The organism is Sphingomonas leidyi, assembly GCF_011761945.1.
In the GTDB taxonomy this organism is placed as follows: Bacteria; Pseudomonadota; Alphaproteobacteria; order Sphingomonadales; family Sphingomonadaceae; genus Sphingomonas; species Sphingomonas leidyi.
Genome location: NZ_JAASQV010000002.1, coordinates 722,677 through 776,793, shown reverse-complemented (window position 1 = coordinate 776,793; position 54,117 = coordinate 722,677). Strand labels below are relative to the sequence as shown.

Below are 54,117 nucleotides of genomic sequence, written 5' to 3'. Positions count from 1 at the left end.
CGAGCCGTGCGCTTACCTTTCCGGGCATCGTGATGGGGCTGGGCGCGCTTTCGGGCGTGCTCGTCCATGTCTCGCGTGCCGATGGCGCGAAGGACCTGCCCGGCACCGGCCGCGCGTTCCACCAGGGGCTGTTGCTCGCCATCGCGCTGGGCATGATCAGCGCGCTGACGCTCTTCGCCCTTGCCGAACCGATGCTGCGCGGCATCGGCGTGGCGGGCGAGATCACGCCGCTCGCCGCCGACGTCGTGCGGGTGATGGCGCTCGCCTATCCCTTCCAGCTGCTCATCGTCACCGCGAGCTTCTTCCTGGAAGGGGTGAGCCGGCCGCAGCGCGTGACGGTCGTCAACCTTTCGATCCTGCCGATCAACGCCTTGCTCGCCTGGGCCTTGTCCGGCGGCCATCTCGGCTTGCCCGCCATGGGCGCCGTCGGCGCGGCGCTGGCCACCACGATCGCCTCGGCGCTGGGCGCGGCGGGGATGATCGGCGCGGCCTGGACCCTGCCCCGGGCAAGGCAGCGCGGCGTGCACGACCTGGCCGGCATCTTCAGCCGCGCCTCGCTGAAGGGGGCATTGGGGCTCGCGCTGTTCGGCCTGGTCCCCGCCATCGCCTCGGGCCTCGAGCTGGTCGGCTTCTCGATCCTGATCGCCCTGTCGACCGAACTGGGCGAAGTCACCACCCACGCCTTCCAGATCGTGTTCTCGATCCACAACGTGACCTTCTCGGTGGCGCTGGGGCTTGGATCGGCCGCGGGCGTGCGCGCGGGCAATGCGGTGGGCGAAGGCGTCCCCCGGGAAGCGGCGCGCCGCGCCGCCATCGCCGCCGCGCTGGCTGCGCTGGCGACGGGCCTGCTCGCGGCCTTGCTGATCCTGATACCGCACCCCTTCGTCGCGCTGTTCCCCGCGATACCCCAGGTGCATGGCCTGGCACTCGCCATGCTGCCCGTCTGGGCCCCCTTCATCCTGTTCGACGGGATCCAGGTGGTATGCGTCTATGCGCTGCGCTCGCTGGGCGACCAGGTGGTGGCCGGCATCAACTCGGTGATCGCCTTCTTCCTCGTCACCGGCGGGGCGGGGCTGGCCTTTGTTCACCTCGCGGGCTGGGGCGCGACCGGCCTCGTCCTCGCTTCGGGATTCGGGATGGTCGTGGCCGCCGCGCTCCATGGCGCGCGGCTCTGGTGGGTCAGCCGCCGATTTCGGTAGCGAAGCTCAGCCGCGCCGTGCTTGCGTTGCGCGGCGGATCGAGCTGGGCCGAATTGAAGTCGATCGTCTGCTTGGGACCGATCTCGCGTACCTGCGGCGTCACGCGCCAGCTATAGACCAGCTGGTTCTGCTTGTCCCGGAGCTCGATGCGGATGTCGGGCACGCGCTGCTTGTCCGAGGTGGGATTGGCGACCTTGCCCGAGATCATGAACAATTCGCTGCCATTGGTCTGCGTCCGCAACTCGGCATTCTTGTCGGCGAAGACCAGCGGCGTCTCGACTTCGCTGCCCATGCCGAGACCGAGCCCCATCTGTGCCGCCAGCCCGGGCGCGCCGGAATAGAGGATCGCCCCGGTACCGAGCAGCATCGAGAAGCCGGCCACGACCGCGGCCGCGGTCCAGCGCCGGGCAGGATTGCGCCGCGGCTTGAACGGCGGCTGGGGCGCGAAGGGATCATAGTCCGGCGCCGGCCCGCCGGCCGCGGCGGTGATCGAGGCGTCGTCGAACACCCGCGGCGCCGGCGCTTCGCGCCGCGGCGTCTCGGCCACGCGATCCGAGGCCTGGGTGACCGGGCCGTCGGCAGCCGTGGCCCGTGTCGTCAGGTCGAGCGCGGCCGGCGCCTGGAACCAGCTATGCTTGCAGCTCGCGCAGCGCACGGTGCGGCCATCGGCGCCGATGGCGCTGTCGGGCACCAGATAGCGAGTACGGCACTGGCTGCATTCGAGGATCATTACGCGCGGCTCACAAGACGGGGCCTGTCGCCCGATTGTCACGATTCTAGACCCATCGATTCGCGCCCACAAGAGTCCCGTGCCCGAGTATCCCCAGCTTCTTGTGACCCGTCTGCGCCTGTGCGATGGCAGGGGCGAGGGAAGCGCCGGGAGCCAGATGGCCAGCATCGTTCAATTCGAGAATGTCGGCCTGCGCTATGGTTCGGGCGACGAGACTCTCTCGGACGTCAGCTTCTCGCTGAATACGGGCGCCTTCTATTTCCTCACCGGACCGTCCGGCGCGGGCAAGACCTCGCTGCTCAAGCTCCTCTATCTAGCCCAGCGGCCCAGCCGCGGCACGGTGCGGCTGTTCGGCGAGGATGCAGGCGCCCTGCCCCGCGCCCGCCTGCCCGGCTTTCGCCGGCGGATCGGCGTGGTGTTCCAGGACTTCCGCCTCGTTCCCCATCTTTCCGCCTATGACAATATCGCGCTCCCCCTGCGGGTGGCGGGCGTGTCCGAAGGCGATATCGAGGCACCGGTGCGCGAGATGCTCGCCTGGGTGGGGCTGACCGATCGCGGCCGGGCCCGGCCGCCCACGCTCTCCGGCGGCGAGCAGCAGCGCATCGCCATCGCCCGCGCGGTGATCGGCCGGCCCGAACTGCTGGTCGCCGACGAGCCCACCGGGAACGTCGATCCCGACATGGCCGAGCGGCTGCTGCACCTGTTCGACAGCCTCAACCGCCTGGGCACCACCGTCGTGGTCGCGACGCACGACTTCCACCTGCTCAACCGCATTCCCAACGCGCACATGATGCGGCTCGAAAAGGGCCGGCTCAACGACCCCACCGGCGCGCTGCGCAATCCGCCGGGGCGCGCATGAAGCTGAGCCTCAACCCCAATGCGCCCGATCGCCGCCTGCTCGACGAGAGCCGGCGTACCCGCGCCATGACCTGGATCATGGCGATCATGCTGTTCCTGACCGTGCTCGCCGGTGCGCTGGGGCTTGGCATGTTCGCCGCCACCGCGCAGCTCGACCGCCAGCTGGCGGGGCGGCTCACCATCCAGATCGTCGAACCCAACGCCGCGACGCGCGACGGCGAGGCGGCGGCGATCCGCGCGGCGATGGCCAGGATCCCGGGCGTGGCGCGCGCCGCCGAAGTCGATCGCCAGCGGCTCGCCGAGCTGCTCAAGCCCTGGCTGGGCGATACCGGGCTCGATCCCGACCTGCCGATGCCGGCGATGATCGACGTCGAGGTGCATGGCAGCAGCCTGGCCATGGTCGAGCGCACTGCCCGGGCCATCGCCCCGGGCGCCCGGATCGACCGGCATGCGCAATGGCTCTCGCCGGTGCGCAGCTTCATGACCACGATGAGCTGGCTCGCGGTGGGGCTGATGCTGCTGATCGCCACCGCCACTGCCGCCGTGGTCCTGCTCGCCGCGCGTTCGGGGCTGGACACGCACCGCGACACCATCGATGTGCTGCACATGCTCGGCTCCACCGATGTCCAGATTGCCCGCCTGTTCCAGCGGCGGATCGCGTTCGACACGCTGTTCGGCGGCCTGCTCGGCTCCGCGGCGGCGCTGGGACTCGTCTGGTTCCTCCAGTCGCGCATGGCGCTGGTGGGCTCGGAGATGCTGAGCGGCGTGGCGCTGCAGCAGCGCGACTGGCTCCTGCTCCTGTTGTTGCCGCTGGGCTTCGCGCTGCTCGCCACCTTCGCGGCGCGGAGCACTGTGCTGCGTGCGCTGGGCCGTACGCTGTGATCCTGCGCCTCATTGCCCTGGTGGTGATCGCCTGGCTGCTCGGCTTCGCGGCGTTCATGCTCTCGCTCGGCCACCCGCTGGAGAACCGCAAGACCGACGCGATCGTGGTGCTGACCGGCGGATCGAAGCGCATCGACCGCGGGCTCGAGGTGCTGCGCGCGGGCGATGCCCAGCGGATGCTGGTCAGCGGCGTCGATCCCGATGTGCGCCCCGGCGAGTTCGCCGCGGAATACAAGATCGACCGGAAGCTGATGCGCTGCTGCGTCGACCTGGGCTGGCAGGCGGTCGACACCCGCTCCAACGCGGAGGAGACCGCGGAATGGGTGAAGGAGCACCGGTACAGGACGGTGCGGCTGGTGACGTCCGACTGGCACATGCCGCGCGCCCGGCTCGAGCTGGCCCATGCCCTGAAGGGCGTCGAGGTGATCGGCGATCCGGTGCGCAGCCAGCCGGGCTTCGCGATGCTGTTCCGCGAATATCACAAATATCTCGTGCGGCGGATCGCGCTGCTGCTCGGCGCCAGCTGATGAACCTGCTCCGCACGCTCGCCTTCTCGATCTTCTTCTACGGCCTGTCGGTGCCGATGGTGCTGCTCGTGCCCTTCGTCGCCGTGCTGGGCGGCGACGCGCTGCGCAGCTATTCGATGGGCTGGGTGGCGCTGATGCGCTGGTCGGCGCGCTGGATCCTGGGGATCCGGGTAAGGATCGAGGGCGAGATACCCAAGGGCCCGGTGCTGTTCGCGGGCAAGCACGAATCGCTGTTCGAGGCCTTGGAGCTGAGCCGGCTGCTGGGCTCGCCCGCCACGGTGATGAAGCGCGAGCTGGCGCGGATCCCGCTCTGGGGCTGGGCGGCGCGGCGCTATGGCGTCATCATCGTCAACCGCACCGCCAATGCCTCGGCGCTGCGCGCGATGATGAAGGACGCGCAAGCCGCATTGCGGCAGGGCCGATCGGTGATGATCTTCCCGGAGGGGACGCGGGTGAAGCCGGGCGAGAAGCCCGAACTGCGTTCGGGCTTTGCCGGGTTGTATCGGATGCTCGACCTGCCCGTGGTGCCGATCGCGGTGAAGAGCGGCCATGTATGGCCCAAGCACGGAATCAAGAAGCCGGGCGTCGTCACCTTCCGGTTCGAGCCGATGATCCCGCCCGGCCTGCCTCGCGCCGAAGCCGAGGCCCGGGTGCATGCGGGGATCAACGCACTGAACGGTTGAGCCGCCGCCCGCGGCCGGATCGGCGTCCGGCCGCGCTTTCGCCCTGTCGGAACGACGGGATCCTGCGGGCACAGGCCTTCGCGACCTTCCGGCGGAACGTCGGCGTCGCTCCGCGGGAAGCTAGTCGTGCGTGCGGCCGAAATCGGGCGCCGCGTCGTCCTGGCCCTGCTCGATGATCGAGCGGCGGATGGCGCGGGTGCGCGTGAACAGCTCGAACAGTTCGTCGCCCTTGCCCCAGCGGATCGCGCGCTGGAGCGCGGTGAGGTCCTCGGAGAAGCGCTGGAGCATGTCGAGCACCGCTTCCTTGTTCGCCAGGAACACGTCGCGCCACATCGTCGGGTCCGAGGCGGCGATGCGCGTGAAGTCGCGGAAGCCGCCGGCCGAATATTTGATGACCTCGGACTGGGTGACTTCCTCCATGTCCGACGCGGTGCCCACGATCGTATAGGCGATCAGGTGGGGCAGGTGGCTGGTCACCGCCAGCACGCGATCGTGATGGTCGGGGGCCATCGTCTCGACTTCGGCGCCCAGCCGCTTCCAGAATTCGCGCACCCGCTCCACGGCCAGTGCGTCGGTGCCCGCCACCGGCGTGACGATGCACCAGCGGCCGTGGAACAGCGAGGCGAAGCCGGCCTCGGGGCCGCTATTCTCGGTGCCCGCCACCGGGTGCGCGGGAACGAAGGTCGCGTCCGGCAGCGCGGTGCGCACCGCCTCGACCACGCTTTCCTTGCACGAGCCGACATCGCTGACGATCGCGTCGGCGGGCAGGTCCGCGGCGATGCCGGCCGCCGCCGCACCCATCGCGCCGACGGGGACGCACAGGATGACGAGATCGGCGTCGATCACCGAAGTGCCGGCGGTGTCCGCGACGTCGTCGCACAGCGCGATGCGCAAGGCAGTCTCGCGCACCGCCGGATCGGCGTCGAAGCCGGTCACGCGCGCACTCGGCATGTGCTGCCGCACTGCGCGCGCGATCGAAGAGCCGATCAGGCCCAGGCCGATGATCGTCACCCGGGCAAAGGGCAGCATCAGTCCTCGCCCGCCAGGCTGCGAAGCGCCGCGATCACCCCGCGCGTCTCTTCCTCGGTGCCGATGGTGATGCGCAGGCCGTGCGGTAGCCCCTGTCCGGGCAGCCAGCGGACGATATAGCCGGCGTCCATCAGTCCCTTGTACGCTGCCTCGGCGCCGAGCTGGCCCTCGAACAACACCAGCACGAAGTTCGCCTGGCTCGGCACGGCGCGCAGGCCCTTGTTGCCCAGCTTGGCGATCTCGTCCGCGAACCAGCGGCGCCATTCGGCATTGTGCGCCTTGGTGTGGGCGACGAAATCGGTATCGCCCAGCGCGGCGACCGCCGCGGCGGTGCCGGCGATGGTGATCGAGAAGGGCAGGCGGATGCGGTGCATCGCTTCGATGATCGGCGCCGAGGCATAGCCCCAGCCGATCCGCTCGGCGGCGAGCCCGTACATCTTGGAGAAGGTGCGCGTCACCAGCACGTTGGGCGCGGTGCGGGCCAGTTCCATGCCGCCATCGTCGTCGTCGCCTTCGATATATTCGGCATAGGCATGGTCGAGCACGAGCAGCACATGGCTGGGCAGGCCGGCATGGAGGCGCAGGATCTCGCTGCGCGGCGCATAGGTACCGGTCGGGTTGTTGGGGTTGGCGACGAAGACGATCTTGGTGCGCTCGGTCACCGAGGCGAGGATGGCGTCGACATCGGTCGCATAGTCCTTGTCCGGCGCCACCACCGGCGTCGCGCCGACGCGGCGGGTGGCGATCGGATATACGGTGAAGCCGTAATGGACGTAGATGATCTCGTCGCCCGGGCCGGCAAAGGCGCCGGCGGCGAGGTGAAGCACTTCGTCCGAGCCATTGCCATAGATGATCCGCGCGGGATCGAGGCCGTATCGCACCGCGATCGTCTCGCGCAGCTCGACGGCGCTGGCATCGGGATAGCGCTCGAGGCTGGTCGCGGCGGTCAGGAACGCCGCGCGCGCCTTGGGCGAGGTGCCGAGCGGGTTCTCGTTGGACGAGAGCTTCGAGACCCTGCGGCCGTCATCGGTGGTGGAGCGCCCCGGCACATAGGGGGCGATTTCCATGATCCAGGGCTTGGGAACTGGTGCGGTCATGGTCGCGCGGCTTGGCGGAATGGTTACCGGATGGCAAGGGTCAGGCTCTAGGGCTTCATGGTTAAAGGGAGCCAGGGAGGGGCAATGCGGGGGAACGGCATCGTCTGGCGCGCGCTGGAAGCGGCGCGGCGGCGCAATCTGGAAGCGGCCGGCGAGGCGATGCCGGTCAAGGGCGCGAGCGGCGCGACACGGCGCGCGGTGCTGCGGGCGATGGCCGCGACCGGCATTGCGGGCACCTTTCCCCGCGCCGCCGCGGCGCGCCCGCCCGGGCGGGTGGCGATCGTCGGCGGCGGCATCGCCGGCCTCAGCGCGCTCCATCATCTGCGCAAGGCCGGCATCGATGCCTTTCTGTACGAAGGCCGCGGCCGCACCGGCGGGCGGATGTACACGCACAGATCGGGCGACTGGACGTTCGAGGCGGGCGGCCAGCTGGTCAACACCGACCATTATGACATGCATGCGCTGCTCGCGCGCTTCGGCGTGGCGCTGCTCGACCGCAAGAACGAGCCGCACGATACGCTGATCCTCGCGAACGGCCGGCTCGTGAGCGACGCGGAGCTGGCCGCGGCGCTGCGTCCGATCGCCGCGCAGATCGGGAAGGACGCCGACCGGCTGGACCGGGACCATGCCCGCGTCGCGCCCCGCCTCGATCGCCTGTCGATCCACGACTATCTCGAAAGGCACGCCGCCCGGGTCCGCGAGCCCTGGGTCCGCCAGCTGCTCGAGGCGACCAGCCGCACCGAATATGGCGTCGAGCCCAATCGCGCCTCGGCGATCGAGCTGATCTTCAACTTGCCGACAGTGGACGGCCGGCGTGCCGAAGTGCTGGGCGGCGCCGACGAGCGCTATGTGATCGAGGGCGGCAGCTCGGCGCTGATCGCGGCGATGAGCGCGTTCCATGCCGATCGGATCGCCACCGGCAAGCGCCTGCACCGCGTCGAGCCGGGGCTGAAGCTCCATTTCCTCGACGGTTCGACCGCGGATGCCGATACGCTGATCGTCGCGGTACCCGGGCCGCTTACCCGCCAGATCGATTTCCGCGTGCCGCTTCCCGCCGCCTGGCGCGCCTTTATCGGCGAGATGGAGCTGGGCTTCAACGAGAAGGTCCAGTCGGGCACCAATGCCATGCCGTGGCGCCGGCCGATGGGCGTGGGCGGCGAGCTGTGGCAGACCGATCCGCGGGCCGGCTGGGCACTGGGCTGGGACGGCAGCGTCCACCGCAAGGACGGGCTCTCGCCGGTCTGGACCTGGTTTCTGGGCGGCGACGAAGTGCTGCGCGCGCAGGGCGAAGCGCCCTCCGCGCTCGCCGCGCGCTTCGCCGACAGCGCCGCCGCCGCGATCCCGGGATTGGTCGAGGCCGCCACCGGCCCTTTCACCCGCACCAACTGGCACGCCCAGGCACTCACGCTCGGCGCCTATTGCAACTATGCCCCCGGCCAGCTCACGCGCTTCTCGAAGCTGCTGTACGTCGAGGGCGAGGGCGACGACCAGGTTCCCCATGCGGGGCGGATCTGGTTCGCGGGCGAGCATCTCTCCGATGCCTTTCCGGGCTATATGAACGGCGCCGCGCAGACCGGGCGGATGGCCGCCGCCGCCGTCCTTGGCAGGCGGATCGATGCCAAGGCCGCTTGAACCGGAACGCACAGCCTCCTAACGACCGCGGAATGTCCGACGATCCGCGTTATGGCACTGGCCGTTCGGTGACGCTGCCGGGGCCGCTGCGCCTCGACGGCGGCGGGCTGCTGTCGCCGCTCGACATCGGCTACGAGACATATGGCACCCTCGCGCCCGATGGCGGCAACGCGATCCTGGTGTGCCATGCCCTGACCGGCGATCAGCATGTCGCCTCCACCCATCCGCGCACCGGCAAGCCCGGCTGGTGGGCGCGGATGGTGGGGCCGGGCAAGCCGATCGACACCGATCGCTATTTCGTCGTCTGCTCGAACGTGCTGGGCAGCTGCCTGGGCAGCTCGGGGCCGGCGACAGTCAATCCCGCCACGGGCAAGCCCTGGGGGATGGGCTTCCCGGTCATCACCATCCGCGACATGGTTCGTGCGCAGGCGATGCTGCTCGATCATCTCGGCGTGGGAAAGCTGTTCGCCGTGGTCGGCGGCTCGATGGGCGGCATGCAGGCGCTGAGCTGGGCGGCGACCTTTCCCGAGCGCGTCGCCTCGGCCGTGGTCATCGCCAGCGCCGCACGGCACTCCGCGCAGAACATCGCCTTCCACGAAGTCGGCCGCCAGGCCGTGATGGCCGATCCCAAATGGCGCGGCGGCGACTATTATGCCGACAATGACCCCCCCGCCGCCGGGCTGGCGGTGGCGCGGATGGCGGCGCATATCACCTATCTCTCCGAGGCGGGGCTCACCGCCAAGTTCGGGCGCAAGCTGCAGAGCCGCCCGGAGAAACCGGACGGCGCCAAGACGTTCGGCTTCGACGCCGACTTCCAGGTCGAGAGCTATCTGCGCCACCAGGGCCTGGCGTTCGTCGACCGGTTCGACGCCAATTCCTATCTCTACATCACCCGGGCGCTCGACTATTTCGACCTGGCCGAGGAGCATGGCGGGCTGCTCGCCAGCGCCTTCCGGGGCAGCGGCGCGCGCTTCTGCGTGGTCAGCTTCGACACCGACTGGCTCTATCCGACGAGCGAATCGCGCACGATCGTCCATGCGCTCAACGCGGCGGGCGCGCGGGCGAGCTTCGTCGAACTGAGATCACCCTTCGGCCATGACGCCTTCCTGCTCGAGAGCCCCGAGCTCGACCGGGTGGTGCGCGGCTTCCTGGAAGCGGGGACGGCATGAGCGACTATCGCATCTCGTTCGACAAGGCCGAGCTGGATCTCGACCTGATCCACGCGTTCCTGAGCGGATCCTATTGGGCCAAGGGCATCCCGCGGCACATCGTCGAGAACGCGATCGGCAATTCCTTCTGCGCCGGCGCCTTCGCCAAGGACGAGGCCGGCCAGGACGAGCAGGTCGGCTTCGCCCGGATCATCACCGACCATGCCACCTTCGCCTATCTGGCGGACGTGTTCGTGCTGCCGGCACACCGGGGCCGGGGCGTGGCGACGCAGATGCTCGAAGCGGTGCAGGCGCACCCCGAGCTGGCGGGCCTGCGCCGCTGGCTGCTCTTCACGCGCGACATGCAGCCCCTCTATGCCAAGCTCGGCTGGACGCAGATCCCGCATCCCGAGCGCTGCATGGAACGGCACGACGTGGATCTCTACACGCGATGACTCTGCGCCCGGACCTGGCGATCATCGCCGCGAACGTGGCGGCGGGCAGCCGCGTGCTCGATGTGGGCTGCGGCGATGGGGCGCTGATGGCGGCGCTGCGCGACACCCGCCAGGTCGATGCGCGCGGGCTCGAGCTCGACGCGGGCGACGTGGCGGCGGCGGTGGGCCGGGGCCTCTCGGTGGTGCAGGGCGATGCCGATACCGACCTGGCCGACTATCCGGACCATAGCTTCGACTATGCCATCCTCAGCCAGACGCTGCAGACCACCCGCCACCCGGACCTGGTGCTGGAGAACCTGCTGCGCATCGGCAAGCACGCCTTCGTCTCCTTCCCCAACTTCGCCCATTGGCGGGTGCGCGCCTCGCTGCTGTTCGGCGGGCGGATGCCGGTGACGCGGCTGCTGCCGGTCGAATGGTATGCCACGCCCAACATCCACCATGTGACCGTCGACGATTTTCGCGCGTTCGTGCAGGGGCGCGGGATCACGCTGGAGGGCAGCTGGTTCCTGTCGGGCGACCAGCGCTGCGGCTCGGCGCTGGCCAATCTGTTCGCCGAACATGCGGTGTTCCTGCTGAGGAGGTGATGCGATGCGGACGGTGAAGCGGGTGCACCCGGCCTTTCGCGACGACATCGGCGACCTCGTCACGCGGCGGCCGGTGCCGGGCCCGGCGATCGGGCATGTCGGCGCCTTCCTGTTCCTCAATCATCACGGCCCGCAGACCTATCCGGCGAACAATCGCGGCCTGCCCTTCGGCCCGCATCCGCACCGCGGTTTCGAGACGGTGACGTTCATCCTGGCGGGCGAGCTGGCGCATACCGACAGCGCCGGCCATGCGAGCATCATTCGCGCCGGGGGCATCCAGTGGATGACCGCGGGCAGCGGCATCGTCCATGCCGAAGTCTCGCCCGCCGAGTTCAAGCGTGACGGCGGGCCGATGGAGATTCTCCAGCTCTGGGTGAACCTGCCCTCCAGGCTCAAGATGACCGCGCCGCGCTATGTCGGCGCACAGGCCGGGGCGATTCCGTCGGTCGCCGTCGACGGTGCCACCGTCCACCTGGTCGCGGGCATGTTCGGCGAGGCCAGGGGCGTGGTCGATTCGCTGACCGGCGTCTTCCTGAGCTGGGTGGAGATCGCGGCCGGCGGCAGCGTGACCTTTTCCGGGCTCGAGGGGCGCGACGTGTTCCTCTATGCCGTGCGGGGCGTGTTCCACGTGGAAGGCACGGCGGTCGCGCATTTCCATCTCGCCGAGCTGACCCCCGGCGACGCGGTGACGATCGCCGCCGACGCTCCCGCGCTGTTCCTGTTCGGCCATGCCGCGCCGATCGACGAGCCGATCGTGGCGCATGGACCCTTCGTGATGAACAGCGAGGCCGAGATCCGCCAGGCCTTCGCCGATTACCAGGCGGGCAGGTTCGGCGTCGCCGAGATCGTCGAAGCCTGAATTTCCGGCGCTAGCGCTTCACGCCCCAGTTGACGGTGACGTTGGTGGTCGCCGTGCCCGATTCGGCCATCACCCGCAGCGTGCGCCGGTCGCCCTCCGTCGCGCTGAACGACTTGCCGTCCTCGATACCAAGCGACAGGCCCGAGGCGATGGCCTGCTGCTTCGACCAGGCGAGGATCGCCGCGGGCGTGGCGAAATCGGTGTAGATCACCGTGCCGCTGCGCTTCCCCGTCACCGCGACATCGCCGCTGGTGCAGCTGATGATCTTGGCTTCCTTGTAGACCGGCACGAAATCGGGCTTGTCGTTGCAGGTGCCGGCGGCGACCTTGGCGGGCACGCCCTTCGAGGTCGCCTCGATCACATTCTGCGCGGCGGGATCGCTGGTCGTCTTGGGGCCGCCACAGGCCGCCGCCAGCAAGGCCAATCCAGTCACCGCGCCGCGCATGGTAATCCTTTCCGAAGGTCAGAACGGAACGTCGTCGTCCAGATCGTCCGGGAAGCCGCCGCCGAAGCTGCCGCCGCCACCGCCGCCGCCCGAACGCTGGCCGCCGCTGTTGAAATTGCCGCCGCCCCGGCTGGACGACTGACCGGCAAACTCGTCGCCGCCGCCCGAGTTCCAATCGTCACCGCCAGATGCGCGGCCGCCGCCGAAGCCGCCGCCAGCACCACCGCCACCGCCGGGCGCGCCGTCGAGCATGGTGAGCACCGAGTTGAAGCCCTGGAGCACGATCTCGGTCGAATAGCGGTCCTGGCCGTTCTGATCCTGCCATTTGCGCGTGGTCAGCGCACCTTCGATATAGACCTTGCTGCCCTTGCGCAGGTAGCGCTCGGCGACGTTCGCCAGGCCCTCGTTGAAGACCTTGACCGTGTGCCACTCGGTCTTTTCCTTGCGCTCGCCCGAGTTGCGGTCCTTCCAGCTTTCCGAGGTGGCGATGCGCAGCTCGACCACCTTGCCGCCATTCTGGAAGCTGCGGCTCTCGGGATCGCGCCCGAGATTGCCCACCAGGATCACTTTGTTGACGCTGCCCGCCATGGAAACTCCGCTTCGAAATCTGTAGATGCTTTGGTGAGGATATGGCCGAGATCATCAACTTCAACAAGGCGCGCAAGGCCAGGGCAAGGGCCGAGAAGCCGATCCGTGCACAGGAAAATCGCGCGCGCTTCGGCCGCACCAGGGCCGAGAAGCAGGCCGAGGCCGCCGAAAAGGCGCGCATCGCGAAGACGCTGGACGATGCCAGGCGCGATTGAGCGCCCCACCCTCGTCACCCCGCCCGCGCGGGGATGACGGAAGGAACGCAGGACGAATCTAGAGCCCCAGCGCCACCGCGCTCCAATAGGTGAGCCCCGCCGCCGCATAGGCGAGCGTGAAGAGATAGCCGATCATGAACATCGGCCATTTCCAGCCATTGGTCTCGCGCCGCGTCACCGCGATCGTCGAAATGCACTGGGGCGCGAAGACGAACCACATCAGGAAGGCGAGCGCGGTCGGCAGGCTCCAGCGCTTGCGCAGATTCTCGGTGATCGTCGCCTCGCCCTTGGCATCCTCGGGATTGTCGACCGCATAGACGGTGCCGATCGCCGCCACCGCCGCCTCGCGCGCGGCCATCGCCGGAAGCAGCGCCAGCGCGATGTCGTGATTGAACCCGATCGGCTTCACCACCACCTCGATCCCGCTCGCGATGCGCCCGGCGATCGAATATTCGCTCTGCTTCATGCCCGCCGGCGCCTGGGGGAAGGTGGCGAGCAGCCACAGGATGGCGACGGTGGCGGCAATGGTGGTGCCCGCCCGCTTCAGGAAGATCTCGGCGCGCTGCCACAGGCCGAGCACGATGTCGCGCAGGCGCGGCAGCTGGTATTTGGGCATCTCCATCATGAAGCCCGAAGTCGCACCCTTTGTCACCGTGCGGCGGAGCAGCAGCGCCGCGCAGAAGGCGCCGGCGATGCCAAGGATGTAGAGCCCGAACAACACCAGCCCCTGCAGCCCGATGCCAGGCAGCACCGCGCGATCGGGAATCAGCGCGCCGATGATGATCGCATAGACCGGCAGGCGCGCCGAACAGGTCATCAGCGGCGCGATCAGGATGGTGGTGAGCCGGTCCTTCTCGTCCGCGATCGTGCGCGTCGCCATGATGCCGGGCACCGCACAGGCGAAGCTGGAGAGCAGGGGAATGAAGGCGCGGCCGGACAGGCCGACACCGGCCATCACCCGGTCCATCAGCATCGCGGCACGGACCATGTAGCCGGTCGCCTCGAGCACCAGGATGAAGGCGAAGAGGATCAGGATCTGCGGCAGGAAGACGACGACGGCGCCGACGCCGGCGATCAGGCCCTGGACGAGGAAGTCGCGGAGAAACCCGTCGGGCAGCGCGCCGGCGACGGCGCCCTCGAGCCAGGCCATGCCCGCTTCGATCCAGCCCATCGGCGCCTCGGCCCAGGCGAAGACCGACTGGAACATGACGAACATCAGCGCGAGCAGGATGATCGGCCCGGCGACGGGATGGAGCACGACGGCGTCGATCCGGTGGGTCCAGCGGCGCGCGGCCGTCTCCGAGACGGTGACCGCGGCGGCGATCTGGCGGGCGCGGCGCTGGAGGACGACGATGTCGTGCTGGACGCCCGCGCCCTCGCGCAGCTTGTGATTGCCCCTGACCGCTTCGCCCAGCCGCTCCTTGAGCGTGTCGATCCCGCGCTTGCGCACCGCGACGGTGGCGACCACCGGCACGCCGAGTTCGCGCTCCAGCGCCGCAGCGTCGAGGATCAGGCCATCGCGCTCGGCCATGTCGACCATGTTGAGCGCGACCACCATGGGCAGGCCCAGGGCAGCCAGCTGGAGCGTGAAGCGCAGGTGATTGTCGAGATTGGTGGCATCGACCACCACGATGATCGCATCGGGCAGCTTCTCGCCCTGCTGCTTGCCGAACAGCACGTCGCGCGTCACCGCCTCGTCGGGGGAGGAGGGATCGAGGCTATAGGTGCCGGGCAGGTCGAGCAGCTCGACCGGGCGGCCATCGGGCAGCGACAGGCGGCCGGCGTGGCGCTCCACGGTGACGCCCGGATAATTGCCCACCTTCTGCCGCGCGCCGGTCAGCGCGTTGAACAGGGCGCTCTTGCCGGCATTGGGATTGCCGACCAGCGCAACCAGCGGCGCGGCGTTCATGCGCCGGGACTGACGTGGATCGCCGAAGCGACGTGGCGGCGCAGCGCGACGATCATCCGGCCGATCCGGCAAGCGATCGGCCCGCCGCCGAGCAGGCCCGACTTGTGGAGCAGCTCCACCTCGACGCCCTCGTCCAGCCCCAGCTCGCGCAGGCGCCGGCCTTCGGGCTCGCTCAGCTTGCTCCAGTCGATCGTGGCGACGGCCGCGGGCTTGTGGCGGGGCAGGCTGGCAAGCGGTACGGGCACGGGAATCGCAGCGGGGGCATTCATGCTGCGAGTCATTATCAATTGCGACGAGGGTACGCCAGTAGGATATGTCCTGCCCCGTCCCCGCACCCGGCCATCCCCCCGGGGACGGGCCTGGCCGAAGCGAGGCGCCGGCCCTTGAATCAAGCTGCCGGGTAGCGCAACCGGCCGATGAAGCGGGAAAGGCTGAAGCGATGCTCGGGCGGCGTCAGCCACTTCGCCTTGGCACGCTCGAACTGCATGATGTTCTCGATCCGGCGCGCCAGGAAGGCACGCGTATCGGCATGGCCTTCGCTCTCGTCGTCGAGGAACACCGCGATCGTCGCGGCATAGACGGCGCCGAGCGTCATGCGCTTGGAATAATGGTTGTAGTCGGTCGCGGTGTCGCCGGCCGCCCGCCACATCGCGTCGGCGGCGCGCCAGCCGAGCCGGGCCCCGCGCGCCGCGTTTTGCGGCATGGCGAGGATGGCGAGCGCGCGGCGCAGCGCCTCGCGGTGCGGGGCGGCGAGATCGAGCCGGGCCTCGACCAGCGCGGTGATACGGGCGCGAATCTTCATGCCGCCAAGCTGCTCCGGCGTGAAGCGGGCGAGCATCGCGGCGTCGATCGCGGCGAACCAGGCGTCGATCATCGCCACCGGCCCGTCGGTGAAGGCGAGCCGGGCGACGTCGCGGTCGATGCCCAGGCCGTCCGCCGCGGCGTCGAGCGCGCGGTTGTTCCAGCCGTCGAACGCCGCATTGGCCGCCACTTCCGGCGCAAGCGCGGCGCGAAGTTCGTCGAGAGTCGCGTCCTTCAGGTCCATCATGCCGGTTTAGTCCCCTCAGCTTCCGGCGCAACCCGCGTGCCGCCGCCGCGCACCAGCACCAATGCGATCGCGACCAGCACCGCGCCGATGAAATCGGCGAGGCCGAGCCGCTCGCCATAGACGATCCAGCCCACCGCCCCCGCGACGATCGGCTGGGTGAGCAGGGCGATGCCGACGACGAGGGGCGGGAGAAGGCCGATCGCGTAGATCATCAGCCCCTGCCCCACGACCTGGCTCGCCAGCGCGAGGCCGATCAGCACGCCCCAATGCTCCGGCCAGAATTTCTCGCCGAACAGCAGCGCGGCGAGCAGGAGAGGCAGCAGGCTGGCCAGCGTGGACAGCGCGAGCGCCGGAAGCGGCGCCATCGCTTCGCGCGCCTTGCCCATCAGCACGAAATAGACGGTGTAGAGCGTGCCCGCGAGCAGGCAGAGCAGGTCGCCGACCAGATGATCGGGCGAGAGCTGATAGGAGCGGCCGAGCAGCAGCCCCGCCCCGGCCGCGGCAAGCGCCAGCGCGATCCCCTGGGTCCGCGTCGGCCACATGCGCGCGACGACGAAGCCGTAGATCGGGTACATCAGCGTCGCCGAATTGCCGAACAGCGTCGCATTGGCGAGCGTGGTCTGCAGGATGCCGACATGCCAGCTCGCCAGGTCCGCCGCGAAGGCGATCCCGCCAAGGGCGATCGGCAGCCACAGCCCGCGCGCGGGGGCGAAGGGGCGTTTCTGGCCGGCAAGGGAGAGTGCGACCAGGATCGGCGCCGCCAGCGCGATGCGCCAGAAACCCGCCGCCACCGGCCCGACATCGGCCAGCCGCACGAACCACGGCCCGAAGGCGAGCGCGACGTTGCCGGCAAGCAATGCCGCGATCGGCAACGCAGAGGCGGTTTGCGATGCGGTAGCTTTTCTTGGGGATCCGGGCCGATGCATGTGCCCCCTTAGCCACCTATTTGGCCGCCGTCACAGTCGTTAGGGAAACCGCCTCGATGCCGAGCCTGTTCGATCCGATCCAGCTGGGCGCGATCCATGCGCCGAACCGCATGCTGATGGCGCCGTTGACGCGCGGCCGCGCAACGCGCGCGCATGTGCCGACGCCGATCATGGCCGAATATTATGCGCAGCGGGCGAGCGCCGGGCTGATCCTCTCCGAGGCGACCGGCATCAGCCGGCAGGGCCTGGGCTGGGCCTATGCCCCCGGCCTGTGGAATGACGCGCAGACCGACGCCTGGAAGCCGGTGGTGGAAGTGGTGCACCAGGCCGGCGGGCGCATCGTCGCGCAGCTCTGGCACATGGGCCGGCTGGTCCATTCCGACTTCCTGGACGGCGCCCGGCCCGTCTCGGCCTCCGCCACCACTGCGCCGGGCACCGTCCGCACCTATCCGGCGGAGGATAGCGGCGAGATCAGGCGCCCTTACGGCGAAGCGCGGCCGCTACGCACCGACGAGATCCCCGGCATACTCGACGATTATGCCAATGCCGCCCGCAATGCGATCCGCGCCGGCTTCGACGGGGTGCAGATCCATGCCGCGAACGGCTATCTGATCGACCAGTTCCTGCGCGACAATGCCAATTTCCGCGACGACGGCTATGGCGGCGCGATCCCCAACCGGGTGCGGCTGTTGCGCGAAGTGACGCAGCGGGTGGTCGACACGATCGGCGGCGACCGCACGGCCGTGCGGCTTTCCCCCAACGGCGAGGTGCAGGGCGTCAACGACAGCAGCCCGCATGCGCTGTTCGAAGCGGCGGCGGCGGCGCTCGACGAGATCGGCATCGCCTTTCTCGAGATGCGCGAGCCGCGCCCGGGCGGCACGCGCGGGCTGCCCGACCATCCGCCGGTGCATCCGGTGATGCGCAAGGTGTTCAAGGGCCCGCTGGCGCTCAATGCCGACTATCATTTCGACGACGCCCAGGCCGTGCTCGACGCGGGCGAGGCCGATGCGATCGCCTTTGGCCGCACCTTCCTCGCCAATCCGGACCTGCCGCGGCGGCTGCGCGAGGGCCTGCCACTCAATCCGCAGCGCGAGGACCTGTTCTATATCGGCGGAGCCGAGGGCTATACCGACTATCCGGCAGCGGTCTAACCACCGCCCCTGTCGAGCGCGCTGAGCCAGCCGGTGGCGGCGGCGCGGAGGCCGCCACGCGTCTTGGGGTTGAGCGCGAGAAAGCCCAGCACGAACAGGGCCGGCCAGCCGATGATCGCGATGCAGAAGATCGCTACCACGAGCAGGATCGCCGCGACGACCGCGATCTGGCCCTGACCCTCCGGGCCGATGCGGATCGTGCGCGGGCCTTTATCGTCGAACCAGCGCGCGGTGGTGAAGCCGAGCGCCTCTCCGCCCGCATGGCGGCCGCCCGGCTCGGGCCTCCGGAGCGGCGGCGCGGCCCGGTCCCGCGGGCGCGGCGCTTCCATGCGCCGCCGCCGTTCGCCCGGCATTTCCGGAGCGCTGGGGACCGGGCGGACCGGTTCCCCCGCCAGCGTATCGATCACGACCAGCCGGCGCCCCTGCTCCACTACGCGGTAGCGGGAGGGGGGCATGTCCATGGCTGTCAGCCCAACCGGCTCTTGAGCGCGAGCATCGCCAGCGCGGCCTTGGCGGCTTCCCCGCCCTTGTCCTTCTCGTCCGGCCTGGCGCGGGTGAGCGCCTGGGCCTCGTTCTCGACCGTAAGGATACCGTTGCCGATCGGGATCCCGTCCATCGCCAGCGCCATCAGGCCCCGTGCGCTTTCGTTCGAGACGATCTCGAAATGATAGGTCTCGCCGCGGATCACCACGCCGAGCCCGACGAACGCATCGTAGCGCCCGGTCTCGGCGGCCATCGCCACCGCACCTGGAATCTCCAGCGCGCCCGGTACCGTAATGGTCTCGTGCTGATGCCCGGCCGCTTCGATCGCGGCGCGCGCGCCCTCGAGCAGCAAGTCATTCAGATGCGCGTAGAAGCGCGCTTCGACGATCAGGACACGTGCCAAGTCATTCTCCGGTATCGATGGGATGCTCGCCGACGATCGACAGGCCGTAACCGTCGAGCCCGACCAGCGTGTGATGGGTGTTGGTGAGCAGGACCATGTCCTGGACGCCGAGTTCGGTGAGAATCGTCGCGCCGACGCCATAGTCGCGCAGCTCGTCCATGTCCTTGGCCTCGAGCTTGCCTTCGCGGGCCTGGAGCGCGACGCTGAACTGGTCCGGACGCGGCTTGTTGATCACGACCACGACGCCCGCGCCTTCCTGGGCGATGATCTCCATCGAACGGCGCAGCAGCCCGCCGCGCGCGCCACCCTCGCCGAAGATGTCGGAGAAGGGCGAAAGCGCATGCATGCGGACGAGCGTGGGCCTGGCCGGATCGATCCTGCCCTTGACCAGCGCGACCTGCTCGCTCTCCGTCGCCTTGTTCCAGAAGGTCATCGCGGTCCATTCGCCGCCCCATTCGCTCTCGAAGCGGGTCTCGGCACGCTTCTCGACAAGATGGTCGTGGCGGCGGCGATAGGCGATCAGGTCGCGGATCGTGCCGAGCTTGAGGTTGTGGAACTGAGCGAAGGCGATGAGATCGTCGAGACGAGCCATGGTGCCGTCGTCCTTCATGATCTCGCAGATCACGCCCGACGGGTTGAGCCCGGCGAGCCGCGCGAGATCGACCGCCGCCTCGGTATGGCCGGTGCGGACGAGGACGCCGCCGTCGCGGGCGATCAGCGGGAAGACATGGCCGGGCGAGGTGATCGCATCCGGCCCGTTGGCCGCATCGATCGCCACCGCGACGGTGCGCGCGCGATCGGCGGCCGAGATGCCCGTCGAAATGCCTTCCTTCGCTTCGATCGAGACCGTGAACGCCGTGCCGAGCGGCGTGCCGTTCACGCGCGCCATCGGCTCGAGCTGGAGCTGGCGGCCGCGCTCGGCGGTGAGCGCGAGGCAGATCAGTCCGCGTCCGAAGCGCGCCATGAAGTTGACTGCGTCGGGCGTCGCCATCTGGGCGGGGATGACGAGATCGCCTTCGTTCTCGCGGTCCTCGTCGTCGACCAGGATCACCATCCGGCCGTTGCGGGCCTCGTCGATCAGTTCCTCGGGCGAGGAGAGGAAGGCGTGCTTCAGGCGCCCAAGTTCGTTGGCTCGTTCAGGCTTTGCCACGGAGCGCCTCCATGCGCTGCAGATAACGGGCGAGCACGTCGATCTCGAGATTGACGGCCTGCCCTGCTTCGAGTGCGCCGAATGTAGTGACTGCGGCGGTATGGGGAATGATGTTGAGGTCGAATTCCACGCCTTCGGCCGTATCGCGCAGCGCATTGACCGTAAGCGAGACGCCGTCGACGGTGATCGAGCCCTTGGGCGCGATATAGGGCGCCAGCTCGGGGCCGGCGAGGATGACGACATGGTGCGAGCCGCCGATCTCCTCGATCGCCTTCACCGTGCCGATCCCGTCGACATGGCCGGTGACGATATGCCCGCCCAGCTCGTCGCCCAGGCGCAACGCCCGCTCGAGGTTGAGCTTGCGGCCCGAGGCCCACATGCCCGGCGCGGTGCGGCTGATCGTCTCGCCCGAGACGTCGAACGCGACCCAGCCGTCGCCTCCCGCATCCACGCCCTTGTCGACCACCGTCAGGCACACGCCCGAGCAGGAGATCGAGGCGCCGAGGTCGATGCCCGCGGTTTCATAGGCGGTGGAGACGCGGACATGCAGGTCGCCCTGCCTGTCGGCTGCCTCGACCGTGCCGATATCGGTGACGATTCCAGTAAACATTATGCGCGCTCGTAGACCTCCAGCCTGTCACTGCCAAGCATGCGGCCGTCGACCAGCCGCCAGCGGCCATGGGCATCGTCCAGCCGGGCGAGCCCGATATCGCCGAGCGCCGCCCTGCCCTCCCCGATCAGGATCGGCGCGCGATAGAGCAGCAGCCTGTCGACCAGGTCGGCGCGGAGAAAGGCCGAGCCCGTCTCGGCGCCGCCCTCGACGAAGAGAAGGTCGATGCCCTCGAGGCCGGCAATGTCCTCGGGCCGCTCGACATCGCCGGTCGAGGACAGCACGAGCCGGCGCGGCGAGCGATCCTCGAGTCCCAGCAGGCGCACGTCGAGCCGGGGGCGGTCGACTTCCATGGTCCGCCGGCCGACCAGGATCGCCTGGTGCCGGGCACGCTCCAGATGGGTATGGGCGCGGGCCTGCGCGCCCGTGATCCAGCGGCTCTCGCCCGAGGGAAGCGCGATGCGGCCATCGAGCGAAGTCGCCAGCTTGAGCGTGACGAACGGACGCCCCTTTTCCAGCCGCGTCAGGAAGCCGGCCATGGAACGGCGCGCCTCGGCGGCGCGGACGCCCTCCACCACGTCGATCCCGGCGGCGCGCAGGCGGGCGGCTCCCGCCCCATTGGTGCGCGGATCGGGATCGCCGAGCGCGATCACCACCCGGGCGACGCCGGCCGCCACGAGCAGGCTCGAACAGGCCGGGCCGCGCGGCGATTCGTGCGCGCAGGGCTCGAGCGTGACGTAGCAAGTCGCGCCGCGCGACTTCTCCCCTGCCTGGGCCAGCGCCATCGCCTCGGCATGGGGGCGGCCGCCCGGCTGGGTCCAGCCGCGGCCGACCACGATTCCGTCCCGCTCGATCACGCAGCCGACATTGGGATTGGGCGCGGTTCGCCCCCGCCCGCGCTCGGCCAGCGCAAGCGCGGCGCCCATCCGGCGCGCATCGCTCAGAAGCCGTGGCTGGTCAGCCAATCGTCATATTTCTTGAATTCGGCCTGGCGCTTCTTCTGCGCCGCCTCGATCGCCGCCTTGCGCTTCAGCTCCTCGGGCAGGTCCTTGGCCTGTTGCGCCTTGATGTCCGCGTCGCTGCGGTCGAGCCGCCATTGCTGCACATAGATGATGTCGCGCTTATAGGGGGTGGCGACGTTCGAATCCTTCACGAACATCCACAGGATCACGAGCGTGACCACCATGGCCAGCATCATGAACCACAGCTCATAGGGCTTGCGGGTGGCAAGCCAGCGCCGCAGATCGCCGAATGCGCGCAGGGGGTTGAATCTCTGAAGGTAACTCATCTCGCCGCCGAAGATAGGAGCGCGGAGGCCCGAGAGCCAGCCCCCGCGCTCCATCAAGGACGTTCCGTTACTGGTCCTTGATCTGGAAGGTGACGCTGAGCGTCATCCAGCTCTCCTCGGCCACGCCGCCGCGAGTCGCCGGCTTGAACCGCCATTTGGACAGCGCCTGCTGTTTCGTCGCCTCGAAGAACGCGGCGCTGGTGGCGCTGACCTGCTCGACTGCCTTCACCCGGCCATCGGGGCCCACCAGCACCCGCACCGAGACGCGCCCGTCGCGCTGGGCGCGCAGTTCCGAGGCGGGGTAGTTGGGCTGGAAGGCATCGGCATAGCGCGGGTCGCGCCTCGCCCCGACCAGGGCCGGCGCCGGCTTGGGCGGATCGACCGTGACCGGCCGGCCGGCTTCGACCGGCTTGGCGATGTCCGGCTGCACCGGCGGGATGTCCGGCGTGGTCTTCAGCGTGACGTTGCTGTCGGTCTTCAGGACCGGATCGGGGGCGGTGATCGGGGGCTGGGTCGGCGTCTTCGCCGCAACCTTGGGTTTCTCGATCGGCTTGATGTCCGGCGGCGGCACCGGATCGAGCGGAATCTGCGTCGCCTCGAACGTCGGCGCGATGTGTTTGATGATGTTCGGCGCCGAGTAGATCATCCCGGTGATGATCGCCCCACTGATGAGCAGCGACGCCCCGATGCTGACGGCGCGCGATTGCTGGGGCTGGTAGCGATGTTCGGCATACATGGCGTTGCACTCCATCTCCAACGCCGGTCCAGACCGGCAAAGGCGATGATACATCATTACATACCCGACGCAAATGCTTTGTCGATCATGCGCTCCCCAGGCGCGCCAGGGCATTTTCCTTGCCGATCAGCGGGAGCAGGGCGGCCATGTCCGGCCCGTGCTCGCGGCCGGTAAGGGCGAGTCGCAGGGGGAGGAACAGGGCGCGGCCCTTGCGCCCGGTCGCCGCCTTGAGCGCGCCGGTGAGTTCGGGCCAGGGATCGGACCAGTCGATGCCCTCGGCGATGCCGGCGGCCAGGGCTAGGAAGGCGCGGTCCTCCTCGGGGATCGTCGCGGCGACCGGACCCTCGACCACCTGCCACCAGTCCGCCGCCTCGGCGACGGTCGACAGATTGGGGCGGATCGCTTCCCAGCCGGCTGGGCCCATCCCCGCCGGCAGCCGGTCCCGCACCGCGTCGAAGCCGAGCTGGTGGACGATGCGGGCATTGAGCTGGGCCAGTTCCTCCTCGTCGAAGCGCGCGGGCGCGCGGCCGAAGCGCGCGAAGTCGAAGCTGGCGACCAGGGGCGCAACGTCGACGAGCGGCTCGACGGGGTCGCTGGTGCCGAGCCGCGCGAGCAGCGCGATCAGCGCCTGGGGTTCGATGCCCAGTTCGCGGAAATGGGCAATGCCGAGCGAGCCCAGGCGCTTGGAGAGCTTGCCTTCGGCACCGGTGAGCAGCGCCTCGTGCGCGAACCGCGGCGCGGCGGCACCGAGCGCCGCGAACATCTGGAGCTGAGTCGCCGTATTCGAGACATGGTCCTCGCCGCGCACGACATGCGAGACGGCCATGTCGACATCGTCGATCACCGAGGGGAGGAGATAGAGCCAGGAGCCGTCGGCGCGACGGACCACCGGGTCGCTCATCGTCTTCGGATCGAAGCGCTGGGGCCCGCGGACCAGGTCGTCCCATTCGATCATGGCGTCATGATCGAGCCTGAAGCGCCAGTGCGGGCGGATGCCCTCCGCTTCGAATTTCGCCTTGTCGGCATCGGCCAGCGCCAGCGCGGCCCGGTCATAGACCGGAGGCAGGCCGCGGCCGAGCAGCACCTTGCGCTTGAGATCGAGCTCCTGCGCGGACTCATATGCCGGATAGACCCGCCCGGCGGCCTTCAGTTCCGCGAAGCGCGCCTCGTAGCGGTCGAAGCGGGCGGACTGGCGCTCTTCCCCGTCCGGCACCAGCCCCAGCCAGGCGAGATCGGCGCGGATCGCCTCGACGAAGCGCTCCTCCGAGCGCTCGCCATCGGTGTCGTCGACGCGCAGCAGGAAGCGACCGTCCTGGCCTCGCGCGAACATCCAGTTGTGCAGCGCGGTTCGGATATTGCCGACATGGAGCGTGCCCGTGGGGCTCGGCGCGAAACGAGTGATGACGGTCATTGCGGCGCTCTACCGGGCAGGCGCGGCGCGCGCAAACCGGCTCAGAGCCGGCGCAGGCCCGATGCTTCCAGGATCGCGCGCAGCGCCTCCGCCTGCCCCGCAGCCAGGGCGGAGGCCGGGACCACCTGATATTGCTGGTCGTTGAAATAGAAGAGGAAGCCCGAACGCGCGGCGTGCCAGCCATGATAGTCGCCCCAGGCGAGCTCGGTTTCGCCATGCGCCGAACGGGCCGACATGCCAGCGGCGGACCAGGTGGCCTCGACCGGGCGCTGCCAGATTGCGCTCTGGGACACCAGCCGCCGGATCCGGCGCGGCAGCAACAGGTAGAGGAGCCCGTAGATCAACAGGAACAGCACGATCATCTCGGCCGCGAAGACCAGCATCCACCACAGCGGATCGTCGCCGAGCGCCACGCCGAGCACCGCGCCGATGGCGAGCATGAGGAGCAGGCCGATCCCCATCCGGATCCACGCGCGGCGCGAGCGGAGATAGCGCCGGAGATTGGCGCGCGCCGCCGCTATCTGGGCATCGGCGTCGAGCACATAAGCCACAGTCGTCGCGGGTTCTGCATGCGCAATTGCCATCTGCTCTTTTCAACCCCGCCCTTTGGCCTCTAATGCGCCTCCAGCGTAGCAAGCCTGGGGAGTGGCGCACATGAAATTGATGGCCGGCAATTCGAACCTGCCGCTCGCCAAGGCGATCGCCGAGTATCTCGAGATCCCGCTGACCCAGGCGAACGTCCGCCGCTTCGCCGACGAGGAGATCTTCGTCGAGATTCTCGAGAATGTCCGCGGCGAGGACGTGTTCGTGATGCAGTCCACCTCGTTCCCGGCGAACGACAACCTGATGGAAATGCTGATCATGATCGATGCGCTGAAGCGCGCATCGGCCCGGCGCATCACCGCGGTGCTCCCCTATTTCGGCTATGCCCGCCAGGACCGGAAGCCCGGCCCGCGCACGCCGATCTCGGCCAAGCTGGTCGCCAACCTCGTCACCACCGCAGGCGCCGACCGCGTGCTCTCGGTCGACTTGCACGCCGGGCAGATCCAGGGCTTCTTCGACATTCCGACCGACAATCTCTTCGCCGCCCCGGTGATGAGCGCGGACATCCACAGCCGCTTCCCGGGCAGGCAGTGGATGGTCGTCTCGCCCGACGTGGGCGGCGTGGTCCGCGCCCGCGCGCTGGCCAAGCGGCTCGACAACGCCCCGCTCGCCATCGTCGACAAGCGCCGCGAGCGCCCGGGCGAATCCGAAGTGATGAACATCATCGGCAATGTCGAGGGGCGCTTCTGCATCCTGATCGACGACATCGTCGATTCGGCGGGTACGCTGTGCAACGCCGCCGCCGCGCTCAAGGCCTCGGGCGCCGAGGACGTGGTCGCCTATTGCACGCACGGCGTGCTCTCGGGCGGTGCCGTGGCCCGCGTCGACGGATCGGCGCTGGCCGAGCTGGTGATCACCGATTCGATCGGCAACCACGCCGTGATCGCCGAAAGCAGCAAGATCCGTCACCTGACGATCGCGCCTTTGCTCGCCGAGGCGATCAAGCGCATCGCCGACGAGAGTTCGGTCTCCAGCCTGTTCGACTGATCCCGGCCCCGGCACGGAGCGCGGCGCCGGTCATCGCGACCGACCGGAACACCCGAAATCCCGCTTTGAAGGCCCAAAGTGCCGCCTCGGCGAAAGCCTAGAATGCCGCCTCGGCGAAAGCCTAGAATGCCGCCTCGGCGACAAGGGCGATGCCGACCAGGATCATCAGCACATGGATCGCGGTGTAGAAGCGCGCCGCATCGACCCTGCGCACCAGCCGGACGCCGGCGACGGTGGAAACCAATGCGAGTGGCAGCAACGCGGCCGACGTCATGACGTTGGCTGGCGTGAACTGGCCTAGCGCCCAATAGGCCGGCACCTTGATCCAGTTGGTCGCGGCGAAGAAGAGCGCGGTGGTGCCGACCAGCAGGTCGCGCGGCAGGTTGCGAGGCAGCACCCAGAGCTGGAAGGGCGGCTGGCCGGCATGGGCGATCTGGCTGGTGAAGCCCGAGGCGATGCCGAACAGCGATCCGATCCAGTCGGGCCAGCGCGCGGGGTCGCGCGGCGCGGCATGGCTGGCGGCCCAGAGCCGATAGGCGCCGAACAGGATCGAGATCGCCCCGACCATCCCCATCACCGCAGCCGAGGAGACGCTCGCCGCGAATCCATAGCCGAGCGCGATGCCGAGCATCGAGCCGGGCAGCATCCAGCCGAGCAGCCGCCAGTCGACCGTGCGGCGAAACGCCCAGACGCCCACCACGTCCTGCGCGATCAGGATCGGCAGGGTGATCGCGGCGGCGCGCACCGGGTCGACTGCGAAGGCGAGGAGCGGCAGCGACAACGCGCCCATGCCGGCGAACCCGCCCTTGCTCAGGCCGAGCAGGATCACCGCCGGCACGGCAAGCGCGTAGAAATGCCAATCGGTGATCATCGCCCTGCCCCATGCCCCAACCGCCCTCCCCGCGAAAGCGGAGGTGGCGATGTGATGGGGTGACGAAGCGAAACAACGGGCCTAATCCCATCGCCCATGGCAGAGGATCGCACCGGGCAGACCGCCGTCCTGTTCATCTCCGCGCGCACGGGGGAAGACGCCGAGGGCTATGCGATAGCCGCCGCGGCGATGGACGCGCTCGCCGCCGAGCAGCCCGGCTATCGCGGCGTCGACCATGTCGGCGACGCGGACGGCCAGGCAATCACCATCAGCTATTGGGCCGACGAGGCCAGCGCGATCGCATGGCGCAAGCATCCCGAACATGCCGAGACGCGCGAGGCGGGGCGCGGACGCTGGTATGGCTGGTACATGCTCCACGTCGCCACGATCGGGCGGAGCTACAGCTGGGAGCGGAAATGAAGTTCCGGCGCTTCGACCGGACCTTCGCGCTGCTCTTCACCGTGATGCTGGCGATAGCGGCCGGCAATACCGCGCTGCAATCGGTGCTGCCTGCGCTCGGCCGCTCGCTGCATGCGCCGGACAGCGCCGTCGCCGCCGTCTTCTCGGTCTCCGCGCTGCTCTGGGTGGTCGCCGCGCCCATCTGGGCCAACCGGTCCGACCGGCATGGCCGGCGCGCGATGGTATTGGTGGGCGTGGGCGGCTTCACCGTGTCGCTGGGCCTGTGCGGGCTGTGCCTGGCCATGGGGATCAACGGCCTGCTCGGCCCGGTGGCCACCTTCATCGCCTTTGTCGCGGGGCGGGTGATCTACGGCGCCTTCGGATCGGCGGCGCCGCCGGCGGTGCAGGCGATCGTCGCCGGCCGCACCAGCCGCGAGGAGCGGACCGGCGCGCTCACCCTGCTCGCCTCGGCATTCGGACTGGGCACGATCCTGGGCCCGGCGATCGCCCCCTATCTGGTGATGGGGCGGCTCTGGCCGGAGGGGCCGATGATCGGGCTCGCCGGGCCGGCCTTCGCCGCCAGCGCGGTAGGCGTGGTGATCTGGATCGCCGCTGCGCGCGGGCTGCCCAAGGACGAGGGCGACGCCCATGGCGCCGCCACTTCCTATCCCTCGATCGGCGGGCAGGGGACCGGCGCCACGGTGACCGCCGCCACCGCCGCCGAGACCAGCGAGAACATCCGCTATTTCGATCCGCGCATCCGGCCCTGGATCGTCGCGGGGCTGATCATCGGCCATGCCCAGGCGATGACCGGCCAGGCGATCGGCTTCCTGATCATCGACCGGATGCATCTGCCCCCGACCGAGGCGCTGCAGCCGACCGGGCTGGTGCTGATGCTGGGCGCGGGCGCGTCGCTGCTCGCGCAATGGGGGCTGATCCCGATGCTCGACCTGCGCCCGCGCGCGCTGGTGCTGACGGGGGCGACGCTGGGAGCGCTTGGCTGCGTCGCGACGGGCACGGCGACGACGCTGTACGGCATCGCGCTGGGCTATGCGCTGATCGCGCTCGGCATGGGCTTTGCCCGGCCAGGCTTCACTGCCGGCGCCTCGCTGGGCGTGGGCCCGGAATCGCAGGGATCGGTGGCGGGCAAGGTGACCTCCGTGAACGGCGCGGCATTCGTGCTCGGGCCGTCGATCGGCGTGGGCCTGTACGAACTGTGGCGGCCGCTGCCCTATCTGACCGCGGCGGGATGGCTGGCATGCCTGCTGGTCTATGCCTGGGTGGCGACGCGACGAGCGGCATGACCCTGCTCCCCTCCCTGGAAGGGAGGGGAGCAGGAGGTCAATCCGCGCCCTTCGGCCCGTGCCCGCGCAGCATGCCGGGGGCAATGAAGCCGATCGGCTGGATCGCCGAGGCCTGCTGCTTCAGCCGGCCCGACATCGCCTGATACTCCTCCTCCATCTCAGGCGTGACCGTGGCGCGCGAATCGGCGAGCGCCTCGTCGAAATGCGCCATCGTCACTTCGCGCGTGTCGAGCGACTGGCGGAGCGCGATCAGGCCGGCCCGGCGAACCACGTCCTCCAGATCGGCGCCGGTATAGCGCTCGGTCTGCCCCGCGATCGATCGCAGGTCGACATCCGCGGCGAGCGGCATCTTCTCCGTCTGGATCTCCAGGATCCGCTCGCGCCCGGCAGCATCGGGCACGCCGACATAGACCAGCTCGTCGAACCGCCCCGGGCGGAGCAGCGCCGGGTCGATCAGGTTCGGCCGGTTGGTCGCACCGATCACCACCACCGATTGCAGCTCCTCGAGTCCGTCCATCTCGGAGAGGATCGTGTTGACCACGCGCTCGGTCGCCTGGGGTTCGCCCAGGCCGCCGCCGCGCGCGGGAACCAGCGAATCAAGCTCATCGATGAAGACCACGCAAGGCGCGACCTGGCGCGCGCGGGCGAACAGCCGGGCGATCTGCTGCTCGCTCTCGCCATACCATTTCGACAGCAGGTCGCTCGACTTGGTGGCGATGAAATTCGCCTCCGCCTCGCGTGCCACCGCCTTGGCGAGCAAGGTCTTGCCGGTGCCGGGCGGGCCATAGAGCAGGAAACCCTTGGCCGGGCGGATGCCGAGGCGGCGGAAGGCGTCGGGATCCTTGAGCGGCAGCTCCACGCCTTCCCTCAGCCGCATCTGCGCATCGTCGAGCCCGCCGACATCCTCCCAGCGGACGCGCGGCGCCTCGACCATCACTTCGCGCATCGCCGAGGGCTGGACGCGCTTCAGCGCCTCGAGGAAATCCTCGCGCGTGACCGACAGCGTATCGAGCACCTCGTGCGGAATCGTGCCTTCCGCCAGGTTGAGCTTGGGCATGATCCGGCGCACCGCCTCGATCGCCGCCTCGCGGGCGAGCGCGGAGAGGTCGGCGCCGACGAAACCATAGGTGGTGCGCGCCAGCTCGCCGAGATCGACCTTGTCGCCGAGCGGCATGCCGCGCGTGTGGATGCCCAGGATTTCGCGGCGGCCGCGCTCGTCGGGCACGCCGACGATGATCTCGCGGTCGAACCGGCCCGGCCTGCGCAGGGCTTCGTCGATCGCGTCGGGCCGGTTGGTCGCGGCGATGACCACGATGTTGGCGCGCGATTCGAGCCCGTCCATCAACGTGAGCAGCTGGGCGACCAGGCGCTTCTCCGCCTCGCCCGATACCTGGCCGCGCTTGGGGGCGATCGAATCGATCTCGTCGATGAAGACGATCGACGGGGCCGCCTTGGCCGCGTCCTCGAAGACCTGACGCAGCCGGCTCTCGGATTCGCCATAGGCCGAACCCATGATCTCCGGGCCGTTGATCAGGAAGAATTGCGCGTCCGATTCGTTCGCGACGGCACGGGCGAGGCGCGTCTTGCCGGTGCCGGGCGGGCCGTGCAGCAGCACGCCCTTGGGCGGATCGACGCCCAGACGCTGGAACAGCTCGGGATAGCGCAGCGGCAGCTCGACCATCTCGCGCAGCTGGTCGATCGTGCCGGCCATGCCGCCGATATCGTCATAAGTGACGTCGGCGCGCCGGCCATCGCCCGCGGCCTCCTCATATTCGGGGCGCAGCTCGACCTCGGTATTCTCGTCGATATGGACGATGCCCTTGGGGCTCGCGGCGACGACGGTGAGCCGGATCTCCTGCAGCGCATAGGCCGGTGCGCGGAGGAACTGGGCGACCTGGGGCGGGATGTCGGCACGCTGCTGGCCGGCGGTGGCGACGACATCGCCCTGAGCCAGCGGGCGCTGGAAGAAGACGCGCTTCAACGCCTCGCCGCTGCCCTGGAGGCGCAGATTCTGCTGGGCGGGCGCGAACACCACCCGCGTCGCCGGCTTGGACACGGCCTTGCGCACTTCGACGAAATCGCCGGAGCTGGCGCCCGCATTGGCACGCTGGAGCCCGTCGATGCGCAGGATCTCGAGGCCCTCGTCCTCGGCATAGGGCAGCACGGCGAGCGCAGGAGTGGCGCGCTTGCCGACGATCTCGATCACATCGCCTTCGGCAAGGCCGAGCCGCGCCATCAAGGCGCGCGGCAGATGCGCGAGGCCCCGGCCACTGTCCTCGGGCCGGGCATTGGCAACCTGCAGCCTGGCGGGCTGCCCTTCTTCGTCCGCCATCCTATCGTTCTCCCCAGGCGTGTGAGACGCGGAACGTGGGGGATCGACTGCACAAAAAAAAGGCCGATCACGAGGACCGGCCGGGAAAGTTTTAGGAGAGGATGCCTGAAAGGCACGTGCTTTGTGCAATGCGGTCGGTTTTTGTGCAAGTGCGAAAAGAAACATTAACGCGTGCACGGCTTGCAATCGCGCGTGTGTACAACGATAGTCGCGTTCGAGTGACGGATGTCATTGGCGGCACGCGAATCACACGCCAAGGATCGTGACGCAGCGCAACAAAATGAGAGCGAAATGCGACGACTACCCCCGCTTACGGCAATCGAGGCTTTCGTGCAGGTGGCGCGGCTCGGCTCGATCAAGGCCGCCGCGGAGGAACTGGCGCTCTCCTCGCCCGCGCTGAGCCGTCGCGTCCAGGCGCTCGAGCGCTTCATCGGCAAGCCGCTGTTCGAGCGCCGGCACCAGGCGCTGCGCCTCAACGACGATGGCGAGCGGCTGCTCGGCATGATCGCGCCGGCGCTCGACACCATGGCCGACGCGGTGGAGACGATGACCAGCGGCACCGAGCTGCTGCGCCTGCGCCTGGGCATCCTGCCGCTTTTCGCGACGCAGCGGCTGATGCCGCACATGGGCGACCTGAAGCGCGAGCATCCCGAGCTGCATCTCGACGTCGATACCGGCGCGCACGCCGTGGCGCGGCTCGGCGACGGGCTCGACGCCGCGATCGTGGTGGCGCGCGACATCGATCCGACGCTCTACGCCAAGCGGCTCGACCGGAACCGCGTCTATGTGATCGGCGCGCGCGCGCTGGTGGAAGGGCCCGATCCGATCACCCGGCCCGAGCAGCTTTCGAAGCTGACCGCCCTGGTGCACCGCGACATGGCGGACACGTTCACCGCCTGGCGCGCCGCGGCAGGGCTGTCGCACCTGGAGATCGAACCCGCGGCGATCGACCATTTCGATTCGGGCACCTTGATGCTCGAAGCGGCGGCGCAGGGGCTGGGTGTCGCCTTCATGCTCGAATCGCATTTCGAGGCGGCGCGCGACGACCGGCTCGTCCAGCTCTTCGACCTGACCGTGGACAGCGACTACAGCTACTGGTTCGTCTGCCGGCCGCGCGCGTTGACCACGCGGCCGGTGAAGCTGTTCCATGACTGGCTGATCGAAGTGCTCCACGCCGACCGGGTGGAATAGGCAAGGCTCGGCCCCTCCCCGAAAGAGGAGGGGCTGAAGGGAAATCAGGCCTCGGTGTGCGCCTTGACGATCTTGCCCGGATTGCGCGGCGGCTCGCCCTTGGGAAGCGCGTCGACATGCTCCATGCCTTCGGTCACCACGCCCCAGACGGTGTACTGGCCGTCGAGGAAAGTGGCATCGTCGAGACAGATGAAGAACTGCGAGTTGGCGCTGTTCGGGTCCATGGTGCGCGCCATCGAGCAGACGCCGCGGACATGCGGCTCGCGGCTGAACTCGGCTGGCAGGTTGGGCAGCTTCGAGCCGCTCGTGCCGGTGCCGGTGGGGTCGCCGCCCTGGGCCATGAAACCGTCGATCACGCGGTGGAAGATCACCCCGTCATAGAAGCCCTCATCGGCGAGAGTGGCGATGCGCTCGACATGCTGGGGGGCGAGATCGGGGCGCAGCTGAATGTGCACGTCGCCGGTATCGAGGGTCATGACGAGCTTGGTGGGTTCGGACACGAATGGACTCCTGAGAACGATTTGCGCCCTGCCTAGGCGGGCTTCCGGCGACTTGCAAATCGCGCCCGGCAATGGCAGCGGCGAAAGGGGGCCGACAAGGGAGGTCGAACCTTGAGCGAGACCGAACTTCAAATGGATAGCAGCGCGCCCGAGCCCCAGCTCGACGAGGACGACCGGCTGCGGCCCGAGTTCGTCCATGCGGTGCTCGATGCCGTCCATGCCGGCGATTCCGCCCGCGCGCACACGCTGGCCGAACCGCTTCATCCCGCCGACATCGCCGACCTGGTCGAGCTCGCGCCCACCGAGGAACGCGCGGCGCTCGTCGCCGCGATCGCCGACCTGATCGACGGCGACGTGCTTGCCGAAATGAACGACTGGGTGCGCGAGGCCCTGGTCGAATCGCTCACCGCCACCCAGGTGGCGGACATCGCCGCCGAACTCGATACCGACGACGCCGTCGCGATCATCGAGGACATGGATGTCGAGGACCAGCGCGAGGTGCTGCGCGCGCTCGACCCGGACGACCGCGCCGCGATCGAGGAAGCGCTCTCCTATCCCGAGGAGTCCGCCGGCCGCCTGATGCAGCGCGAGCTGATCGCGGTGCCCGAGCATTGGACCGTCGGCGACGTGCTCGACTATCTGCGCAAGAACGAGGATCTCACCACCGATTTCTGGGAGATCTTCGTGGTCGATCCGGCGCACAAGCCGGTCGGCACCTGCCAGCTTTCCTGGGTGCTGCGTACGCCGCGCGTCGTCTCGATGGGCGACGTGATGAAACGCGAGCAGACGCTGATCCCGGTCGACATGGACCAGGAGGAAGTGGCGCTGCGCTTCCAGAAATACGCGCTGATCTCGGCCGCGGTGATCGATCCCAGCGGCCGCCTGGTCGGCATGATCACGGTGGACGACGTGGTCCACATCATCTCCGAAGAGGCGGGCGAGGACATTCTCCGCCTGTCGGGCGCCGGCGAAGGCGACATCAACGAGCCGGTGGTCGACAGCTACAAGGGCCGCGTGCGCTGGCTGCTCACCAACCTGCTCACCGCGCTGGTGGCGGCGACGATCATCAGCCTGTTCGAAGGCACGATCCAGAAGATGGTCGCGCTGGCCGCGCTGATGCCGATCGTCGCCGGCGTGGGCGGCAATGCCGGCACCCAGACCATGGCGGTGACGGTGCGTGCGCTCGCCACCAACCAGCTCACCCAGTCCAACACGTTGCGCGCGATCCGGCGCGAGATCTCGATCGCGGTCCTCAACGGCCTGACCGTCGCCTGCGTGATCGGCACCGCGGTGGGGCTGTTCTTCCACCATGCCGCGCTGGGCGGCGTGATCGCGGCCGCCATGCTCACCAATATCGTGATCGCGGGACTGGCCGGCGTGATCGTGCCGCTCACGCTCGACCGGCTGAAGGCCGACCCCGCCGTCGCCAGCTCGATCTTCGTGACCATGACGACCGATTCGATGGGCTTCCTGGCCTTTCTCGGCCTCGCCACCGCCAGCGGCCTGGTCGGTTGATTGCGGCGCCCGCGCGCACCAGATTGATCGCGTGCCACTTCATCTGACCAAGGTCGCCTTTGGCTGCGACTCCGTAGACTATCTCGCCCAGCGCCTCGCCGCGCGCGGCGGTACCTGGGGCCTTGCCACCCGCTATCTCCCCAAGCGCCACGAGGAGATCGGCGGGGAGGGGTCGCTCTTCTGGATCCTCAAGCACCAGCTGGTCGGGCGCACGCCGATCGTCGGATTCGGCGAGGCCGAGGGCGGGCGCACCGCGATCCTGATGGAGCCGCGCCTGATCCTGGTCGCCGCGCGCCCCAAGCGCGCACATCAGGGCTGGCGCTATCTCGAGGCGAAGGACGCACCCCCCGATCTGGGCGAAGCCGGGGCGGGGCTGGACGAATTGCCGCCCGCGCTGATGGGCGAGCTGGCGGGGCTGGGGCTGATCTGACGCGAGCGCGGGACGGCTGCTAGTTCACCAGCAGCGGATAGGCGTTGCGGAACGCCGCGACCTTGGGCTTGTCCCACCGCACGATATAGGGATGGGTGGGGTTCCGCCAGAAGAAGTCCTGGTGATAGGCCTCGGCCGGATAGAAGCTGCCGGTCTCCAGCCTGGTCACGATCGGACGGGGAAAGGCCTTTGCCCGGGTCAGCTGCTCGATATAGGCGGCCGCCACCCGGCGCTGCTCCTCGTCCTGCGGGAAGATCGCGGAGCGATAGGAGGGGCCGCGGTCCGGGCCCTGGCGATTCAACTGCGTCGGATCGTGCGCCACCGAGAAATAGATGCGCAGCAGCGTGCCGTAGCTGACCTTCCGCGGATCATAGGCGATCCGCACCGCTTCGGCATGGCCGGTCTTTTCGGTCGAGACCTGGGCATAGGTGGCGGTGCCGGCGGTGCCGCCCGCATAGCCCGAGGTCACCGAATGCACGCCCTTCACCGACTGGAAGACGGCCTCCATCCCCCAGAAGCACCCGCCGGCGAGCACCGCGACCTGCTCGCCCTTGCTCGGCTTCACGTCGAGCGCGGGGACGGGAACGGGCACCGCGCGCTCGACCACCCCGGCGCCCGAAAGCGCGCCGGGCGCAAGGAACAGCGCGGCTCCGAGAAGCGCGGCAACGGAGAGCGACCATTTGAGCATGGCCGCAATGTCGGGCTTGTTCGCTCTCAGCGCAAGGCCGCGCAGGCTTCCTGGATCCGGCCGCACGCTTCGGTGAGCAAGGCTTCCGACGTCGCATAGCTGATCCGCAGCGCCGGCGAGAAACCGAACGCGCCGCCATGCACCGCGGCCACCCGCGCCTCGTCGAGCAGATAGCCGACCATTTCCTCGTCGGTGGCGATCACCTGGCCCTTGGGCGTGGTCTTGCCGATCAGCTGGCCGAACTCGGGATAGACGTAGAAGGCGCCTTCCGGACGCGGGCAGTGCATGCCGTTGATCTGGTTGAGCATCGACACGACGAGATCGCGGCGGCCCTGGAAGGCGGCGACGCGCTCCTTGAGGAAGCTCTGGTCGCCGTTCAGCGCCGCGACCGAGGCCGCCTGGCTGATGCTCGACGGGTTCGAAGTCGACTGCGACTGGAGCTTGCCCATCGCCTTGATCAGCCAGGCCGGGCCACCCGCATAGCCGATGCGCCAGCCGGTCATCGCATAGGCCTTGGACACGCCGTTGGCCGTGAGCGTGCGCTCGTAGAGCGCGGGGCAGACCTGGGCGATCGTGGCGAATTCGAAGCCATCGTACAGGATGTGCTCGTACATGTCGTCGGCATAGATCAGCACGTGCGGGTGCCGCTCGAGCACTTCGCCCAGCGCCTTGAGCTCGGCTGCGCTATAGGCGGCGCCGGTCGGGTTGGACGGCGAGTTCAGCACCACCCACTTGGTCTTCGCGGTGATCGCGGCCTCGAGCTGCGCGGGCTTGATCTTGTAGCCCTCGGAAGCGCCCGCCGCGATGAACACCGGCGTGCCGCCGGCGAACTCGACCACGTCGGGATAGCTGACCCAATAGGGCGCCGGGATCACCACTTCGTCGCCCGGGTCGATCGTCGCGCAGAAGGCGTTGAACAAGGTGTGCTTGCCGCCCGAATTCACGCTGATCTGGTTCTCGGCATAGGCGAGGCCGTTGTCGCGGCCGTACTTGGCGATGATCGCCTGCTTCAGCTCCGGCGTGCCGTCGACATTGGTGTATTTGGTCTTGCCGGCGCGGATCGCCTCGATCGCCGCTTCCTTGACGAAATCGGGCGTGTCGAAATCGGGCTCGCCGGCGCCCAGGCCGATCACGTCGATTCCCTGGCGCTTCAGCTCGAACACCCGGCTCGTCATCGCGAGGGTGGCGGAGGGCTGGATGCGATTGAGCGCGGCCGAGGTCTGCATGAAAGGCGCCTTTTCCGATAAGGGAGACGGCGCGCCTATAGGACCGGGCTCGCGGCCTCCGCAACCGTTACCGCTGAAACCAGTCCGCGTAGCGCATTGCCGATGTAGAAGCCGCCCGCCAGATCGGCCGGCGTCAGATCGCCTTCCACCGCGCGGCCGGTCTCGATCAGCTCGGCGCGCAGCACGCCGGGGAGCAGGCCGCGGGAACGGGGCGGCGTGACGAGCATGCCGTCGCGCTCGACGAAGATCGACGTGAAACTGCCTTCGGTCAGATGGCCATCCGCATCGGTGAACAGCACTTCCCAGGCGCCCGAAGCGCGGCGTGCTTCGTCATGGAAAGCCCGGCGGCTGGTCTTGTGCGCCAGGCGGAAGTCGTCCGGCGCGACTTTCCGGGGGGCGATCGCGACCGGTACCGGGCCGGCCGGCGCTTCGGGCAGGGGCGCGATGCCGATGGCGATGGCGCCCGAAGGCGCGAGCAGCAGGCGCACGCGCGCGGGCGCGCGCAGCCGGAAAGTGGCAGCCTGCAGTTCGTTGCGCGCCGCGTGGCGATCGAACTCGAAGCCGAACGTCCTGGCGCTTGCCTTCATCCGCACGAGATGCCGCTCGAGCAGGGGCAGGCCGGCGAGCGGATCGAAGCGCATCGTCTCGATCAGGTCGAACGGCACCTCGCCGGACGTGACGAAGGCGCCCTTGGCCAGGCACTCGTCCCATTCCTCGGCAGCGTTCGAATCGGCAACCACGCCCGATCCTAACCCGAGCAGCGCGCGATCCGCACCCGTTTCGATCGTCAGCGTGCGGATCGCGACGTTGAACAGGGCGGAGCCGTCCGGCTCGATCGCGCCGATCGCGCCGGTATAGACGCCGCGGGCATCCCGCTCGACTTCGGCGATCACTTCCATCGCCCGCAGCTTGGGCGCGCCGGTGACGGAGCCGCAGGGGAACAGGGCGGCAAGCGCATCGACCGCCGCGACGCCCGGTGCCGGCTCGGCAGTGACGGTCGAGACCATCTGGTGGACGGTGGGATAGCGCTCGACCGCGAACAGCGCCGGCACGCGCACCGTGCCCGGCCGCGCGATACGGGCAAGATCGTTGCGCATCAGGTCGACGATCATCAGATTCTCGGCGCGCTGCTTGGGATCGGCGGCGAGTTGCGCGGCGAGGGCATCGTCCTCGGCCGGAGTGGCGCCGCGGCGGGCGGTGCCCTTCATCGGCTTCACGGCGAGCCCGGTCCGGTCGAACGTGAAGAAGAGTTCGGGCGAGAAGGAGAGGATCCAGCGCTCCCCGGTGAAGATCAGGACACCATAGCCCGCGCGCGCGCGCGAACGCAGCAGCGCGTAGAGCGCCGCGGGATGCCCGGCAAAGGGCACCGCCGCACGGAAGGTGAGGTTCGCCTGATAGATGTCGCCGGCGCCTATATAGTCGGCGACGCGGGCAAACTGCCCCTGATAGTCGGCGCGGGTGATGGCCGGGACCGGTGCGCCGGCCCAGGCGCCGGCCGGATCCGGGAGCAGCGCGGCAGGATCCACCCGTACCCGCTCGGCGAATCTGCCGAACCACAGGCACGGGGCCGGCAGGTCTCGCGTCGCTGCCCGCGGCTCGAGGCCGGAGGCGGCCTCATAGTTCAGCACCCCGGCGACATGGCCCGCGCCATCGCGCAGCCCGTCCAGCGCAGCCGCCACGTCGCCGGGCGCAGCCGCCCGCACGATCTCCCGCACGCCATGATAGAGGCGCGCGCCCGCGCCGCCCGGACGGGCATCGTCGAGCAGCACGAAGGGAGTGTCGGGCAGGGTCATGCCGGCTCCCGCATGCAGCCCCGCGGCTGCCACGGCAAGCCCGTGTTGCCGCGGGGGGCGGCCACGCCTATCTCCGCGGCATGTCGAATCCCCCGATGCGCGCCGCGGTGATCCCGGTCACGCCGCTCCAGCAGAACTGCACGCTCCTGTGGTGCACCGAAACGATGCGCGGCGCATTCGTCGATCCGGGCGGCGACCTGGACAAGCTGCGCGCCGCCGCGAAGCAGCAGGGCGTGACCATCGAGAAGATCCTGGTGACGCACGGCCATATCGATCATTGCGGCGCCGCGGGCGAGTTCGCCAAGGAACTGGGCGTGCCGCTGGAAGGGCCGCACGAGGCGGACCGGTTCTGGATCGCCCGGCTCGACGAGGACGGGCGCACCTACGGCATCCGCGGTACCGTGTTCGAGCCCGATCGCTGGCTGGCGAATGGCGACCAGGTGACCGTCGGCAAGCTGACCCTCGACGTCTATCACTGCCCCGGCCACACGCCCGGCCATGTCGTGTTCCACCATCCCGAATCGCAATTCGCCTGTGTCGGCGACGTGCTGTTCCAGGGTTCGATCGGCCGCACCGATTTCCCGATGGGCAACCACCAGGACCTGATCGACGCGATCACCGGCCGGCTCTGGCCGCTCGGCGACGCGACGGTGTTCGTGCCGGGGCACGGGCCGCTCAGCAATTTCGGCCACGAGCGGAAGAGCAATCCCTTCGTGGCCGATTCGGTGCTGGCAAAGGCCTAGCTTCGCGGTCCGACCTTGAAGACCGTGGCCGGCGCCTCGCGATATTGGCTACCGATATAGATGCCATAGGCGGCGAGGCCGAGCATCGTCAGCATGGTCAGCGCAATGCCGATGCGGCGGCCCAGGCCCCAGCCGTCCATGCCGAAGGCGTGGAGGATGCGGCCGAGGATCAGCGCCGCGCCGGCCCCCCACAGCCAGATGCTCGTCCCCGTCGCCAGCTCGACCAGCGCGAGCAGCACGAGAATCAGCGGGACATATTCGACGAAGTTCAGTTGCGCGCGCATGCGGCGGACCAGCCGATCGTCGCCGCCATCGCCGACGAAGATCTTTTCGGACATGCGGAGCCGGGCGATTCGCAAGGCCAGCCAGAAATTGACCACGGCGGCGGCGCCGGCGGTGCAGAGCGTCACGGGAAGAATGAGCATATAGAAGAGTCCCCTCCAGAGGCTTCCTCCTACACTCCCTTGCTTCCCCTGCAAGAATCGCTATACGCGCGCACTCGCTTTCGTGACCGTCCGCTGGTCCGGCGAGCGCCGGATCTTCCGTCGCTTGCCCGCTGGGCCATGCGGGCGTATCGCGATTTTGACTTTGGTTTCGTTAGAAGGTGCCGAAATGGCCGTTCCCAAGAGAAAGACTACGCCGTCGCGGCGTGGCATGCGTCGCGCTCACGACGCTCTGACGCCCCAGGCGTTCCAGGAGTGCCCGAACTGTGGCGAGCTGAAGCGTCCGCACGTGCTGTGCGGTTCGTGCGGCCACTATAACGGCCGCGAGATCGTTTCGGCCGAAGACTGATCGGCAACGATTGGGCCGAATCGCGCGGGGGCATGCGGGTATGACGAATTCCTCTCGAATCGCCGTCGATGCGATGGGCGGTGACGAGGGAATTGCGGTCATGCTCGCCGGTGTCGCCCGCGCGCGCCGCCGGTTCGAAGGCATGGAGTTCATCCTCGTCGGAGACGAGGGGCAGATCCGCGAGGGTCTGAAGAACCATCCGAACCTGACGGCCGCCTCCGAAATCGTCCATGCACCGGACGTCGTCGCCTCGGAAGAGAAGCCGAGCGCGGCGATTCGGCGCGCCAAGACCACGTCGATGGGGATCGCCATCGACCTGGTGAAGAAGGGGCAGGCCGGCGCCGCCGTCTCCTCGGGCAATACCGGCGCGCTGATGGCGATGGCCAAGCTGTCGCTGCGGACCATGCCCGGAATCGATCGCCCCGCGCTCGCCGCCCTGATGCCGACGCTAGGCGAGAACGACACGGTGATGCTCGATCTCGGCGCCAACACCGAAGTCGATGCGCGCAACCTCGTCCAGTTCGCGGTGATGGGTGCCGCTTATGCGCGCACCGCGCTCGACCTGGAGAATCCCCGCGTCGCGCTGCTCAACATCGGCACCGAAGAGATGAAGGGCACCGACTCGATCCGCGAAGCCGCGGCCGAACTGCGCGCCGCCGAGCATCTGCGCCTCGATTTCCGCGGCTTCATCGAGGGCAACAAGCTCTCGCGCGGCGATGTCGACGTGATCGTGTGCGACGGCTTCTCGGGCAATATCGCGCTGAAGACGGTGGAGGGCACCGCGCGCTTCGTGGCGGACCTGCTCAAGCGCGCCTTCTCCAGCTCGACTCGCTCGAAGATCGGCTTCCTGATCTCCAGGCCGGCGACCGAGCTGTTGCGCACGCATCTCGATCCCAACAACCATAATGGCGCCGTCTTCCTCGGCCTCAACGGCATCGTCGTGAAGAGCCATGGCAGCGCCAACGAACTCGGTGTCGACACCGCGATCGGTTTCGCGGCCAAGATGCTGCGCGACGATCTCAATCGCCGCATCGCCGAGGACCTCGGGAACTTCGAAGCAAAGGCGGCGTAGACACTTCAAGATGACCCTGCGTTCCGTCATCATCGGCACTGGTTCCGCCCTGCCGCCCCGCCGCGTTTCCAACGCCGAACTCGCCCAGGAAGTGGATACGAGCGACGAATGGATCGTCGAGCGCACGGGCATCCGCTTCCGGCACATCGCGGGGCCCGACGAGACCACCGGCACGCTGGCGGCCGAGGCGAGCAAGGCCGCGCTGGCCAATGCCGGCATCGCCGCCGCGGATATCGACCTGATCGTGCTCGCCACCGCGACGCCCGACCAGACCTTCCCGGCCACCGCCACCAAGGTCCAGGCCGCGCTCGGCATCCACGATTGCGTGGCGTTCGACGTCGCCGCGGTCTGCTCGGGCTTCCTCTATGCCGTGCAGGTCGCCGATTCGATGCTGCGCGCCGGCGTCCACAAGCGAGCGCTGGTGATCGGCGCGGAGACGTTCAGCCGCATCCTCGACTGGGAGGACCGCGCGACCTGCGTGCTGTTCGGCGACGGTGCCGGCGCGATCGTGCTCGAAGCGCAGGATTCGGCCGATGCGGGCGAGCGCGGGATTCTCTCGACCAAATTGCACGCGGACGGCCGCTACAACGAGCTGCTCTACGTCGATGGCGGCCCCTCGACCACCCAGACCGTCGGCAAGCTGCGCATGAAGGGCCGCGAGGTGTTCCGCCATGCCGTGGTCAACCTCGCTTCGGTGATGCAGGAATCGCTCGCCGCCGCCGGACTCCAGCCCGGCGACGTCGACTGGGTGGTGCCGCACCAGGCCAATGCCCGCATCCTCGACGCGACGGCCCGCAAGCTCGACCTTGCGGCCGAGAAGGTGATCGTCACCGTCGACCAGCATGCCAACACCTCCGCCGCTTCGGTGCCGCTCGCGCTCGACACCGCGGTGCGCGACGGCCGCATCCGCCGGGGAGACCTGCTGGTGCTGGAGGCGATGGGCGGCGGCTTCACCTGGGGCGCCGCAGTGGTGCGTTTCTGATAGCTGCGAAAAAACGAAGATAATCGTTCCGGAGCCTCAATGTTCCCGTTTGCTGTGTCGAAACAATCTGATACGACCGACTCGACACAGTAGAACGCAAGGGGGAGTTGCCGCATGATGGCTGCGGGCACGCTGACCAGGGCCGATCTTGCCGAATCGCTGCATCGCGAGGTGGGCCTCTCGCGCGCCGACGCCGCGCGGCTGGTCGAGCAGATCCTGAGTCACATGTGCGAGGCGCTGGCCAAGGGCGAGAACGTCAAGATCTCCGGCTTCGGCAGCTTCATCCTGCGCGACAAGGGCGAGCGCGTGGGCCGCAATCCCAAGACCGGCGTCGAAGTGCCGATCGCGCCCCGCCGGGTGCTGACCTTCCGAGCAAGCCAGATGATGCGCGACCGCATCGTCTCGGCCGGCTGAGGGAAGCCGGAATGCCGGGGGCCGAAAAGGCTGCTGGCGCGCTAAGGACGATAGGGGAGCTCGCCCAGGAGATCGGGCGCCCCCAGCACATCCTGCGATATTGGGAAACCCGCTTCCCCCAGCTGCGCCCGCTCACCCGGGCGGGCAACCGGCGCTATTATCGCGCCGAGGACGTGGCGCTGGTGCGGCGGATCCACGACCTGCTCTCCAACCATGGCTACACCATCCGCGGCGTGCAGAAGCTGCTCGCGGCGGAGAAGGGCAGCCGCGCCGCGCGTGCCGCGGCGGGGACCAGCCCGGGCGTGGGCGGCGGAGACAAGCAAGGGCTGAAGACCGTCCGCGATTCGCTCGCCCGGGCGCTGGACGAGGATAGCTGAGCCCGGTCGGCACGCCCCCGGCTCAGGACGCGAACCACTATCTGATTTTCCTGTGCCATCCCCGTCTGCGCGGGGATGAGGGGGTTCGCTGAATGAGTCCCCGACCTAGCGATAGTCCGGCCCCAGCGTGGGATCGAGATCGCGGGGACGCGTGAAGCGTACCAGCTCGCCCTTGCCCGGCTTCACATCGGCCCAGCGCGCCACATCGAAGCGCATCTCCGCCAGGCTCGCCGTGGGGAACTTCATCTCGACCGAAGCGCGCAGCGCATTCGCCCCCGCAAGCAGCAGCACCAGCTCCTCCAGCCCGGGATTATGCCCCGAGAACAGCACCCGCCCGGCTCCATCGGGCAGCTCGTGCACCAGATCGAGCAGCGTGGCGGCCGAAGCGAGGTAGAGCCGCTGGTCCCAATGGGGCGCCAGCTCGCAACCATAGCCGGTGGCGACCTGGGCCAGCGTTTCGACCACCCGCGCAGCGGGCGAAGCGAGGACGTGATCGAACTCCAGCCCCTCGGCCTTGAGGTGGCGCCCCATCATCGCGGCGGCGCGCTGCCCCTTGGGGTTGAGCGGCCGATCGAAATCGCGCGCGACCGGATCGTCCCATCCCGACTTGGCGTGGCGCAGCAGCGTGAGCGTCTTCATGGAATCCCCGGTCAGGCGTTCGCGGGGGCCTCTTGCCCCAGCTTGGCGGCCAAGGAAAGCCGCACGCGCTCTACTGCCTGATCGAGCGTGACGCGCGTCACCGGCGTGCCCGCCGGAAAGGCGTCGAGCAGGCGCGTGGGGCTGGCAGCGGAGAGCAGCACGAAGGTGCCGCGATCGTCGGCGCGGCGAATCAGCCGGCCGAATGCCTGGGCGAGTCGCGCCCGGACGATCCGGTCGTCATAGGCGGTGCCGCCCCCGGCCAGCCGGCGCGCGGCATGGAGCACGGTCGGCTTGGGCCAGGGAATGCCCTCCATCACCACCAGCCGCAGCGAATCGCCCGGCACGTCCACCCCATCCCGCAGCGCATCGGTGCCGAGCAGCGAGGCGCGCGGATCGTCGCGGAAGATGTCGACCAGCGTGCCGGTGTCGATCGGATCGACATGCTGGGCAAGCAGCGGCAGCCCTTCGCGCGCCAGCCGGTCGGCGATTCGCGCATGGACGGCGCGCAGCCGCCGGATCGCCGTGAACAGCCCGAGCGTGCCGCCCTCGGCCGCGACCGCCAGCCGGGCATAGGCATTGGCGAGCCCGGGCATGTCGCCGCGCTTCACGTCGGTGACGATCAGCACTTCGGCCTGTTCGGCATAGTTGAACGGGCTCGCCGCCTCGAAGCGCTGGGCGGGGCGCATCAGATGGACGGCACCCGATCGCGCCTCCGCCACCTCCCAGTCGCCGCCGGCCCGCAAGGTCGCCGACGTGATCAGTGCGCCATGCGCCTGTTTGAGCACGGTTTCGGCAAAGGGCTTGGAAGGATCGAGCCAGTGGCGATGGAGCCCGACATCATATTCGCGCCCCTCGACTCGATCGACCGCGAGCCAGTCGACGAACGCCGGATCGGCCGGGCCGCCGATCCGCGCGATCAGCGCGAGCCAGGCGCCCACGGTATCGGCGCGCCAGCCGAGCGACGCGACGGCGCCTTCGATCCGGGCGCGGGCGGCGCCGTCCATCCAGTCGGGCGCCTCGGTCAGCACCGCTTCGAGCCGGCGGCCGAGATGGACGAGCGGGCGGAGCAGCGCGTCGAGCGCCGCGCCGGCGGGACCGGCGGCCTCGACCAGGGCGGCGTCGGGCTCGGCCAGTTCGGTCTCCAGCCCATAGCCGGCATCGGCGGCGCCGTTGACGTCGCGGGCATAGACCAGCCCGCGCACCGCGGCGAGGAGATGCTCGACCGGGCCGAAGGGCTCGCCTTCGTTCAGGCGCTGGAGCCAGCCGTCGCTCGGCAGCGCACGGGCGGCATCCACGGCTTCGGCGATCGCCCGGCCGCCCTCCTCGTCATAGCTGGCGACGTCCGAGAGGCGCGCCGCCAAGCCCCGGCGGCGGCCCCTCGAACCCGATTCGGGACCCGTCACCCAGCGGCGGATCTCGATCGCTTCCTGCCCGGTGAGCGCGGCGGCGAACATCGCATCGGCCGCATCGAACAGGTGATGCCCCTCGTCGAACACATAGCGGGTGGGGCGATTCGCCGTCTCGCGGCCGCGTGCCGCGTTGACCATCACCAGCGCATGGTTGGCGATGACGATATCCGCATCCGCCGAGGCGCGGGCGGCACGCTCGATGAAGCACTTCCGATAATGCGGGCAGCCGGCATAGATGCACTCGCCGCGCCGATCGGTGAGCGCGGTCGAGCCGTTGCGGCGGAACAGGGTGGGGAGCCAGCCGGGCAGGTCGCCGCCGATCATGTCGCCATCCGCGGTATAGGCGGCCCAGCGCGCCACCAGCTGCGCCAGGATCGCCGCGCGGCCGGCAAACCCGCCCTGCAGCGCGTCCTCCAGGTTGAGCAGGCAGGCATAGTTCTCGCGCCCCTTGCGCGTGACGATCTTCTTCCTGCGTAGCGCGGGATCGGGGACGAGCCGTTCGCCCTCATGCCCCAATTGCCGCTGCAGCGCCTTGGTGAAGGTCGACACCCACACTGCGCCCCCGGCCTGCTCGGCCCAGAGCGAGGCGGGCGCGAGATAGCCGAGCGTCTTGCCGATGCCGGTGCCCGCCTCGGCCAGGACCAGATTGGGCGATTCGCGCATGTCGCGCGGGGCAAAGGCGCCTGCCGCGGCGGCGGCATAGTCGCGCTGGCCCTGGCGGCGTTCGGCGGCGCTGCCGGTGAGCCGGGCAAGGCGATCGGCGATATCCGCATCGTTCAACGTCACCGTGCGCGGCGGCACGCGCGGCGGCTGCTCGTTCCATTCGGGCAGCTTCGAGAAGAGCCAGCGCTCGGCCTGGACCGGCTTGGCGACCGCCTGCGAAACGATGGGCGCCCAGGGCCAGCGCAGCCGGAACAGCGACTGCGCCGCATGCCATGCGCCCTCGCGCTCGGGCCAGTCCCCCTCGGCGATCGCGAGCAGGGCCTGGGCCGCCCGGCGCAGGAACGGTGCGACATCCGCATCGCTCGCGGGCGCTTCGAGCCCGGTGGCGCGGGCGAGCCCCTTGGGCGTCGGCACCATGAAGCGGGCGGGGCGGAGAAAGGCGAACAGCTCGAGCAGGTCGAGGCCGGAAAGCTCCGCATAGCCGAGCCGCTGCCCGACCAGCGGCGCGTTGAGCAGGATCACCGGCGTGTCCGCCGCGAGCCGGATCGCCTCGCCCCGGCTCATCGCGCGGCATTCGCCCTCGGGCGTGGCGAGCCAGACGCCGCCATGGCTGGCGTAGAGAGCGGGATAGGGGAGCATGTACGCCTTTCGTTCCCGATCTTCCTAGCCTCAGCCGGGGCGCAAAGTGAAGGGCGGCGGGCCAAATCATTTCACTTTGCCCGGCACCGCCCGGGCGACTCGGTGAACATGGCGCGTACCGCGGCCAGCGCGCCCTTCGGATCGACGCGGCGGATCGTGCCGACGAAACGGCCGCGAATTTTCGTCGCGATCAGTTCCATATGGGACTGAGTCGGGCCGGCGGCGATCGGCTATCGCCCCGCCCGTCGCATTCCGCCCACGGTCTTCGCGCCGGGCGGCCCCAGAAAAGAAACAGATCCGCCAATCCATTTTCCATGGGGAGTCTCATCATGTCCGATACCCTTCCTGCCTTTCCGAACATCGACAGCACCGACTGGTCGCCGCCGGCCCAGACCGATCCGATCGAGATGGCGCGCATCACCAAGCCGCTCGTCATCTATGCCGATGCCGACAACGCCAACTACCAGGACAATGTGTGGGACGAGCCGCGCGATTCCGGCTGGCCGCGCCTCAACAACTGGTGGGACAACAATGCGCCGGAGCCGCACCAGCTGGTGCTGCGCAAATTCTGGAAGCTGGTGCCCGGCACCTTCACCCATCTCTATCCCGGCACGCACCTGCAGAAGAGCTGGGCCTATGAGCATGGCATCTCGACGACCGACACCGAGTCGCTGACGGTGCAGATGGGCTTTTCCGGCGGCGGCGTCAGCGCGGGGGTGAGCGCCACGCTCTCGCATTCGGTGACGATCAACGACAAGCAGACCTCCACCATCCAGTTCAACGTCGATCCGCCCGCCTCGGGCACGCGCGTCTGGATGCTCTGGGACCTGATGTACGAATTCATGATCGTGAAGACGGGCACCAACGATATCATTCCGACGGGCCGCTATCATGGCGATGTCGATTTCAACAATGACGACCATTATTCGGGCGCCTATCTCGACTATCGCTGGACGCACCTGACCATCTCGTCGGGCATATTGTGCCCGCAGGACAAGGTGTTCGCCTGATCCCGGCGCCGGTCTCCCGCCCGGCGCGGGAGACCGGGTTCGCCGCGGCGCTGGCCCCGCGCGCCCGTCTCGGCTAGAGGCGCGCGGTTATGACCGATACGAACGCCCTGCGCGCCGCCGCGCTCGACTCCAAGGCCTGGCCCTATGAAGAGGCGCGCAAGCTGGTGAAACGCTATCCGGAGGGCAAGCCCGACGGATCGCCGATGCTGTTCGAGACCGGCTACGGCCCGTCGGGCCTGCCGCATATCGGCACCTTCCAGGAAGTGCTGCGCACCACCATGGTGCGCCATGCCTATGAAGAGATGACCGGGCTGCCGACGCGGCTCGTCACGTTCAGCGACGACATGGACGGCCTCCGCAAGGTCCCGGACAATGTGCCGAACCAGGCGCTGCTTGCCGCGAATCTCGGCAAGCCGCTGTCGCGCGTCCCCGATCCCTTCGAGAAATATGAGAGCTTCGCCGCGCACAACAATGCGATGCTGCGCGAGTTTCTCGACCGGTTCGGCTTCGAATATGAATTCGCCTCCTCGACCGACTATTACGCGAGCGGCCGTTTCGACGAGACGCTGCGCGCGGTGCTGCGCAACTATCGGGCGATCATGGACGTGATGCTGCCGACGCTGCGCGCCGAGCGCCAGGCGACCTATTCGCCGGTGCTGCCGGTGAGCCCGAAGAGCGGCGTGGTTCTTCAGGTGCCGGTGGAAGTGGTCGATGCCGAAGCGGGGATCATCCGCTTCGTCGACGGGGAGGAGACGATCGAGCAGTCGATCTTCGGCGGCAAGGCCAAGCTCCAGTGGAAGCCCGACTGGGGCATGCGCTGGGCCGCGCTCGGCGTCGATTACGAGATGTACGGCAAGGACCTGATCGACAGCGGCGTGCAGAGCGGCAGGATCGCCCAGGTGCTGGGCGGCAAGCGGCCCGAGGGGCTGATCTACGAGCTGTTCCTCGACGCCAAGGGCGAGAAGATCTCCAAGACCAAGGGCAACGGCCTCTCGATCGAGGAATGGCTGACCTATGGTCCGGACGAGAGCCTGGCCTTCTACATCTATCGCGAGCCGAAAAAGGCCAAGTCGCTGCACTTGGGGCTGATCCCGCGGGCAATCGAGGAATATTGGCAGTTCCGCGCCAATTATCCCACGCAGGAGATCGCCCAGCAGCTCGGCAACCCGGTGCACCACATCCACAACGGCCAGGTGCCGGCCGAGACGCTGCCGGTGACCTTCGGGCTGTTGCTCAACCTGGTCAGCCTGCCGGGCGTGGGCAATCGCGAGACGATCTGGGGATTCCTGCGCCGCTATTCGCCGGAGCTCTCGCCCGAATCGCATCCCGAGCTCGACCGGATGGTGGGCTATGCGATCCGCTACGCCCGCGACTTCGTCGAGCCGACGCTCCAGCGCCGGGCGCCGAGCGAAGCCGAGGCGGGGGCATTGCGCCAGCTCGACGAACAGCTCGCGGCGCTGCCGGAGCATGCCTCGGCCGAGGACATCCAGAACATCGTCTACGAAATCGGCAAGACCGATGCGTTCGCGAACCTGCGCGACTGGTTCAAGGCGCTCTACGAGACCTTGCTGGGCAGCGAGCAGGGGCCGCGCATGGGCAGCTTCATCGCGCTCTACGGGATCGAGAACAGCCGCAAGCTGATCGCCGAGGCGCTGGCCCGGGCCTGAGCGCTCAGCGCGCCGGCGCCTGCCAGGCGAGCGCCGCCGGCGCGCCGGTGCCGGGCAGGCGGGTGGCGGAAACGCCGGCCGCCTCCAGCCGCGCGATCACCATATCGGCATGCCGGCCCGACACGCCGATCGGCAGATGCAGGCGCCGCGCGCCCCAGATCGCGGTGTCGAGCGCGGCAAGGCCCTCGGCATCGGGCGCATCGCCCTCGAAGCCGACCGTCGGCAGCGGCGCGGCGGGCGGGAGCAGCGTCACCTGCCAGTCCGGCACGGTGGCGGCGACGCGCTGCTCGAGCGCGCGGTAGCTGGCGAGCGAGGCGCCGGGCAGCGGGGCCGCATGCACTTCGGCGCGCCGCGCCGCTCCGTCGAGCAGGATGCCGTTCTCGTCGCCCGCCACCAACGCCAGCCGGTCGCGCAGCAGATCCGCTTCGGACCGCTCGCGCTCGCGCGACTGGGCCGCCGCGATCTGCGCCGATTCGCTCGCGCCGCTCTCGCCGCCGACGCGGACCTGGTCGACGTGCACGTCCACCGCATGACCGAGCGCCGCCCGGATCGCCGCGCCGGCACGGGCATCGCCGTCCGGGCGCAGCGCGGGGGTGAACACCACCGCGCGGATCCGCTCGGGCCGCCCTTCGAAATCGATGTCGAGCTGGCTGATCCGCGCCTCGCGCGGGAAGCTGGCGCGAATCGCCTCGCGCACCTGGCGCTGGGCCACCGCTTCCCAGGCGATCTGCCGCAGCGCGATGGCCAGCGGCACCGCCAGCGCCACCAGCCCGACGATGATCAGCAAGCCCTGCAGCCGGGTCTGGGACGGCGAGAGATGGCCGCCGAACCCGTAGAGCCGGGCCATGACCGCCGCGGTGAGCGCGATGGTGACGAGGTTGGTCAGGAACAGCAGCAGCGCACCGCCGGCCACGGTGCCGTTCAGCGTCGCGACGCCGAAACCCACCACTGCGAGCGGCGGCATGAGCGCAATGGCGATCGCCACGCCCACCACCGTCTCGCCGCGCCCGCGGATCAGCGCATAGCCGCCCGCCACCGCCGAGAGCAGGGCAACGAGCAGGTCGAACAGATTGGGCTTGGTCCGCGCCGCGATCTCGCTCGTCACCGTCTGGACCGGCGAGAGCGCGACGAAGCCGGCGCACAGCACCACCGCGATCGCCGCGCCGGCCGCCAGGGCAAAGGCGGCACGGCGGATCTCGGCCAGGTCGAAGGTGGCGATGCCGAAGCCGAGGCCGATGATCGGCATCATCAGCGGCGAGATCAGCATCGCGCCGATCAGAACGGCGGAGGATGGCAGCAACAGCCCGAGGATCGCGATCAGCCCCGAAACGACGACGAGGAAGGCATAGCGCCCGCTGAATCCGGAATCTGCCTGCACCCGCACGAGCACCGCGCCATGCTCGACCGAGCCCACGACCACGCGGCGCCACCAGCGCCAGGGCATGACGTGCGCATGCGAAGGGGAGGGCCGGTCCATCCCCCAAGGCTACGGGCTTTGCAGCGCGACATCCACCCCATAGAACGGCGGCGCCAGGCAGACAGGGAGGCGACGGGCCGCGCATGACCAGGATCGAGGAAACCGCCGAGACGCTCGCCAAGGCTCCCGCCCGGGCCGAATCGGCGCTGCGCGACTTTCTGAGGAGCGAAGCCTCGGGGGGCATCATCCTGATCGCCGCCGCCATCCTCGCGATGATCGCCGCCAATGTTCCCGGCATCGCGGAAACCTATTTCCACACGCTCCACCGCGAGATCGGCCCCACGCTCTCCGCCGTGCACGGGCCGATGACGGTGCATCTGTGGATCAATGACGGCCTGATGGCGGTGTTCTTCCTGCTCGTGGGGCTGGAGATCAAGCGCGAGTTCGTCGACGGCCGGCTCGCCAGCTGGGAGCGCCGCCGCCTGCCGGTGGTGGCCGCCGCCGCCGGCATGATCGGCCCGGCGATCGTCTATCTTGCCATCGCCGGGGGCACGCCCGGCCTGGCCAATGGCTGGGCGATTCCGGCCGCGACCGACATCGCCTTCGCGATCGGCGTGCTCGCGATCCTGGGCAGCCGCGCGCCGGCATCGCTCAAGCTGTTCCTCACCACCGTGGCCATCGTCGACGACATGGGCGCGGTGGCGATCATCGCGCTTGCCTATACCGCGCATATCAGCACCCTGGCACTGGCCGGCGCGGCGATCGTGCTCGCCACCATGTACGTGCTCAACCGCAGCGGCGTGCGGCGGTTGTGGATCTACCTGCTGCTCGCCCTGCTGCTCTGGTATCTGGTGTTCCTGTCCGGCATCCATGCGACCGTCGCTGGCGTGGCGGCCGCGATGACGATCCCGATCGTCAAGTCGCCCGGCCATCCCGACGACGCCGCTTCGCCGCTCCACCGGCTCGAGCATGCGCTGCACCCCTGGTCGGCCTATCTGATCGTGCCGCTGTTCGGCTTCGCCAATAGCGGCGTCTCCCTGGCCGGCGTCTCGCCCGCGGTGCTGCTCGCGCCGCTGCCGCTGGGCATCGCGCTCGGCCTGTTCATCGGCAAGCAGCTGGGCATCTTCGGCAGCATCTGGATCGCGGTGCGGACGGGCTTCGCGACGCGCCCGGGCGGCTGGCGCCAGATCTATGGCGTGTCGCTGCTCGCCGGCATCGGCTTCACCATGAGCCTGTTCATCGGCGGCCTGGCATTTCCCGACCGTCCCGAGCTGATCGATCAGGTGAAGATCGGCGTGCTGGCCGGCTCGCTCCTGTCGGCGATCGCCGGCTATCTCGTCCTGCGCTCGGCGAGCACCGCCACCACCAGCACCGCGAATCCGCCGAGCGACAGCAGCGCCCCCACCCAGCCGGTCGACGTCCAGCCATAGCCGGCCGCGATGGCCAGCCCGCCCAGCCAGGGGCCGAGCGCATTGGCGAAGTTGAACGCCGAATGGTTGAGCGAGGCGGCGAGCCCCTGCGCCTCGCCCGCCACGTCCATCAGCCGGGTCTGCAATACCGCGCCGAGCGCACCCAGGAATCCGATCGCGGCGATGTCGAGCGCCAGGCTCCACAGCTGGCCGGCGGCAAGGGGATAGAGCGCGAGGACCACCGGGATCATGCCGGGCGCGGCGCCGGTCACTTCCAGGATGGTCGAGGCGACATAGGTGTAGACGCAGAACATCCCGCCAAAGCCGATCGCGCTGATGCCGAGCGTGAGCCACACTTGGCCGTTGGCGAGCGCGCCCAGCTCCTTGAGCGGGCTCGCGCCTCTTTGCGGCGGATCGCGGGGGGCAAGGGCCGCGACCAGCGCCACGGTCGCAAGTGCCAGCGCGCCGACCACCACGAAGCCCCAGCGCCAGCCCACGGCCTGGCCCAGCCAGTTGGCGAGCGGCACCCCCAGGATCGTCGCCACGGTGAGCCCCAGCATCACCCGCCCGACCGCCTGGGACCGCTTGTTGACCGGCACCAGCGAAGCGGCGACCAGGGCGGCCATGCCGAAATAGGCGCCGTGCGGCAGCCCCGAAAGGAAGCGGAACAGCAGCAGCCAGCGATAGTCCGGCGCAAGCGCGCTCAGCGTGTTGAACAGCGCGAAGCCGGTCATCAGCAGGAGCAGCGTCAGCCGGCGCGACAGCTTGGCCGCCGCCACCGCGATCAGCGGCGCCCCCACGACCACCCCGAGCGCATAGGCGCTGATGACATGGCCGGCACTGGGCACGTCGATCTTCAGCCCTTCCGCCATATAGGGCACCAGGCTCATCGTCGCGAATTCGGTGGTGCCGATCGCGAAGCCGCCCATCGCCAGCGCGAAATGGACGAGGCCGACATTGTGGGTGCGGGGAGCGGGGGCGTGCATGCGTCTCAAGTGCGTATGCTGCACTGCAGCGTCAACCCCCGGTACGTGCATCCCGGGTTGCGCCGCATGGCCGCCGCCCTTTCCGGCGCCCCGGCGATCGCCTATCCTGGCGCCATGCTCGCTGCCGCCCTCCTATCGCTCGCCGCGCCGGACGCCTGCGCTTCGGACTGGCGCCTGCTCTTCGCCAACGGACCCCAGGGCGAGGATGTCGCCGGAAGCCGCGCGGCGCTGATCGCGGCGGTGCGCCGCGGCAGTCCCTTGCGCGTCGGCTGGGGCGAAGCGGCCAAGGACGGCAGCTGGTCCGTCGAGGAATTCTCCAATGTCGGTTTCACCAACATCATGGGCGGCCGCGACCTGGTGGTGCAGCTGGAACCGGCGATGATCCAGAACGACTATCTCGACGCGAAGAAGGCCACGCTGCGCGCCGAGCCGCTGGAATGGCGCGCGATCATGTCCACGGACGGGCGCTTCGACGCGCAGATGACCGTGCCCGCCACGGGCAAGCTGTTCCGCACGCTGCGCCAGCGCACGCGGATCCATTGGTACGCCCTTGCGCCCGATCCGAAATGCGACGCGCGCGAAACAGTGAACTCGGCCCCGCCCGGGCGCGCGAACATCCTGGTCGAGAGCATCAAGCCGGTCGAATGACCGGGCCGGATCCCGCCGAGCCGGACAGGGCGCCGCATGGCGGATATGCGCGCGGCACGCCGGGCTATCGGCGGCTGACGCTCGCGATGCTGTTCGCGGGCTTCTCGACCTTCTCGCTCCTCTATTCCGCCCAGCCGCTGCTGCCGCTGTTCGCCGACGAGTTCCGCCTCAGCGCGGAGGCGGCAAGCCTGGCCGTCTCGCTCGCCACCGGCCCGCTTGCGGTGGCGATCATCGTCGCCGGCATGCTCTCCGACAAGCTTGGCCGGCGGCCGCTGATGGTGTTCGCGATGTTCGGCGCAGGATTGCTCACCACCCTGACCGGACTGGCGCCGGGCTGGAACGCGCTGCTGGCATTGCGCCTGCTCACGGGCATCGCGCTCGCCGGCATGCCGGCGGTGGCGATGGCCTATGTCAGCGAGGAGGTCGAGCCCCATTCGGTGGGGCCGGCGATGGGCCTCTACATCGCCGGCAGCGCGATCGGCGGCATGGCCGGGCGGCTGGGGGTGAGCCTGCTCACCGAGCTGGTCGACTGGCGCTGGGGCTTGATCGGCGTCGGGCTGATCGGGCTGGCGATGGCCGAGGGCTTTCGCCGCCTCGCGCCGCCCTCGCGCCGCTTCGTGCCGCAGCCGATGCATCCGGGTGCGGTGCTAGCGGCGGGACGCGACCTGTTCCGGGACCGGGCGATGCCCCTGCTCTATGCCGAGGCGTTTCTGCTGATGGGGGTGTTCGTCACCATCTACAATTATGTCGGCTTCCGCCTGGTCGCGCCGCCTTTCGCCCTGGGCCATGCCGCGATCGGTGCGATCTTCCTGCTCTACCTGCTCGGCTCCGGGAGCTCGACCTGGTTCGGGCACCTGGCCGAGCGGCGCGGGCGGCGGCTGATCTTCTGGATCCCCACCGCGATGCTGCTGATCGGCACGGCGCTGACCGCATCCGCGCGGCTCGCCCTGGTGGTGGCCGGGATCGGCATCGTCACCATCGGCTTTTTCGGCGCCCACTCGATCGCCTCGAGCTGGGTGGGCCGGCGGGCGCGGGCGAGCCGGGGGCAGGCGGCGGCCTTCTACCTGTTCTTCTACTATATGGGATCGAGCCTGCTGGGCTCGGCGGGCGGCATCGCCTGGACCGGCTGGGGCTGGACCGGCGTGACGCTCTATTGCGGGGCGCTGACGGTGGTGGCGCTGGGAATCGCCGCGAAGCTGGCCACGGTGCCGCCGCTGGCGCTGCCCGCGGTTACGCCGCCACGGCCGATGGGGGCGGATTGAGGCCGGCCGGTCAGTGGAAATGCCGCCAGGCGACGATCAGGGCGATCAACAGGCAGGTGAAGACGAGCAGCGCCAGGACAACCCGGTTGGGAAGCAGGAGCAG

Annotated in this window: 59 protein-coding genes (1 of these 59 only partly in view); 29 read left to right on the top strand and 30 right to left on the bottom strand. The window is 69.1% G+C overall.

All coding sequences use genetic code 11. The features are described 5' to 3' along the window. Positions 1-1,199 carry the 3' portion of an MATE family efflux transporter gene (locus tag FHR20_RS13560; RefSeq protein ID WP_167300123.1) on the top strand. Its footprint begins 154 nt before the window's first position, so only the last 1,199 of its 1,353 coding nucleotides appear in the window; its start codon lies off the left edge, out of view; its stop codon occupies positions 1,197-1,199. Here FHR20_RS13560 and FHR20_RS13555 read toward each other — a convergent pair. Next, the gene (locus tag FHR20_RS13555) at positions 1,180-1,929 is read right to left on the bottom strand and encodes an MJ0042-type zinc finger domain-containing protein (protein ID WP_167300122.1); all 750 of its coding nucleotides are present in this window, start codon (positions 1,927-1,929) and stop codon (positions 1,180-1,182) included. The genes FHR20_RS13560 and FHR20_RS13555 overlap by 20 nt on opposite strands. A gap of 157 nt (positions 1,930-2,086) precedes the next feature. On the opposite strand from FHR20_RS13555, the gene ftsE reads away from it, so the two are divergent. From ftsE to FHR20_RS13535, 4 genes are read left to right on the top strand one after another with little or no spacing between them, the layout of a single operon-like run. Further along, positions 2,087-2,788 (top strand): cell division ATP-binding protein FtsE, encoded by a 702-nt coding sequence (ftsE, locus tag FHR20_RS13550; RefSeq protein WP_167300121.1) that lies wholly within the window; start codon positions 2,087-2,089, stop codon positions 2,786-2,788. Continuing rightward, positions 2,785-3,669, top strand: coding sequence for a cell division protein FtsX (locus FHR20_RS13545; RefSeq protein WP_167300120.1), 885 nt, complete (start codon positions 2,785-2,787; stop codon positions 3,667-3,669). Before ftsE ends, FHR20_RS13545 begins: the two co-directional genes overlap by 4 nt. Then, positions 3,666-4,196: an ElyC/SanA/YdcF family protein gene (locus FHR20_RS13540; protein WP_167300119.1), complete on the top strand. Its 531-nt coding sequence runs from the start codon at positions 3,666-3,668 to the stop codon at positions 4,194-4,196. Before FHR20_RS13545 ends, FHR20_RS13540 begins: the two co-directional genes overlap by 4 nt. Further along, positions 4,196-4,879, top strand: a complete 684-nt coding sequence (locus tag FHR20_RS13535; protein WP_167300118.1) for a lysophospholipid acyltransferase family protein — start codon at positions 4,196-4,198, stop codon at positions 4,877-4,879. Before FHR20_RS13540 ends, FHR20_RS13535 begins: the two co-directional genes overlap by 1 nt. A 120-nt stretch (positions 4,880-4,999) precedes the next feature. Here the strand turns inward: FHR20_RS13535 and FHR20_RS13530 are convergent, their stop codons facing one another. Together FHR20_RS13530 and hisC are read right to left on the bottom strand one after the other, a co-directional pair. After that, positions 5,000-5,908 carry a prephenate/arogenate dehydrogenase family protein gene (locus tag FHR20_RS13530; RefSeq protein ID WP_167300117.1) on the bottom strand — a complete coding sequence of 303 codons (909 nt, stop codon included), beginning with the start codon at positions 5,906-5,908 and terminating at the stop codon, positions 5,000-5,002. Beyond that, on the bottom strand, positions 5,908-7,005 hold the full coding sequence (gene hisC, locus FHR20_RS13525) for a histidinol-phosphate transaminase (protein WP_167300116.1): 1,098 nt from the start codon (positions 7,003-7,005) through the stop codon (positions 5,908-5,910). Before hisC ends, FHR20_RS13530 begins: the two co-directional genes overlap by 1 nt. A gap of 84 nt (positions 7,006-7,089) precedes the next feature. Between hisC and FHR20_RS13520 the strand changes: the two genes are divergently transcribed. The 5 genes from FHR20_RS13520 to FHR20_RS13500 are packed head-to-tail and all read left to right on the top strand — an operon-like array spanning position 7,090 to position 11,683. Beyond that, positions 7,090-8,637, top strand: coding sequence for a flavin monoamine oxidase family protein (locus tag FHR20_RS13520; protein WP_167300115.1), 1,548 nt, complete (start codon positions 7,090-7,092; stop codon positions 8,635-8,637). A gap of 32 nt (positions 8,638-8,669) precedes the next feature. After that, complete coding sequence (gene metX, locus FHR20_RS13515) at positions 8,670-9,806, top strand: homoserine O-acetyltransferase MetX (RefSeq protein ID WP_167300114.1); 1,137 nt, start codon at positions 8,670-8,672, stop codon at positions 9,804-9,806. After that, complete coding sequence (locus FHR20_RS13510; protein WP_167300113.1) at positions 9,803-10,240, top strand: GNAT family N-acetyltransferase; 438 nt, start codon at positions 9,803-9,805, stop codon at positions 10,238-10,240. Before metX ends, FHR20_RS13510 begins: the two co-directional genes overlap by 4 nt. Next, on the top strand, positions 10,237-10,824 hold the full coding sequence (gene metW / locus FHR20_RS13505) for a methionine biosynthesis protein MetW (protein ID WP_167300112.1): 588 nt from the start codon (positions 10,237-10,239) through the stop codon (positions 10,822-10,824). Before FHR20_RS13510 ends, metW begins: the two co-directional genes overlap by 4 nt. A gap of 4 nt (positions 10,825-10,828) precedes the next feature. After that, entirely contained in the window at positions 10,829-11,683 is an 855-nt protein-coding gene (locus FHR20_RS13500) for a pirin family protein (protein ID WP_167300111.1), read from the top strand. A gap of 10 nt (positions 11,684-11,693) precedes the next feature. Here FHR20_RS13500 and FHR20_RS13495 read toward each other — a convergent pair whose 3' ends face one another. Then, positions 11,694-12,116, bottom strand: coding sequence for a hypothetical protein (locus FHR20_RS13495; RefSeq protein ID WP_167300110.1), 423 nt, complete (start codon positions 12,114-12,116; stop codon positions 11,694-11,696). A 30-nt stretch (positions 12,117-12,146) separates the two neighbouring features. Beyond that, complete coding sequence (gene ssb, locus FHR20_RS13490) at positions 12,147-12,716, bottom strand: single-stranded DNA-binding protein (RefSeq protein WP_167300109.1); 570 nt, start codon at positions 12,714-12,716, stop codon at positions 12,147-12,149. A gap of 41 nt (positions 12,717-12,757) precedes the next feature. On the opposite strand from ssb, the gene FHR20_RS13485 reads away from it, so the two are divergent. After that, positions 12,758-12,931 (top strand): DUF4169 family protein, encoded by a 174-nt coding sequence (locus tag FHR20_RS13485; protein ID WP_167300108.1) that lies wholly within the window; start codon positions 12,758-12,760, stop codon positions 12,929-12,931. A gap of 58 nt (positions 12,932-12,989) precedes the next feature. On the opposite strand, the gene feoB is transcribed toward FHR20_RS13485, so the two are convergent. The 4 genes from feoB to FHR20_RS13465 form a co-directional block, all read right to left on the bottom strand. Continuing rightward, complete coding sequence (feoB, locus tag FHR20_RS13480; RefSeq protein WP_167300107.1) at positions 12,990-14,840, bottom strand: ferrous iron transporter B; 1,851 nt, start codon at positions 14,838-14,840, stop codon at positions 12,990-12,992. After that, on the bottom strand, positions 14,837-15,109 hold the full coding sequence (locus FHR20_RS13475; protein WP_086127725.1) for a FeoA family protein: 273 nt from the start codon (positions 15,107-15,109) through the stop codon (positions 14,837-14,839). Before FHR20_RS13475 ends, feoB begins: the two co-directional genes overlap by 4 nt. A gap of 119 nt (positions 15,110-15,228) precedes the next feature. Then, on the bottom strand, positions 15,229-15,885 hold the full coding sequence (locus FHR20_RS13470; RefSeq protein ID WP_167300525.1) for a COQ9 family protein: 657 nt from the start codon (positions 15,883-15,885) through the stop codon (positions 15,229-15,231). Beyond that, on the bottom strand, positions 15,885-16,814 hold the full coding sequence (locus FHR20_RS13465) for a DMT family transporter (RefSeq protein WP_167300106.1): 930 nt from the start codon (positions 16,812-16,814) through the stop codon (positions 15,885-15,887). Before FHR20_RS13465 ends, FHR20_RS13470 begins: the two co-directional genes overlap by 1 nt. A 56-nt stretch (positions 16,815-16,870) precedes the next feature. Here FHR20_RS13465 and FHR20_RS13460 point away from each other — a divergent pair, with 56 nt between their 5' ends. Next, positions 16,871-17,965, top strand: a complete 1,095-nt coding sequence (locus FHR20_RS13460; protein ID WP_167300105.1) for an alkene reductase — start codon at positions 16,871-16,873, stop codon at positions 17,963-17,965. Here FHR20_RS13460 and FHR20_RS13455 read toward each other — a convergent pair. The 9 genes from FHR20_RS13455 to FHR20_RS13415 form a co-directional block, all read right to left on the bottom strand. Further along, positions 17,962-18,426 carry a hypothetical protein gene (locus FHR20_RS13455; protein WP_167300104.1) on the bottom strand — a complete coding sequence of 155 codons (465 nt, stop codon included), beginning with the start codon at positions 18,424-18,426 and terminating at the stop codon, positions 17,962-17,964. The two genes, FHR20_RS13460 and FHR20_RS13455, sit on opposite strands and share 4 nt — an antisense overlap. 5 nt (positions 18,427-18,431) lie before the next feature. Continuing rightward, complete coding sequence (gene ribH, locus FHR20_RS13450; RefSeq protein WP_167300103.1) at positions 18,432-18,851, bottom strand: 6,7-dimethyl-8-ribityllumazine synthase; 420 nt, start codon at positions 18,849-18,851, stop codon at positions 18,432-18,434. A gap of 1 nt (position 18,852) precedes the next feature. Continuing rightward, positions 18,853-20,001 carry a 3,4-dihydroxy-2-butanone-4-phosphate synthase gene (gene ribB / locus FHR20_RS13445; protein WP_286712322.1) on the bottom strand — a complete coding sequence of 383 codons (1,149 nt, stop codon included), beginning with the start codon at positions 19,999-20,001 and terminating at the stop codon, positions 18,853-18,855. Next, entirely contained in the window at positions 19,988-20,611 is a 624-nt protein-coding gene (locus FHR20_RS13440) for a riboflavin synthase (protein ID WP_167300102.1), read from the bottom strand. The genes ribB and FHR20_RS13440 overlap by 14 nt, the downstream gene beginning before the upstream one ends. After that, positions 20,611-21,537, bottom strand: a complete 927-nt coding sequence (ribD, locus tag FHR20_RS13435; protein ID WP_167300522.1) for a bifunctional diaminohydroxyphosphoribosylaminopyrimidine deaminase/5-amino-6-(5-phosphoribosylamino)uracil reductase RibD — start codon at positions 21,535-21,537, stop codon at positions 20,611-20,613. The genes FHR20_RS13440 and ribD overlap by 1 nt, the downstream gene beginning before the upstream one ends. Positions 21,538-21,551: 14 nt before the next feature. Continuing rightward, positions 21,552-21,899 (bottom strand): hypothetical protein, encoded by a 348-nt coding sequence (locus FHR20_RS13430; RefSeq protein ID WP_086128408.1) that lies wholly within the window; start codon positions 21,897-21,899, stop codon positions 21,552-21,554. A 67-nt stretch (positions 21,900-21,966) separates the two neighbouring features. Then, the gene (locus FHR20_RS13425; protein ID WP_167300101.1) at positions 21,967-22,635 is read right to left on the bottom strand and encodes a TonB family protein; all 669 of its coding nucleotides are present in this window, start codon (positions 22,633-22,635) and stop codon (positions 21,967-21,969) included. Between the two features lie 85 nt (positions 22,636-22,720). Continuing rightward, the gene (locus FHR20_RS13420; protein ID WP_167300100.1) at positions 22,721-24,046 is read right to left on the bottom strand and encodes a glutamate--tRNA ligase; all 1,326 of its coding nucleotides are present in this window, start codon (positions 24,044-24,046) and stop codon (positions 22,721-22,723) included. 41 nt (positions 24,047-24,087) lie between these two features. Then, on the bottom strand, positions 24,088-24,630 hold the full coding sequence (locus FHR20_RS13415; protein WP_167300099.1) for a YcxB family protein: 543 nt from the start codon (positions 24,628-24,630) through the stop codon (positions 24,088-24,090). Between the two features lie 70 nt (positions 24,631-24,700). On the opposite strand from FHR20_RS13415, the gene FHR20_RS13410 reads away from it, so the two are divergent. Further along, positions 24,701-25,636, top strand: a complete 936-nt coding sequence (locus FHR20_RS13410) for a ribose-phosphate pyrophosphokinase (protein ID WP_167300098.1) — start codon at positions 24,701-24,703, stop codon at positions 25,634-25,636. A 121-nt stretch (positions 25,637-25,757) separates the two neighbouring features. On the opposite strand, the gene FHR20_RS13405 is transcribed toward FHR20_RS13410, so the two are convergent. Beyond that, positions 25,758-26,507: a sulfite exporter TauE/SafE family protein gene (locus FHR20_RS13405; protein ID WP_167300097.1), complete on the bottom strand. Its 750-nt coding sequence runs from the start codon at positions 26,505-26,507 to the stop codon at positions 25,758-25,760. Positions 26,508-26,603: 96 nt separating this feature from the next. Between FHR20_RS13405 and FHR20_RS13400 the strand changes: the two genes are divergently transcribed. Together FHR20_RS13400 and FHR20_RS13395 are read left to right on the top strand one after the other, a co-directional pair. Next, positions 26,604-26,927: an antibiotic biosynthesis monooxygenase family protein gene (locus tag FHR20_RS13400; protein ID WP_086127737.1), complete on the top strand. Its 324-nt coding sequence runs from the start codon at positions 26,604-26,606 to the stop codon at positions 26,925-26,927. After that, a complete protein-coding gene (locus tag FHR20_RS13395; RefSeq protein WP_167300096.1) occupies positions 26,924-28,210 on the top strand; it encodes an MFS transporter in 1,287 nt (428 codons plus the stop codon). Before FHR20_RS13400 ends, FHR20_RS13395 begins: the two co-directional genes overlap by 4 nt. A gap of 37 nt (positions 28,211-28,247) precedes the next feature. On the opposite strand, the gene FHR20_RS13390 is transcribed toward FHR20_RS13395, so the two are convergent. Next, positions 28,248-30,542 carry a CDC48 family AAA ATPase gene (locus tag FHR20_RS13390; protein ID WP_167300095.1) on the bottom strand — a complete coding sequence of 765 codons (2,295 nt, stop codon included), beginning with the start codon at positions 30,540-30,542 and terminating at the stop codon, positions 28,248-28,250. Positions 30,543-30,833: 291 nt separating this feature from the next. Here FHR20_RS13390 and FHR20_RS13385 point away from each other — a divergent pair, with 291 nt between their 5' ends. Next, on the top strand, positions 30,834-31,733 hold the full coding sequence (locus FHR20_RS13385) for a LysR substrate-binding domain-containing protein (protein WP_086127741.1): 900 nt from the start codon (positions 30,834-30,836) through the stop codon (positions 31,731-31,733). A 44-nt stretch (positions 31,734-31,777) separates the two neighbouring features. On the opposite strand, the gene FHR20_RS13380 is transcribed toward FHR20_RS13385, so the two are convergent. Then, the gene (locus FHR20_RS13380; RefSeq protein WP_208413657.1) at positions 31,778-32,209 is read right to left on the bottom strand and encodes a peptidylprolyl isomerase; all 432 of its coding nucleotides are present in this window, start codon (positions 32,207-32,209) and stop codon (positions 31,778-31,780) included. Positions 32,210-32,344: 135 nt separating this feature from the next. On the opposite strand from FHR20_RS13380, the gene mgtE reads away from it, so the two are divergent. Together mgtE and FHR20_RS13370 are read left to right on the top strand one after the other, a co-directional pair. Further along, the gene (gene mgtE / locus FHR20_RS13375; protein WP_167300093.1) at positions 32,345-33,748 is read left to right on the top strand and encodes a magnesium transporter; all 1,404 of its coding nucleotides are present in this window, start codon (positions 32,345-32,347) and stop codon (positions 33,746-33,748) included. A 31-nt stretch (positions 33,749-33,779) separates the two neighbouring features. Then, positions 33,780-34,178, top strand: coding sequence for a DUF1489 family protein (locus FHR20_RS13370; protein ID WP_167300092.1), 399 nt, complete (start codon positions 33,780-33,782; stop codon positions 34,176-34,178). A 19-nt stretch (positions 34,179-34,197) separates the two neighbouring features. On the opposite strand, the gene msrA is transcribed toward FHR20_RS13370, so the two are convergent. The 3 genes from msrA to pabB are packed head-to-tail and all read right to left on the bottom strand — an operon-like array spanning position 34,198 to position 37,885. Beyond that, a complete protein-coding gene (gene msrA / locus FHR20_RS13365; protein WP_167300091.1) occupies positions 34,198-34,866 on the bottom strand; it encodes a peptide-methionine (S)-S-oxide reductase MsrA in 669 nt (222 codons plus the stop codon). Positions 34,867-34,892: 26 nt separating this feature from the next. Further along, the gene (locus FHR20_RS13360) at positions 34,893-36,092 is read right to left on the bottom strand and encodes a pyridoxal phosphate-dependent aminotransferase (protein WP_167300090.1); all 1,200 of its coding nucleotides are present in this window, start codon (positions 36,090-36,092) and stop codon (positions 34,893-34,895) included. A 35-nt stretch (positions 36,093-36,127) separates the two neighbouring features. Next, positions 36,128-37,885: an aminodeoxychorismate synthase component I gene (gene pabB / locus FHR20_RS13355; protein WP_167300089.1), complete on the bottom strand. Its 1,758-nt coding sequence runs from the start codon at positions 37,883-37,885 to the stop codon at positions 36,128-36,130. An 80-nt stretch (positions 37,886-37,965) separates the two neighbouring features. On the opposite strand from pabB, the gene FHR20_RS13350 reads away from it, so the two are divergent. After that, on the top strand, positions 37,966-38,628 hold the full coding sequence (locus FHR20_RS13350; protein WP_167300088.1) for an MBL fold metallo-hydrolase: 663 nt from the start codon (positions 37,966-37,968) through the stop codon (positions 38,626-38,628). Here the strand turns inward: FHR20_RS13350 and FHR20_RS13345 are convergent. Next, positions 38,625-39,053 (bottom strand): MAPEG family protein, encoded by a 429-nt coding sequence (locus FHR20_RS13345; RefSeq protein ID WP_167300087.1) that lies wholly within the window; start codon positions 39,051-39,053, stop codon positions 38,625-38,627. The two genes, FHR20_RS13350 and FHR20_RS13345, sit on opposite strands and share 4 nt — an antisense overlap. A 187-nt stretch (positions 39,054-39,240) precedes the next feature. Between FHR20_RS13345 and rpmF the strand changes: the two genes are divergently transcribed. The 5 genes from rpmF to FHR20_RS13320 all read left to right on the top strand — a co-directional run bounded on the left by rpmF (position 39,241) and on the right by FHR20_RS13320 (position 42,265). Next, positions 39,241-39,420, top strand: coding sequence for a 50S ribosomal protein L32 (gene rpmF, locus FHR20_RS13340; protein WP_086127748.1), 180 nt, complete (start codon positions 39,241-39,243; stop codon positions 39,418-39,420). A gap of 40 nt (positions 39,421-39,460) precedes the next feature. Further along, entirely contained in the window at positions 39,461-40,492 is a 1,032-nt protein-coding gene (plsX, locus tag FHR20_RS13335) for a phosphate acyltransferase PlsX (RefSeq protein WP_167300086.1), read from the top strand. 10 nt (positions 40,493-40,502) lie between these two features. Continuing rightward, positions 40,503-41,474 carry a beta-ketoacyl-ACP synthase III gene (locus tag FHR20_RS13330; RefSeq protein ID WP_167300085.1) on the top strand — a complete coding sequence of 324 codons (972 nt, stop codon included), beginning with the start codon at positions 40,503-40,505 and terminating at the stop codon, positions 41,472-41,474. A gap of 114 nt (positions 41,475-41,588) precedes the next feature. Further along, positions 41,589-41,888, top strand: coding sequence for an integration host factor subunit alpha (locus FHR20_RS13325; protein WP_086127751.1), 300 nt, complete (start codon positions 41,589-41,591; stop codon positions 41,886-41,888). Between the two features lie 11 nt (positions 41,889-41,899). Further along, complete coding sequence (locus FHR20_RS13320; RefSeq protein WP_167300084.1) at positions 41,900-42,265, top strand: MerR family transcriptional regulator; 366 nt, start codon at positions 41,900-41,902, stop codon at positions 42,263-42,265. 105 nt (positions 42,266-42,370) lie between these two features. Here the strand turns inward: FHR20_RS13320 and FHR20_RS13315 are convergent, their stop codons facing one another. From FHR20_RS13315 to FHR20_RS23040, 3 genes are all read right to left on the bottom strand, one after another. Beyond that, positions 42,371-42,904 (bottom strand): SixA phosphatase family protein, encoded by a 534-nt coding sequence (locus FHR20_RS13315; RefSeq protein WP_167300083.1) that lies wholly within the window; start codon positions 42,902-42,904, stop codon positions 42,371-42,373. A gap of 11 nt (positions 42,905-42,915) precedes the next feature. Then, a complete protein-coding gene (locus FHR20_RS13310) occupies positions 42,916-45,615 on the bottom strand; it encodes an ATP-dependent DNA helicase (protein ID WP_167300082.1) in 2,700 nt (899 codons plus the stop codon). 71 nt (positions 45,616-45,686) lie between these two features. After that, entirely contained in the window at positions 45,687-45,815 is a 129-nt protein-coding gene (locus FHR20_RS23040) for a hypothetical protein (protein ID WP_279589418.1), read from the bottom strand. A 129-nt stretch (positions 45,816-45,944) separates the two neighbouring features. On the opposite strand from FHR20_RS23040, the gene FHR20_RS13305 reads away from it, so the two are divergent. Together FHR20_RS13305 and FHR20_RS13300 are read left to right on the top strand one after the other, a co-directional pair. Then, complete coding sequence (locus FHR20_RS13305) at positions 45,945-46,625, top strand: hypothetical protein (protein ID WP_167300081.1); 681 nt, start codon at positions 45,945-45,947, stop codon at positions 46,623-46,625. Positions 46,626-46,714: 89 nt separating this feature from the next. Beyond that, positions 46,715-48,292, top strand: a complete 1,578-nt coding sequence (locus FHR20_RS13300; RefSeq protein ID WP_167300080.1) for a lysine--tRNA ligase — start codon at positions 46,715-46,717, stop codon at positions 48,290-48,292. Positions 48,293-48,296: 4 nt separating this feature from the next. Here the strand turns inward: FHR20_RS13300 and FHR20_RS13295 are convergent, their stop codons facing one another. Further along, positions 48,297-49,736 carry a DUF389 domain-containing protein gene (locus FHR20_RS13295; protein ID WP_208413582.1) on the bottom strand — a complete coding sequence of 480 codons (1,440 nt, stop codon included), beginning with the start codon at positions 49,734-49,736 and terminating at the stop codon, positions 48,297-48,299. A gap of 116 nt (positions 49,737-49,852) precedes the next feature. On the opposite strand from FHR20_RS13295, the gene nhaA reads away from it, so the two are divergent. After that, positions 49,853-51,139, top strand: coding sequence for a Na+/H+ antiporter NhaA (gene nhaA, locus FHR20_RS13290; RefSeq protein WP_167300079.1), 1,287 nt, complete (start codon positions 49,853-49,855; stop codon positions 51,137-51,139). Here the strand turns inward: nhaA and FHR20_RS13285 are convergent. Then, on the bottom strand, positions 51,040-52,104 hold the full coding sequence (locus FHR20_RS13285; RefSeq protein ID WP_167300078.1) for an MFS transporter: 1,065 nt from the start codon (positions 52,102-52,104) through the stop codon (positions 51,040-51,042). The two genes, nhaA and FHR20_RS13285, sit on opposite strands and share 100 nt — an antisense overlap. Positions 52,105-52,113: 9 nt before the next feature. Here FHR20_RS13285 and FHR20_RS13280 point away from each other — a divergent pair, with 9 nt between their 5' ends. Together FHR20_RS13280 and FHR20_RS13275 are read left to right on the top strand one after the other, a co-directional pair. Next, positions 52,114-52,752: a hypothetical protein gene (locus FHR20_RS13280; protein WP_167300077.1), complete on the top strand. Its 639-nt coding sequence runs from the start codon at positions 52,114-52,116 to the stop codon at positions 52,750-52,752. After that, entirely contained in the window at positions 52,749-54,014 is a 1,266-nt protein-coding gene (locus FHR20_RS13275; protein WP_167300076.1) for an MFS transporter, read from the top strand. Before FHR20_RS13280 ends, FHR20_RS13275 begins: the two co-directional genes overlap by 4 nt. Positions 54,015-54,117: the final 103 nt, after the last annotated feature.

Excerpts from the sequence above, each read along its gene's own strand:
- FHR20_RS13320 (WP_167300084.1), top strand. The coding sequence starts at position 41,900 with ATGCCGGGGGCCGAAAAGGCTGCTGGCGCGCTAAGGACGATAGGGGAG.
- FHR20_RS13475 (WP_086127725.1), bottom strand. The coding sequence starts at position 15,109 with ATGAATGCCCCCGCTGCGATTCCCGTGCCCGTACCGCTTGCCAGCCTG.
- FHR20_RS13420 (WP_167300100.1), bottom strand. The coding sequence starts at position 24,046 with ATGACCGTCATCACTCGTTTCGCGCCGAGCCCCACGGGCACGCTCCAT.
- FHR20_RS13510 (WP_167300113.1), top strand. The coding sequence starts at position 9,803 with ATGAGCGACTATCGCATCTCGTTCGACAAGGCCGAGCTGGATCTCGAC.
- FHR20_RS13455 (WP_167300104.1), bottom strand. The coding sequence starts at position 18,426 with ATGGACATGCCCCCCTCCCGCTACCGCGTAGTGGAGCAGGGGCGCCGG.
- FHR20_RS13325 (WP_086127751.1), top strand. The coding sequence starts at position 41,589 with ATGATGGCTGCGGGCACGCTGACCAGGGCCGATCTTGCCGAATCGCTG.
- plsX (WP_167300086.1), top strand. The coding sequence starts at position 39,461 with ATGACGAATTCCTCTCGAATCGCCGTCGATGCGATGGGCGGTGACGAG.
- ftsE (WP_167300121.1), top strand. The coding sequence starts at position 2,087 with ATGGCCAGCATCGTTCAATTCGAGAATGTCGGCCTGCGCTATGGTTCG.
- pabB (WP_167300089.1), bottom strand. The coding sequence starts at position 37,885 with ATGACCCTGCCCGACACTCCCTTCGTGCTGCTCGACGATGCCCGTCCG.
- metX (WP_167300114.1), top strand. The coding sequence starts at position 8,670 with ATGTCCGACGATCCGCGTTATGGCACTGGCCGTTCGGTGACGCTGCCG.
- FHR20_RS13545 (WP_167300120.1), top strand. The coding sequence starts at position 2,785 with ATGAAGCTGAGCCTCAACCCCAATGCGCCCGATCGCCGCCTGCTCGAC.
- FHR20_RS13385 (WP_086127741.1), top strand. The coding sequence starts at position 30,834 with ATGCGACGACTACCCCCGCTTACGGCAATCGAGGCTTTCGTGCAGGTG.
- FHR20_RS13415 (WP_167300099.1), bottom strand. The coding sequence starts at position 24,630 with ATGGCAATTGCGCATGCAGAACCCGCGACGACTGTGGCTTATGTGCTC.
- FHR20_RS13300 (WP_167300080.1), top strand. The coding sequence starts at position 46,715 with ATGACCGATACGAACGCCCTGCGCGCCGCCGCGCTCGACTCCAAGGCC.
- FHR20_RS13345 (WP_167300087.1), bottom strand. The coding sequence starts at position 39,053 with ATGCTCATTCTTCCCGTGACGCTCTGCACCGCCGGCGCCGCCGCCGTG.
- FHR20_RS13405 (WP_167300097.1), bottom strand. The coding sequence starts at position 26,507 with ATGATCACCGATTGGCATTTCTACGCGCTTGCCGTGCCGGCGGTGATC.
- msrA (WP_167300091.1), bottom strand. The coding sequence starts at position 34,866 with ATGCTCAAATGGTCGCTCTCCGTTGCCGCGCTTCTCGGAGCCGCGCTG.
- FHR20_RS13305 (WP_167300081.1), top strand. The coding sequence starts at position 45,945 with ATGTCCGATACCCTTCCTGCCTTTCCGAACATCGACAGCACCGACTGG.
- FHR20_RS13535 (WP_167300118.1), top strand. The coding sequence starts at position 4,196 with ATGAACCTGCTCCGCACGCTCGCCTTCTCGATCTTCTTCTACGGCCTG.
- FHR20_RS13295 (WP_208413582.1), bottom strand. The coding sequence starts at position 49,736 with ATGCCCTGGCGCTGGTGGCGCCGCGTGGTCGTGGGCTCGGTCGAGCAT.
- FHR20_RS13310 (WP_167300082.1), bottom strand. The coding sequence starts at position 45,615 with ATGCTCCCCTATCCCGCTCTCTACGCCAGCCATGGCGGCGTCTGGCTC.
- FHR20_RS13555 (WP_167300122.1), bottom strand. The coding sequence starts at position 1,929 with ATGATCCTCGAATGCAGCCAGTGCCGTACTCGCTATCTGGTGCCCGAC.
- feoB (WP_167300107.1), bottom strand. The coding sequence starts at position 14,840 with ATGAACGCCGCGCCGCTGGTTGCGCTGGTCGGCAATCCCAATGCCGGC.
- FHR20_RS13485 (WP_167300108.1), top strand. The coding sequence starts at position 12,758 with ATGGCCGAGATCATCAACTTCAACAAGGCGCGCAAGGCCAGGGCAAGG.
- FHR20_RS13460 (WP_167300105.1), top strand. The coding sequence starts at position 16,871 with ATGCCGAGCCTGTTCGATCCGATCCAGCTGGGCGCGATCCATGCGCCG.
- FHR20_RS13330 (WP_167300085.1), top strand. The coding sequence starts at position 40,503 with ATGACCCTGCGTTCCGTCATCATCGGCACTGGTTCCGCCCTGCCGCCC.
- ssb (WP_167300109.1), bottom strand. The coding sequence starts at position 12,716 with ATGGCGGGCAGCGTCAACAAAGTGATCCTGGTGGGCAATCTCGGGCGC.
- metW (WP_167300112.1), top strand. The coding sequence starts at position 10,237 with ATGACTCTGCGCCCGGACCTGGCGATCATCGCCGCGAACGTGGCGGCG.
- FHR20_RS13400 (WP_086127737.1), top strand. The coding sequence starts at position 26,604 with ATGGCAGAGGATCGCACCGGGCAGACCGCCGTCCTGTTCATCTCCGCG.
- FHR20_RS13275 (WP_167300076.1), top strand. The coding sequence starts at position 52,749 with ATGACCGGGCCGGATCCCGCCGAGCCGGACAGGGCGCCGCATGGCGGA.
- FHR20_RS13465 (WP_167300106.1), bottom strand. The coding sequence starts at position 16,814 with ATGCATCGGCCCGGATCCCCAAGAAAAGCTACCGCATCGCAAACCGCC.
- FHR20_RS13350 (WP_167300088.1), top strand. The coding sequence starts at position 37,966 with ATGTCGAATCCCCCGATGCGCGCCGCGGTGATCCCGGTCACGCCGCTC.
- FHR20_RS13530 (WP_167300117.1), bottom strand. The coding sequence starts at position 5,908 with ATGCTGCCCTTTGCCCGGGTGACGATCATCGGCCTGGGCCTGATCGGC.
- FHR20_RS13315 (WP_167300083.1), bottom strand. The coding sequence starts at position 42,904 with ATGAAGACGCTCACGCTGCTGCGCCACGCCAAGTCGGGATGGGACGAT.
- rpmF (WP_086127748.1), top strand. The coding sequence starts at position 39,241 with ATGGCCGTTCCCAAGAGAAAGACTACGCCGTCGCGGCGTGGCATGCGT.
- FHR20_RS13500 (WP_167300111.1), top strand. The coding sequence starts at position 10,829 with ATGCGGACGGTGAAGCGGGTGCACCCGGCCTTTCGCGACGACATCGGC.
- FHR20_RS13410 (WP_167300098.1), top strand. The coding sequence starts at position 24,701 with ATGAAATTGATGGCCGGCAATTCGAACCTGCCGCTCGCCAAGGCGATC.
- hisC (WP_167300116.1), bottom strand. The coding sequence starts at position 7,005 with ATGACCGCACCAGTTCCCAAGCCCTGGATCATGGAAATCGCCCCCTAT.
- FHR20_RS13425 (WP_167300101.1), bottom strand. The coding sequence starts at position 22,635 with ATGTATGCCGAACATCGCTACCAGCCCCAGCAATCGCGCGCCGTCAGC.
- FHR20_RS13380 (WP_208413657.1), bottom strand. The coding sequence starts at position 32,209 with ATGACCCTCGATACCGGCGACGTGCACATTCAGCTGCGCCCCGATCTC.
- nhaA (WP_167300079.1), top strand. The coding sequence starts at position 49,853 with ATGACCAGGATCGAGGAAACCGCCGAGACGCTCGCCAAGGCTCCCGCC.
- FHR20_RS13285 (WP_167300078.1), bottom strand. The coding sequence starts at position 52,104 with ATGCACGCCCCCGCTCCCCGCACCCACAATGTCGGCCTCGTCCATTTC.
- FHR20_RS13395 (WP_167300096.1), top strand. The coding sequence starts at position 26,924 with ATGAAGTTCCGGCGCTTCGACCGGACCTTCGCGCTGCTCTTCACCGTG.
- FHR20_RS23040 (WP_279589418.1), bottom strand. The coding sequence starts at position 45,815 with ATGGAACTGATCGCGACGAAAATTCGCGGCCGTTTCGTCGGCACGATC.
- FHR20_RS13440 (WP_167300102.1), bottom strand. The coding sequence starts at position 20,611 with ATGTTTACTGGAATCGTCACCGATATCGGCACGGTCGAGGCAGCCGAC.
- FHR20_RS13430 (WP_086128408.1), bottom strand. The coding sequence starts at position 21,899 with ATGAGTTACCTTCAGAGATTCAACCCCCTGCGCGCATTCGGCGATCTG.
- FHR20_RS13470 (WP_167300525.1), bottom strand. The coding sequence starts at position 15,885 with ATGGACCTGAAGGACGCGACTCTCGACGAACTTCGCGCCGCGCTTGCG.
- FHR20_RS13520 (WP_167300115.1), top strand. The coding sequence starts at position 7,090 with ATGCGGGGGAACGGCATCGTCTGGCGCGCGCTGGAAGCGGCGCGGCGG.
- FHR20_RS13360 (WP_167300090.1), bottom strand. The coding sequence starts at position 36,092 with ATGCAGACCTCGGCCGCGCTCAATCGCATCCAGCCCTCCGCCACCCTC.
- ribD (WP_167300522.1), bottom strand. The coding sequence starts at position 21,537 with ATGGGCGCCGCGCTTGCGCTGGCCGAGCGCGGGCGGGGGCGAACCGCG.
- FHR20_RS13390 (WP_167300095.1), bottom strand. The coding sequence starts at position 30,542 with ATGGCGGACGAAGAAGGGCAGCCCGCCAGGCTGCAGGTTGCCAATGCC.